The organism is Paraburkholderia sp. GAS348, from assembly GCF_050434205.1.
Taxonomy (GTDB): domain Bacteria; phylum Pseudomonadota; class Gammaproteobacteria; order Burkholderiales; family Burkholderiaceae; genus Paraburkholderia.
In genome coordinates this window covers 54,652-111,792 of record NZ_JBNPVT010000002.1, presented here as the reverse complement: position 1 = coordinate 111,792, position 57,141 = coordinate 54,652, and the positions used below count along the sequence as shown (strand labels likewise).

At 63.3% G+C, this 57,141-nt stretch carries 53 protein-coding genes and 1 pseudogene (2 of these 54 cut by a window edge); 20 read left to right on the top strand and 34 right to left on the bottom strand.

Features of this window, described 5'->3' with window-relative positions; translation table 11 throughout:
• A protein-coding gene (locus P3T22_RS03470) for a cytochrome b/b6 domain-containing protein (protein ID WP_063496031.1) crosses the window boundary here: on the top strand, positions 1–127 show its final stretch. Its footprint begins 566 nt before the window's first position; the window shows 127 of its 693 coding nt (coding positions 567–693); its start codon lies off the left edge, out of view; its stop codon occupies positions 125–127.
• 44 nt (positions 128–171) lie between these two features.
• On the opposite strand, the gene P3T22_RS03465 is transcribed toward P3T22_RS03470, so the two are convergent.
• The 3 genes from P3T22_RS03465 to P3T22_RS03455 form a co-directional block, all read right to left on the bottom strand.
• Positions 172–633, bottom strand: a complete 462-nt coding sequence (locus P3T22_RS03465; RefSeq protein ID WP_429324230.1) for a CHRD domain-containing protein — start codon at positions 631–633, stop codon at positions 172–174.
• 87 nt (positions 634–720) lie between these two features.
• On the bottom strand, positions 721–2,976 hold the full coding sequence (katG, locus tag P3T22_RS03460; RefSeq protein ID WP_429324229.1) for a catalase/peroxidase HPI: 2,256 nt from the start codon (positions 2,974–2,976) through the stop codon (positions 721–723).
• A gap of 297 nt (positions 2,977–3,273) precedes the next feature.
• Positions 3,274–4,140: a protein-L-isoaspartate O-methyltransferase family protein gene (locus P3T22_RS03455; RefSeq protein ID WP_429324228.1), complete on the bottom strand. Its 867-nt coding sequence runs from the start codon at positions 4,138–4,140 to the stop codon at positions 3,274–3,276.
• 243 nt (positions 4,141–4,383) lie between these two features.
• Between P3T22_RS03455 and P3T22_RS03450 the strand changes: the two genes are divergently transcribed.
• From P3T22_RS03450 to P3T22_RS03430, 5 genes are all read left to right on the top strand, one after another.
• Entirely contained in the window at positions 4,384–4,521 is a 138-nt protein-coding gene (locus P3T22_RS03450; protein ID WP_429324470.1) for a hypothetical protein, read from the top strand.
• 140 nt (positions 4,522–4,661) lie between these two features.
• The gene (locus P3T22_RS03445; RefSeq protein WP_063496027.1) at positions 4,662–4,883 is read left to right on the top strand and encodes a hypothetical protein; all 222 of its coding nucleotides are present in this window, start codon (positions 4,662–4,664) and stop codon (positions 4,881–4,883) included.
• An 831-nt stretch (positions 4,884–5,714) separates the two neighbouring features.
• Positions 5,715–6,314, top strand: coding sequence for a DUF2760 domain-containing protein (locus P3T22_RS03440; RefSeq protein ID WP_429324227.1), 600 nt, complete (start codon positions 5,715–5,717; stop codon positions 6,312–6,314).
• Positions 6,311–8,161 carry an Hsp70 family protein gene (locus tag P3T22_RS03435; RefSeq protein ID WP_429324226.1) on the top strand — a complete coding sequence of 617 codons (1,851 nt, stop codon included), beginning with the start codon at positions 6,311–6,313 and terminating at the stop codon, positions 8,159–8,161. Before P3T22_RS03440 ends, P3T22_RS03435 begins: the two co-directional genes overlap by 4 nt.
• Positions 8,158–11,079, top strand: coding sequence for an Hsp70 family protein (locus P3T22_RS03430; protein ID WP_429324225.1), 2,922 nt, complete (start codon positions 8,158–8,160; stop codon positions 11,077–11,079). Before P3T22_RS03435 ends, P3T22_RS03430 begins: the two co-directional genes overlap by 4 nt.
• A gap of 92 nt (positions 11,080–11,171) precedes the next feature.
• Here P3T22_RS03430 and phnX read toward each other — a convergent pair whose 3' ends face one another.
• Entirely contained in the window at positions 11,172–11,975 is an 804-nt protein-coding gene (gene phnX / locus P3T22_RS03425) for a phosphonoacetaldehyde hydrolase (RefSeq protein WP_063496023.1), read from the bottom strand.
• A gap of 142 nt (positions 11,976–12,117) precedes the next feature.
• On the bottom strand, positions 12,118–13,347 hold the full coding sequence (locus tag P3T22_RS03420) for a 2-aminoethylphosphonate--pyruvate transaminase (RefSeq protein WP_429324224.1): 1,230 nt from the start codon (positions 13,345–13,347) through the stop codon (positions 12,118–12,120).
• 119 nt (positions 13,348–13,466) lie between these two features.
• Between P3T22_RS03420 and P3T22_RS03415 the strand changes: the two genes are divergently transcribed.
• Positions 13,467–14,357, top strand: coding sequence for a LysR substrate-binding domain-containing protein (locus P3T22_RS03415; protein ID WP_063496021.1), 891 nt, complete (start codon positions 13,467–13,469; stop codon positions 14,355–14,357).
• 283 nt (positions 14,358–14,640) lie between these two features.
• Here P3T22_RS03415 and P3T22_RS03410 read toward each other — a convergent pair whose 3' ends face one another.
• The 5 genes from P3T22_RS03410 to catB2 all read right to left on the bottom strand — a co-directional run bounded on the left by P3T22_RS03410 (position 14,641) and on the right by catB2 (position 19,641).
• Positions 14,641–16,260, bottom strand: coding sequence for a T6SS phospholipase effector Tle1-like catalytic domain-containing protein (locus P3T22_RS03410; RefSeq protein WP_429324223.1), 1,620 nt, complete (start codon positions 16,258–16,260; stop codon positions 14,641–14,643).
• A 21-nt stretch (positions 16,261–16,281) separates the two neighbouring features.
• Positions 16,282–16,815 carry a DUF3304 domain-containing protein gene (locus P3T22_RS03405; protein ID WP_429324222.1) on the bottom strand — a complete coding sequence of 178 codons (534 nt, stop codon included), beginning with the start codon at positions 16,813–16,815 and terminating at the stop codon, positions 16,282–16,284.
• A gap of 305 nt (positions 16,816–17,120) precedes the next feature.
• Positions 17,121–17,411, bottom strand: a complete 291-nt coding sequence (gene catC, locus P3T22_RS03400) for a muconolactone Delta-isomerase (protein ID WP_063496017.1) — start codon at positions 17,409–17,411, stop codon at positions 17,121–17,123.
• A gap of 116 nt (positions 17,412–17,527) precedes the next feature.
• A complete protein-coding gene (gene catA / locus P3T22_RS03395; protein ID WP_429324221.1) occupies positions 17,528–18,436 on the bottom strand; it encodes a catechol 1,2-dioxygenase in 909 nt (302 codons plus the stop codon).
• A 47-nt stretch (positions 18,437–18,483) separates the two neighbouring features.
• The gene (gene catB2, locus P3T22_RS03390; RefSeq protein ID WP_063496015.1) at positions 18,484–19,641 is read right to left on the bottom strand and encodes a muconate cycloisomerase CatB2; all 1,158 of its coding nucleotides are present in this window, start codon (positions 19,639–19,641) and stop codon (positions 18,484–18,486) included.
• 100 nt (positions 19,642–19,741) lie between these two features.
• Between catB2 and P3T22_RS03385 the strand changes: the two genes are divergently transcribed.
• A complete protein-coding gene (locus P3T22_RS03385; RefSeq protein WP_063496014.1) occupies positions 19,742–20,629 on the top strand; it encodes a LysR family transcriptional regulator in 888 nt (295 codons plus the stop codon).
• A gap of 114 nt (positions 20,630–20,743) precedes the next feature.
• Here the strand turns inward: P3T22_RS03385 and P3T22_RS03380 are convergent.
• From P3T22_RS03380 to P3T22_RS03285, 20 genes and pseudogenes are all read right to left on the bottom strand, one after another.
• Positions 20,744–20,848 (bottom strand): annotated as a pseudogene (locus P3T22_RS03380) (LysR family transcriptional regulator); the annotation flags it as partial.
• Between the two features lie 19 nt (positions 20,849–20,867).
• Entirely contained in the window at positions 20,868–21,710 is an 843-nt protein-coding gene (locus P3T22_RS03375; RefSeq protein ID WP_429324220.1) for a substrate-binding domain-containing protein, read from the bottom strand.
• Between the two features lie 52 nt (positions 21,711–21,762).
• Positions 21,763–22,812: a hydrogenase nickel incorporation protein HypB gene (gene hypB / locus P3T22_RS03370; RefSeq protein WP_429324219.1), complete on the bottom strand. Its 1,050-nt coding sequence runs from the start codon at positions 22,810–22,812 to the stop codon at positions 21,763–21,765.
• Positions 22,812–23,141: a hydrogenase maturation nickel metallochaperone HypA gene (gene hypA / locus P3T22_RS03365; protein ID WP_063496010.1), complete on the bottom strand. Its 330-nt coding sequence runs from the start codon at positions 23,139–23,141 to the stop codon at positions 22,812–22,814. The genes hypB and hypA overlap by 1 nt, the downstream gene beginning before the upstream one ends.
• 18 nt (positions 23,142–23,159) lie before the next feature.
• On the bottom strand, positions 23,160–24,242 hold the full coding sequence (gene hypE / locus P3T22_RS03360; protein ID WP_063496009.1) for a hydrogenase expression/formation protein HypE: 1,083 nt from the start codon (positions 24,240–24,242) through the stop codon (positions 23,160–23,162).
• Positions 24,239–25,513, bottom strand: a complete 1,275-nt coding sequence (hypD, locus tag P3T22_RS03355) for a hydrogenase formation protein HypD (protein WP_429324218.1) — start codon at positions 25,511–25,513, stop codon at positions 24,239–24,241. The genes hypE and hypD overlap by 4 nt, the downstream gene beginning before the upstream one ends.
• Positions 25,510–26,226: a D-sedoheptulose-7-phosphate isomerase gene (locus tag P3T22_RS03350; protein WP_063496008.1), complete on the bottom strand. Its 717-nt coding sequence runs from the start codon at positions 26,224–26,226 to the stop codon at positions 25,510–25,512. The genes hypD and P3T22_RS03350 overlap by 4 nt, the downstream gene beginning before the upstream one ends.
• 30 nt (positions 26,227–26,256) lie before the next feature.
• On the bottom strand, positions 26,257–26,574 hold the full coding sequence (locus tag P3T22_RS03345) for a HypC/HybG/HupF family hydrogenase formation chaperone (RefSeq protein ID WP_063496007.1): 318 nt from the start codon (positions 26,572–26,574) through the stop codon (positions 26,257–26,259).
• A gap of 79 nt (positions 26,575–26,653) precedes the next feature.
• A complete protein-coding gene (gene hypF / locus P3T22_RS03340) occupies positions 26,654–29,065 on the bottom strand; it encodes a carbamoyltransferase HypF (RefSeq protein WP_429324217.1) in 2,412 nt (803 codons plus the stop codon).
• Positions 29,066–29,089: 24 nt separating this feature from the next.
• Positions 29,090–29,191 carry a DUF6893 family small protein gene (locus tag P3T22_RS03335; RefSeq protein WP_420488468.1) on the bottom strand — a complete coding sequence of 34 codons (102 nt, stop codon included), beginning with the start codon at positions 29,189–29,191 and terminating at the stop codon, positions 29,090–29,092.
• A 131-nt stretch (positions 29,192–29,322) separates the two neighbouring features.
• Positions 29,323–29,874, bottom strand: coding sequence for a hydrogenase maturation protease (locus tag P3T22_RS03330; RefSeq protein ID WP_429324216.1), 552 nt, complete (start codon positions 29,872–29,874; stop codon positions 29,323–29,325).
• Complete coding sequence (locus P3T22_RS03325; RefSeq protein WP_429324215.1) at positions 29,871–31,292, bottom strand: hypothetical protein; 1,422 nt, start codon at positions 31,290–31,292, stop codon at positions 29,871–29,873. The genes P3T22_RS03330 and P3T22_RS03325 overlap by 4 nt, the downstream gene beginning before the upstream one ends.
• Positions 31,289–31,936 (bottom strand): DUF6084 family protein, encoded by a 648-nt coding sequence (locus P3T22_RS03320; protein ID WP_429324214.1) that lies wholly within the window; start codon positions 31,934–31,936, stop codon positions 31,289–31,291. Before P3T22_RS03320 ends, P3T22_RS03325 begins: the two co-directional genes overlap by 4 nt.
• On the bottom strand, positions 31,929–32,564 hold the full coding sequence (locus tag P3T22_RS03315; protein ID WP_429324213.1) for a DUF5947 family protein: 636 nt from the start codon (positions 32,562–32,564) through the stop codon (positions 31,929–31,931). The genes P3T22_RS03320 and P3T22_RS03315 overlap by 8 nt, the downstream gene beginning before the upstream one ends.
• On the bottom strand, positions 32,561–33,151 hold the full coding sequence (locus tag P3T22_RS03310) for a NifU family protein (protein ID WP_063496003.1): 591 nt from the start codon (positions 33,149–33,151) through the stop codon (positions 32,561–32,563). Before P3T22_RS03310 ends, P3T22_RS03315 begins: the two co-directional genes overlap by 4 nt.
• Positions 33,148–34,962, bottom strand: coding sequence for a nickel-dependent hydrogenase large subunit (locus P3T22_RS03305; protein ID WP_063496002.1), 1,815 nt, complete (start codon positions 34,960–34,962; stop codon positions 33,148–33,150). The genes P3T22_RS03310 and P3T22_RS03305 overlap by 4 nt, the downstream gene beginning before the upstream one ends.
• Positions 34,963–35,010: 48 nt before the next feature.
• Complete coding sequence (locus tag P3T22_RS03300) at positions 35,011–36,069, bottom strand: hydrogenase expression protein HypE (RefSeq protein ID WP_063496001.1); 1,059 nt, start codon at positions 36,067–36,069, stop codon at positions 35,011–35,013.
• Positions 36,070–36,452: 383 nt separating this feature from the next.
• Entirely contained in the window at positions 36,453–36,833 is a 381-nt protein-coding gene (locus P3T22_RS03295) for a copper resistance CopC family protein (protein WP_063496000.1), read from the bottom strand.
• Positions 36,834–36,847: 14 nt separating this feature from the next.
• On the bottom strand, positions 36,848–37,744 hold the full coding sequence (locus P3T22_RS03290; protein WP_148662145.1) for a hypothetical protein: 897 nt from the start codon (positions 37,742–37,744) through the stop codon (positions 36,848–36,850).
• A 103-nt stretch (positions 37,745–37,847) separates the two neighbouring features.
• Positions 37,848–38,303: a DUF2946 domain-containing protein gene (locus P3T22_RS03285; RefSeq protein WP_429324458.1), complete on the bottom strand. Its 456-nt coding sequence runs from the start codon at positions 38,301–38,303 to the stop codon at positions 37,848–37,850.
• A 207-nt stretch (positions 38,304–38,510) separates the two neighbouring features.
• Here P3T22_RS03285 and P3T22_RS03280 point away from each other — a divergent pair, with 207 nt between their 5' ends.
• Entirely contained in the window at positions 38,511–39,857 is a 1,347-nt protein-coding gene (locus tag P3T22_RS03280) for a TAXI family TRAP transporter solute-binding subunit (RefSeq protein WP_429324212.1), read from the top strand.
• An 18-nt stretch (positions 39,858–39,875) separates the two neighbouring features.
• On the opposite strand, the gene P3T22_RS03275 is transcribed toward P3T22_RS03280, so the two are convergent.
• From P3T22_RS03275 to P3T22_RS03260, 4 genes are all read right to left on the bottom strand, one after another.
• Complete coding sequence (locus P3T22_RS03275) at positions 39,876–40,640, bottom strand: ProQ/FinO family protein (protein ID WP_429324211.1); 765 nt, start codon at positions 40,638–40,640, stop codon at positions 39,876–39,878.
• Positions 40,641–40,878: 238 nt separating this feature from the next.
• Positions 40,879–42,330 (bottom strand): threonine synthase, encoded by a 1,452-nt coding sequence (gene thrC / locus P3T22_RS03270; RefSeq protein ID WP_063495997.1) that lies wholly within the window; start codon positions 42,328–42,330, stop codon positions 40,879–40,881.
• Positions 42,331–42,338: 8 nt separating this feature from the next.
• Positions 42,339–43,670 carry a homoserine dehydrogenase gene (locus P3T22_RS03265; protein ID WP_429324210.1) on the bottom strand — a complete coding sequence of 444 codons (1,332 nt, stop codon included), beginning with the start codon at positions 43,668–43,670 and terminating at the stop codon, positions 42,339–42,341.
• Positions 43,671–43,746: 76 nt separating this feature from the next.
• Positions 43,747–44,994: a pyridoxal phosphate-dependent aminotransferase gene (locus P3T22_RS03260; RefSeq protein ID WP_063495996.1), complete on the bottom strand. Its 1,248-nt coding sequence runs from the start codon at positions 44,992–44,994 to the stop codon at positions 43,747–43,749.
• A gap of 532 nt (positions 44,995–45,526) precedes the next feature.
• Here P3T22_RS03260 and P3T22_RS03255 point away from each other — a divergent pair.
• The 11 genes from P3T22_RS03255 to P3T22_RS03205 form a co-directional block, all read left to right on the top strand.
• The gene (locus P3T22_RS03255) at positions 45,527–45,901 is read left to right on the top strand and encodes an Mth938-like domain-containing protein (protein ID WP_063495995.1); all 375 of its coding nucleotides are present in this window, start codon (positions 45,527–45,529) and stop codon (positions 45,899–45,901) included.
• Between the two features lie 89 nt (positions 45,902–45,990).
• Complete coding sequence (locus P3T22_RS03250; protein WP_429324209.1) at positions 45,991–47,739, top strand: glycosyltransferase family 39 protein; 1,749 nt, start codon at positions 45,991–45,993, stop codon at positions 47,737–47,739.
• 25 nt (positions 47,740–47,764) lie between these two features.
• Positions 47,765–48,136, top strand: coding sequence for an SMR family transporter (locus P3T22_RS03245; protein WP_063495993.1), 372 nt, complete (start codon positions 47,765–47,767; stop codon positions 48,134–48,136).
• Positions 48,137–48,394: 258 nt separating this feature from the next.
• Positions 48,395–49,546 (top strand): DegT/DnrJ/EryC1/StrS family aminotransferase, encoded by a 1,152-nt coding sequence (locus P3T22_RS03240; protein WP_063495992.1) that lies wholly within the window; start codon positions 48,395–48,397, stop codon positions 49,544–49,546.
• A gap of 6 nt (positions 49,547–49,552) precedes the next feature.
• The gene (locus P3T22_RS03235) at positions 49,553–50,596 is read left to right on the top strand and encodes a glycosyltransferase (protein WP_429324208.1); all 1,044 of its coding nucleotides are present in this window, start codon (positions 49,553–49,555) and stop codon (positions 50,594–50,596) included.
• The gene (locus P3T22_RS03230) at positions 50,593–51,528 is read left to right on the top strand and encodes a formyltransferase (RefSeq protein WP_429324207.1); all 936 of its coding nucleotides are present in this window, start codon (positions 50,593–50,595) and stop codon (positions 51,526–51,528) included. The genes P3T22_RS03235 and P3T22_RS03230 overlap by 4 nt, the downstream gene beginning before the upstream one ends.
• The gene (locus P3T22_RS03225) at positions 51,525–52,589 is read left to right on the top strand and encodes a bifunctional UDP-4-keto-pentose/UDP-xylose synthase (RefSeq protein ID WP_063495989.1); all 1,065 of its coding nucleotides are present in this window, start codon (positions 51,525–51,527) and stop codon (positions 52,587–52,589) included. The genes P3T22_RS03230 and P3T22_RS03225 overlap by 4 nt, the downstream gene beginning before the upstream one ends.
• Before the next feature lie 10 nt (positions 52,590–52,599).
• A complete protein-coding gene (locus P3T22_RS03220; protein WP_063495988.1) occupies positions 52,600–53,493 on the top strand; it encodes a polysaccharide deacetylase family protein in 894 nt (297 codons plus the stop codon).
• A 154-nt stretch (positions 53,494–53,647) separates the two neighbouring features.
• A complete protein-coding gene (locus P3T22_RS03215; RefSeq protein WP_063495987.1) occupies positions 53,648–54,109 on the top strand; it encodes a peroxiredoxin in 462 nt (153 codons plus the stop codon).
• Positions 54,110–54,456: 347 nt separating this feature from the next.
• A complete protein-coding gene (locus tag P3T22_RS03210; protein WP_429324206.1) occupies positions 54,457–56,337 on the top strand; it encodes a PhoH family protein in 1,881 nt (626 codons plus the stop codon).
• A 211-nt stretch (positions 56,338–56,548) separates the two neighbouring features.
• Positions 56,549–57,141 carry the 5' portion of an NlpC/P60 family protein gene (locus P3T22_RS03205; protein ID WP_429324205.1) on the top strand. Its footprint extends 427 nt past the window's final position, so 593 of the gene's 1,020 nt are visible here — the first part of the coding sequence; it begins with the start codon at positions 56,549–56,551; its stop codon lies beyond the right edge, outside the window.

The window sequence follows — 57,141 nt, the reverse complement described above, 5'->3', positions numbered from 1 at the left end:
AATGCTAACCGGCTACAAGCTCTTGCCCTTGTCCATCGACGCACCGCGGCAGACACCAGCGCTGCTCGCGCTGCTGCCACTCGGCGTAGGCGCTGCCGTGGTGATGCTGCTCGCGGCATATCTCTGAGCTTGCCGCGAACCTGATCTCAGGGTGCCGCTTCGATGGTCGCGTCAGTTGCTCTTTGGCGGCACCACCTGGCCGCGGATTTCGCCGTTCGGATTGTTCTTGGTATGAACGTTGATGTACATGTCGCCGGCTTCGAACATCCTGGCGTTGTCCGGGGATAGCGTGGCCTGACCGCTGAACGGGCTCGTCGTCTCCATGCTGCCTTTCTGCGAGAGCCAGATCTTCACGTCGGCGTTTGTGCCGGCCGGGGCGGGCCCATGGAAATGCGCCATCGTGGCCTGACTCGACAATCCGCTAAAGCTGATGTTCCAGGTAACGACCCGCGTGCTGGAGTCGTACGTGAGGTTGGCGCTGCCGCGGCCTGGAGTCTGCACGGGCGGAACCTGTTGGGCACCCGTCAACGGCACGTCAAATGAGACCGGTGCCGCTTGCGCCAAGCTCAATGCACCTGCCAAGGCTAGACCACCGAACACCATGAAGGCGCGCTGCGAGATGGATCGTGACATTTGGTTTTCTCCTTTTGGACATAGTCCGCCAGCGTGCGAAGGCAAAGTCCCGTCAGGGCCACAGCCCTGACGGGACCTCGCGCCCGCTTAGGCGAGTTCGAACCGGTCGAGGTTCATCACCTTGACCCAGGCTGCGACGAAGTCGCGGATGAATTTCTCCTGCCCGTCCTCGCTTGCATAGACCTCGCCCAAGGCCCGCAGCTGAGCATGCGAACCAAACACCAGATCGACGCGGCTGCCGGTCCACTTCAACTCGCCGGTCTTGCGGTCACGCCCCTCGAACACGTCCCCGGCTGCCGAAACCGGTTTCCATTCCGTCCCCATGTCGAGCAGGTTGCGGAAGAAGTCGTTGGTCAGCGTTTCCGGCCGGTCGGTGAACACGCCGTGCTGATTCTGCCCGGCATGGGCGTTCAAAGCACGCAAGCCGCCGATCAACGCAGTCATCTCGGGGGCGGTGAGGGTCAGCAATTGCGCCTTGTCGATCAACAACGCCTCGGCCGGAACGCTGTATTTGCCTTTGAGGTAGTTTCGGAAGCCATCGGCGACCGGTTCGAGGGCGCCCACGGATTCCACGTCGGTCTGGTCCTGCGAAGCGTCCATGCGACCGGGCGTGAAAGGCACGCTTACCTGACGGGCCGCCTTCTCTGCCGCCTTCTCGATGCCGGCGCTGCCGGCCAGTACGATCAGGTCGGCCAGCGAAACCTTCTTGCCGCCAGACTGTGCGCCGTTGAATTCGCTCTGGATGCCTTCGAGGACCTTCAGCACCTTGGCCAGTTGCTCGGGCTGATTGACGTCCCAGTCCTTCTGCGGAGCGAGGCGAATACGCGCGCCATTGGCGCCGCCGCGCTTGTCGGAACCGCGGAAGGTGGACGCCGAGGCCCAGGCTGTCGAGACCAGCTGCGAAATGGACAGCCCCGATGCCAGGACCTTCTGCTTGAGCGAAGCGATGTCCTGCGCATCGACCAGCGGGTGGTTGACCACCGGGATCGGGTCCTGCCAGAGCAGTTCTTCGGCCGGCACTTCCGGACCGAGGTAGCGGGCGCGCGGCCCCATGTCGCGGTGGGTTAGCTTGAACCAGGCACGGGCGAAGGCCTCGGTGAGCTGGTCGGGATTCTCCAGAAAACGCCGCGAAATCTTCTCGTAAGCGGGGTCGAAGCGCAACGACAGGTCGGTGGTGAGCATCGTCGGCCGCAGCTTCTTCGAGGGATCGTGAGCGTGCGGGATCGTGTCGCCGGCATCCTTGGCGACCCATTGGTTGGCGCCGGCGGGGCTCTTGGACAGTTCCCATTCGTACTTGAACAGGTTCTCCAGGTAGCCGTTGCCCCACTTCGTCGGCGTGGTGCTCCAGGTGACTTCCAGACCGCTGGAGATCGTGTCGCCGCCCTTGCCGGCGCCGAAGCTGTTCTTCCAGCCCAACCCCTGGTCCTCGAGACCGGCGGCCTCGGGTGGCGCCCCCACGTTGTCGGCAGGACCGGCGCCGTGCGTCTTGCCAAAGGCGTGGCCACCGGCGATCAGCGCGACCGTCTCCTCGTCGTTCATGGCCATGCGCGCGAAGGTTTCACGGATGTCGACTGCCGCGGCGAGCGGGTCAGGCTTGCCGTCCGGACCTTCCGGGTTGACATAGATCAGGCCCATCTGGACGGCGCCAAGCGGATTTTCCAGGACACGTCCATTGTCGTCGCGGCTGACCTCGCTGCCGTGCAATGCTTCGTCGGCCACGATCACGCCTTCGTCTTTGCCGGCTGCCCCCTTGCCATAGCGGACGTCGCCGCCCAGCCAGGTCTTTTCGTCGCCCCAGTAGACGTCCTGGTCCGGCTCCCAGGTGTCCTCGCGGCCGCCGCCGAAGCCGAAGGTCTTGAAGCCCATGGTTTCGAGCGCGACGTTGCCGGTGAGGATCAACAGGTCGGCCCAGGAAATTTTCTGGCCGTACTTCTGTTTGACCGGCCACAGCAGGCGGCGAGCCTTGTCGAGGCTGACGTTGTCCGGCCAGCTATTGAGCGGCGCGAAACGCTGCTGGCCGCGCCCGGCGCCGCCGCGGCCGTCGCCGATACGGTACGTGCCGGCGCTGTGCCAGGCCATGCGGATGAATAGCGGACCGTAGTGGCCGAAGTCTGCCGGCCACCAGTCCTGCGAATCGGTCATCAGCGCCGCGAGGTCCTTCTTCACCGCAGCGAGATCAAGGCTCTTGAAAGCCTCGGCGTAGTTGAAGCCGTTGTCCAACGGGTTGGACTTGTTGGAGTGCTGGCTGAGCAGGTCCAGCCGTAGTTGCTTCGGCCACCAGTCACGATTCGTCGTGCCGCCGCCGGCGGCATGATTGAACGGGCACTTTGCTTCGTTTGACATGCGTTATCTCCTTGAGAGGACATACCCACCACGTGTTCTGCTACGGCGTCTGGATTCTATGATGCATTGCCGATCCGCGCAGGCAGGGTAGTCCGGAAATCATAGTGGGCGCTTTGGGTGCGCCACTGTCGATTACCCGACGCGCATGCTCTTCGTCCGATGACGGGTGTCGTGGTGTGCGCTGGGCGAGGCTGGCTCGCGTCGGCCAAGCTACTGCAACTCAAAATATAGGTGCGACTTACCGTCAACAGAAGGCGATTATTGCAATGCCGGTGATAGGCCACGACTATAAGGCGATCAGTCGTAGGCCAGGGCCCACCGTGTTCCACGCAACCAGCATCGCTTATCTGGCAAATCACCGGTGCGATACAAGCGTGTCACAGAACGCCAGCCGCCCTTTTGAAAGGCGGCGTCGAGCGCGGCTTCCGACGCGTCATCGCGCCCTCCTTCACACGGGTAGAGGCCGACCGCGGAGATCCAGGCGGCGAAATATTCATCCCCATCGCGTTCAATTCGAAATACCGCGCCGTATGGGGAGATCGGGGTCGCGCCACCAGGAAGCCAAGTCCTCTCCACCGTGAGGGGGAGAATCAACCTGCCACCGTCGTTCAAACGATCGAGCCAGATGTCGGCGGGATGGGTTACGCCCGCGTTGGCATAGATCACATCAGCAGAATCAAAGGACATCGAGAATCCGTCGCCCTGAAGAACCTGAACGTTCCGCACAGTCGAGAAATTCGCAGCCGCACGCCTCGCCAGGCCGGCATCGAACTCGATGGCGGTGACCCTGCCGGCGGAGCCAACGAGACAGGCCATGATGGCCGTGTAGTAACCGACACCCGCTCCGATATGGACCACGTGATCGCCGGCTCGAATGCCGGCGCTTGCGAGAAGCGGCACATGGTAGGACGGCATGCCGTTGTTAAGGCCACGTTCCGGAATGATGCCAATCAGAACATCGTCGTAGAGATGGACAGGATCGGCGTCAGGCGTGGGGATGTAGCCGACGGAACGCAGGATCGGCCACGGCCCCGGACCCAGATAGCGTTCTCGTTCGACAGCGGCGAATGCCGCCTCGACGCCCGGATTTGCAATGCCGGCTGCGGCCATGAGCCGCCGCGCATACGCTCGGCGGACGATGGCAAGCTTTTGCTGACGATCCATTTCGGGACCTCTGGGTGTCAGTCTTTCAAAGCGTGATCGACTCACGCTGTCCGTCTCAGCTTAGCCGAATGTATGCGCATATGCTTGCACACCGGGATCCAGAAACTCCCTTGTACTGCGCTGCGCCGCCGGGCGACGCGAAATTCTCGGCACGCTCGTACCCGATATAGGTTTCCGGCGATTGCATGCCGGCGTTGTCGGCCGCATAAGCCGCCAGCAACAGCGTGGTGCCGACGCTTGCGCATGCTGCAATTGCATCACAGCCAGATACGTCTGCTCGAGCGCGCGGGAACGGGCACGGCATTCTGTTTCGAACTGCCGGCGATCGAAAAGCCGGTTGTCGCCGGCATCCAGTCCCGACTCGTCATCCGACTGCTGTAGGCGCAATGCGTGTTGATGTGTAAACCAGACTTTCTACAATGAATGTACCGGTACGCAGGGGCGCCAGATTGCCTGAACAATCTCCCCCGCCGGTTATCGATGGCTGAAGGCCGCGCGCTCGTGTCGCGCAAGGATTCCACATGGAACCCGATCAGGTGGAAGCGAGTGAAAATCCGGAGGAAACGACGGGAAACAAGGTATGCGTCCTCCTTGCGGCCATCGGCACTTTGATGGCGGTTTTCGGCATCGCTATTTGCGTGTTTGGCCTCGTCGAGTTCAACCACACAAAGGTCATGGCCGGCGTGTGCGTCATCGTTGTGTCGACGATCACCTACATTCTGATGCTGACGACCGCCCGATGAAGGGAGGCCGGACGGGTTGTCAACCTGCCCGGCAAGCAACACGGTTTGCAATACGTGCAAAGGATGCAGCAACCCGGCGCTCGGATAGTAGCCAAAGAAGTCGTGCCGGTAGCCGGGCTCAGACCAGGCATGTCGTAATCGACGACAACCGCGGCCACCCAGGTGATCGACACGGACAGCGCGCTCAGCCCTATCAGGCCGACTATCATGGCGGCCATATGCGGCGCGCCTCGCATCGGCTTACACGCCGGCTTCTCTCACGTTGACTCCCGGACCGATTCCCAATGAACCGTATAGTGCATGGGTCTGAGCATGAACAGTGCAAACTTGCGCGGCCGTTCCGTCATGGTATGCGAATGGAAGAATGAAATACCGCGCCTTGCGGCCGCATACGGTGCCCGGAAAGTGGCTTTATGTGCCGCAAGACGACCCGGCATTTGAAACCATCGCGGCAAGAATGACGGCACTCGTGCTCGCGCGCGATCCCCGCGTGGGTATCGAGCCGAAGCCGCGCAGTCGTGGCGGAAAATCCACGTTGCCAAAGACATAAGGCATCGCGGTCGGCATCGACTGATTTTTCCGCTTGATAGCGTGTGGAGCGCTAGAATTGCCGGCTTTGCCCGCTTCGGGCGCGCGACAAGGCAAAATACGGGTTTTGCGCGTGTAGAACGCGCCGCCGACCGGATGAATCAGACTTTGGCGGCTTACCTGCCGCCGTCCCTCGCAATGACGCATGACAACGGCCCAGCACGCCAATCTGGCAAGTGGAGCCCGCCGCGTGCGGCACAGCCAGGACAGCTCGTCCTTTAACAGAGCCCCTCAGGAGCATTCATGAACGATTCGACCCCCTCTTTCCTCGGCAGGATTTCACTTGCCGTGAGTACGTTTTTCGGCATCCTCGGCGATGGCGAATTCGCCGCCGGAGTGCTGCGCCTGCGTAAGGGCACCGCGGGCAGCGCCGCTGCCGCGAGCGCCGCACCTCCCGCCGCCACGCCCGCGCCTGCCGCGGCACCGGCCCCCGCGCCTCAGCCGGCGCCCACGCTGAAGGAAGCGAGCCCGGACGCCGCGCTCCAGTTGCTCGGCCTGCTGCAACGCGACGCGCGCTTCATCGATTTCGTCGAAGAAGACATCAAGGGCTATAGCGACGCCGACATCGGCGCCGCCGCGCGCCTCGTGCACGCGGGCTGCCGCGCGACGCTGCGCGAGCATTTCACGATCCGTCCGGTGCGCGACGAAGCCGAAGGCAGCCGCGTGACGCTGGCCGAAGGTTTCGACGCCACCTCGATTCGCCTGACCGGCAACGTCGTCGGCAAGGCGCCGTTTAACGGCAGCATCAGCCATCGCGGCTGGCGGGTCGACGAAGTGCGTCTGCCGAAGCTGGCCGGCAGCCATAACGCCAAGGTGATCGCACCGGCCGAGGTGGAGCTATGAGCGACGCACGTTTTTCAATCGGTATCGATCTGGGCACCACGCACTGCGCGCTGTCCTACGTGGACACCACGGCCAGCGACGGCGAAAAGACCGCCCAGGGCGTGCTGCCGATCGCCCAACTCACCGGCCCCGGCGCGATCGACAACCTCGATCTGCTGCCCTCCTTCCTCTACCTGCCGCACCCGGACGAACTCGCCTCGGGCGACCTGTACCTGCCATGGACCGGCCAGCGCGAATTCGCGGTCGGCGAATTCGCCCGCAGCCGCGGCGCGGCCACACCGATCCGGCTCGTGTCGAGCGCCAAGAGCTGGCTGTGCCATCCGGGCGTCGACCGTCGCGCGGCAATTCTGCCGAACGATGCACCGCCTGAAGTCGCGCGCGTCTCGCCGCTCGAAAGCTCGGTGCGCTATCTGACGCACCTGCGCGAAGCGTGGGACCACGCGCATCCGGACGCCCCGTTCAGCCAGCAGGACATCACGGTGACGATCCCCGCGTCGTTCGATCCGGCCGCGCGCGAGTTGACCGCCGAAGCCGCCGAGGCCGCCGGTTACGGCCGCATGACCCTGCTCGAAGAACCGCAAGCCGCGCTGTATAGCTGGATTCAGAAGAGCGGCGGCCAGTGGCGCAAACAGGTCAAGGTCGGCGACATCATTCTCGTGGTCGACGTGGGCGGCGGCACGACCGACCTCTCGCTGATCGCCGTGGTCGAGCGCGACGGCAATCTCGAACTGCATCGCGTCGCGGTCGGCGAACACATTCTGCTGGGCGGCGACAACATGGATCTCGCGCTTGCTCACGTCGTGGCGCGCAAGCTTGCAGCGCAAGGGACCCAGGCCGACGCGTGGCAACTGCGCGCCCTCACCTATGCCTGCCGCTCGGCGAAGGAAACGCTGCTTGGCGACCCGTCGACGGATACCGTGCCGCTCGTCGTGCCGAGCCGCGGTTCGAAGCTGATCGGCGGTTCGATCCGCACCGAGCTCACGCGTGCGGAGTTGACCCAGACGATTCTCGAAGGCTTCTTCCCGCAGGTCGACAGCGCGGCGCGCCCGGTGAGCCGCGCGCGTGCCGGCCTGACGCAGCTCGGCCTGCCGTATGCGCAGGATGCGGGCATCACGCGGCATCTGGCGGCCTTCCTCGGCCGTCAGGTGGGTGCGCTCGCCGAGCTCGAAGGCTTGCGCGAGATCGCCACCGCGGAAGGTGCGACCTTCCTGCATCCCACCGCCGTGCTCTTCAACGGCGGCGTGTTCAAGTCGCCGCTGCTGGTCGAGCGGATCATGGGCACGCTCCATGGCTGGCTCAGCGCCGAAGGCGCGCCGCAAGCACGCCTGCTCGAAGGCGCGGATCTCGATCTCGCCGTCGCGCGCGGCGCGGCCTATTACGGCTACGTGCGGCGCGGCCAGGGCGTGCGCATTCGCGGCGGCACCGCACGCGCGTACTACATCGCCATCGAATCGGCGATGCCCGCCGTCCCCGGTCTCGAGCCGCCGGTGCAGGCGCTGTGCGTCGCACCGTTCGGCATGGAGGAAGGCACGGACGCCGAATTGCCGGCGCAGGAGTTCGGGCTGGTCGTCGGCGAGCCGGTGCACTTCCGCTTCTTCGGCTCGTCGGTGCGCCGTCAGGATCAGGTCGGCACGCTGCTCGACTTCTGGGGCCCGGAGGAATTGCAGGAGCTCGAAGAAATCCAGGCGACGCTGCCGTCCGCCGGCCGCACCGCCGGTGAAGTCGTGCCGGTCAAACTCCATGCGCGCGTCACGGAGGCCGGTACGCTCGAACTCGAAGCCATACCGCGCGGCACCGACGAACGCTGGAAGGTCGAGTTCGACGTGCGCGGCAGCGCCAATGCATGACCGAGATGAAGCGCTACCGCGTCGGCATTGATCTCGGCACCAGCAACACGGTGCTGGCGTATGCCGCGCCGGGCGATCCCGCGGCGGGCGATCCCGCGGCGGGTTCGCAGGACATTCGCGTGTTCGAGATCGATCAGCTGGTGAGTCTCGGCGAAGTCGCCGCGCGGCCGCTCCTGCCTTCAGTACGGTATCACGCCGCGCCTGACGAGCTGAGCACGGGCGATTTGCAGTTGCCCTGGCGCGCGGCCGATGGCTCGGACGCTAGCGCGCCAGGCCAGGTAGATCAGCCGGTCGTGATCGGCCGGCTCGCGCGTACGCTCGGCGGCCAGGTGCCGGGGCGGCTGGTAGCGAGTGCAAAGAGCTGGCTGTCGCACGCGTCGGTGGACCGGGTCGCGCCGATTCTGCCGTGGGGCGCCGCGGACGATGTCCGCAAGGTCTCGCCGGTCGAAGCCAGCGCGAGCTATCTGGCGCACGTGCGGGCGGCCTGGAATCAGCGCTTTCCGGATGCGCCGCTCGAAGCGCAGGACGTCGTGCTGACGGTGCCCGCTTCCTTCGACGAAGGCGCGCGCGCGCTGACGGTGGAAGCGGCGCGGATGGCGGGCCTGCCCACCTTAAGGCTGCTGGAAGAGCCGCAGGCCGCGTTCTACGACTGGCTGTTTCATCATCGGGACAGCCTTGCAACTGAACTGTCGGACACCCGGCTCGTGCTGATCTGCGACGTCGGCGGCGGCACCACCGACCTCACGCTGATCGAAGTCCGCATGCGCGACGGCGAGCCGGAGCTCACGCGTATCGGCGTGGGCAACCATCTGATGCTCGGCGGCGACAACATGGATCTCGCGCTCGCGCATCGGGTCGAGGCGCGTTTGCCTCAAGCGGGCAACGAGCGCCAGCGTTTGTCGGCGGCGAGTCTGTCGCAACTCGTCGAACGTTGCCGCGGCGCGAAGGAACAACTGCTCGGTCCGCACGCGCCGGAATCCGCTTCGATCACGCTGCTCGGCGCGGGCTCGAAGCTGATCGGCGGCGCGCGCACGGCGCAGGTCACGCGCGAGGAAGTCGAACAGATCATCGTCGACGGATTCTTTCCGGCGGTGGCATCGCACGAACGGCCCGGAAGGCCGCGCGGCGCGATCGTCGAGTTCGGCCTGCCCTATGCCACCGATGCGGCGGTGACGCGTCATATCGCGGCGTTTCTGAGCCGTTTCGCAGTGCAGTCGCGTAAAGCGCTGGATTCCTCTGCCGGTTCCTCCGCGCATTCCTCCGATACAGCCGAAGCTCAGGACGAGTCCTTGCCGGTACCCGACACGCTGCTGCTGAACGGCGGCGTGTTTCGCGCCGAGGCGCTCACGCAGCGCCTGTCCAGCACCTTGGGCACATGGCGCGGCGAGCCGCTCAATGTTCTGCACAACGACAATCCGGACGTCGCCGTGGCGCGCGGCGCGGTCGCTTATGCGCTCGCCCGCGCGGGCCAGGCGCCGAAAATCGGGGGCGGCTCGGCGCGCAGTTACTTCCTCGTGCTGGACGACACCGGCGCTGGCGAACGCGACGCCGAACCGGCGCAACGCGGCATCTGCCTGCTGCCGCGCGGCACCGAAGAAGGCCACGAGATCCGGATCGAAGACCGCACGTTCGCACTGCGCCTCGGACACCCCGTGCGCTTTCACCTGGCCTCTTCAAGCGCGGACACGCTCTACCAACCAGGCGAACTTGCCGACCTTGCGCAAGGCGACTTCGTTCGGCTGCCACCCATCGCGACGATCGTGCAAGCACGCGGCGCGAGCACGGTGCGTGGCGAAACCGCGGTACAGATCGCCACCTCCCTTACGGAAGTGGGCACGCTCGAAGTCCACTGCATCGAGCTCGACAATCCGGCGCAGCGCTGGCTGCTCGAATTCCAGTTGCGCCACGCAGACGCCGAGGCGAGCGCCCAGGCGAACCTGTCGGCGGATCCGGCGCAAGCCCGGCACCCCGCGCTCGGCGAAGCCATCGACCATATCGACCGCTGCTTCGGCTCGCGCGCGCAAAAGGTCGACCCCAAGGAAGTCAAACGCCTGCGTTCGCAACTCGAACAGCTGCTCGGCGCGCGCGAGGGTTGGAACAGCGCGCTGCTGCGCGAACTGTTCGGTGCGCTATGGGAACGTGCGCGCCGCCGGCGGCGCTCGGCGGACCACGAACGCTTGTGGCTGAATCTGGCCGGCTATTGCGTACGGCCGGGCTTCGGCTATCCGCTCGACGAATGGCGCGTCGCGCAACTCTGGTCGCTCTTCGACGACGGCATCCAGTACGTCAACGACAGCCAGGTCTGGTCGGAATGGTGGACGCTATGGCGCCGCGCCGCGGGCGGCCTCGACGAAAGCGCGCAGCTGCGCGTGCTCGACGCGATGGCCTATCTGCAAACAGCCGCGCAATCGCGCCATAAGCTGCCGTTCGACGTGTCGAAAACCGGCTTCACCGACATGGTCCGGCTCGCTGCATCGCTCGAACGCATTCCGGTCGAACGCAAGATCGAGCTCGGCGAGTCGGTGCTCACGCGGCTGAAGAAGCCTGCGGAAAACCATCAGAGCTGGTGGGCGGTCGGCCGCATCGGCGCGCGGCGGCCGTTCTATGGCAGCGCGCATAGCGTCGTGCCGCCGGACATCGCGGCACAGTGGCTGGACGCAATCCTCGCGCTCGACTGGAAGAAGGTCGACCCCGCGGCATTCGCCGCCGTGCAGATCGCCCGGATGACCGGCGACCGCTCGCGCGACCTGCCCGAGGCGTTGCGCCAGACGGTAGTGCGCAGGCTCGAAACGGCCAATGCGCCGCGCGCGTGGATCACGATGGTCAGCGAGACCGTAGAGCTCGATGACGCCGACGAAGGCCGGGTGTTCGGCGAATCGCTGCCCGCCGGGCTGAAGCTGATCGCGGCAACGCCGTGACGGCTCGAGCAATTCGTCAGGGACGGTGAGCGGATCGTGCTCGACGCCGCGCGCAGCACGGTGAGACCCACCGAAGCCCGCGCGTCGACAACTTAAGGCCGCTCGCCTCGCGCCAGGCGCGCATCGATCTCACGCACGACAGGCATCAGATCGGCAACGCTATCGATCACGTAATGCGCCCCGGCGGCCTGCAACTTCTGGATCGCCGCCTTGCGCCGCCATGCAAATTCATCCGGCGCCAACGCTTTGACATCCTCCTCGGCCATGCCAAAAGCATTGCCGCTCACGGCGACACCCACCGCCCACGTGCCGCCGTTGATGCCCTCCTCGATGCCGACCTCGGTGTCGTCGACCTTGATCGCGTCCCTGGCGCGCCACACACCCAGTTCCGGCAACGTCCTGTAGATCATGTACGGCGACGGGCGCCCTTCCGGCGTGTCACCGGTGCACACAATACTATCCGGCGAAAACCCCTGGGCCGCCGCGCCCGGCACGATCTCGGCCATGATTTCGCGCGTATAGCCGGTGGTCGTGCCAATCCTGATGTCGTCGCTGCGCAGCGCGCTCGCCACGTCCGCCACGCCCGGAATCACCGAACTGTAGCTCGCGGCCACCGCGATGTTTTTCGGCACGAAAACGTCGTACACCGCGTCGATGTCGGCTTCGCCCGGCGCGCGGCCATACTTGTCGGCCCATGCTTGCGACACGCGCGGAAGCGCCATCAACGCGGCGATATGCGGGCGCTTGGCCATACCCATCGGGCCGCGTGCTTCGTCGATCGTGATCGACACGCCGAACTGCTCGAACGTCTCGACAAATGCGCCCATCGGCGCCAACGAACCATAGTCGACCACCGTGCCGGCCCAGTCGAAAATCACTGCTTTTACGTGTTTCATTTGCTTCGATACTCAGGAGGTTGTAAAGCGCGCGCGACGCGCCGCGCGTATATATGGCTGCGTACGACTGCTTGTGGGGCCAAGACTTGATCCGTGCATCACCGATGCGCGGCCCACGCGCCACGCGCCCAGGCCGCCCTGTTCACGCCGCTTCGGCCAGCGTCTTGCGTTCTTCGATCGCCATCGCCGGCGGCGCGGCGTGGTCGACGCCCATCGCCTGCAACGACTGCGCACAGGCCTGCACCACGCGGCGCATCACATGCTCATCCACCTGACCGATGCAGCCGATGCGGAAGCTGTCCACCACGGTCAGCTTGCCCGGATAGATGATGAAACCCTGCTCCTTCATCAATTCATAGAAGCGCTCGAACTTGAACGACGGATGCGCCGGCGCGAAAAACGTCACGATGATCGGCGAGCGCCAACGCGCGCTCAGCAACGGCTCGAAACCGAGTTCATGCATGCCCGCGACCAGCACGTCGCGATTATTCGCATAACGCGCGAGACGCCCGGCCTGGCCGCCTTCGAGCTTATGCAGACGCAATGCCTCGATAAACGCAGCCACCGTATGCGTCGGCGGCGTGAAGCGCCATTGGCCGGTGCGGTTCATCACGTCCCACTGGTCGTACACGTCGAGCGAGAGCGAATGGCTGCGGCCCTTGGCCTCCTGCAACGCGCGCTGGCGGGCGATCACGAAACCGAAGCCGGGCACGCCCTCGATGCATTTGTTCGCCGACGACACGAAGGCCTCGCACGGAATCTGGCGCACATCGAGCGGCACCGCGCCAAATGCGCTCATCGAGTCGATCAGCAGCTTGCGGCCTTTTTTCGCGGTGGCGGCGGCGATTTCTTCGATCGGATTGAGAATGCCGGAGCTGGTTTCACAATGCACCGCGACTACGTGCGTGATGCGCGGATCGGCGTCCAGCATGCTTTCGACTTCGGCGCCGCGCGGCGGCAGGTAGTCGCCCTTGTCGAGCACCGTGCAGGCACGGCCGAGATAGCCGAGGGTGGTCGCAATGCGCTTGCCGTAGGCGCCGTTGGCCAGCACCAAGGCGTGGCCGTCGCGCGGAATCAGGCTGCCGAGCATCGCTTCGACGCAATAACTGCCGCTGCCCTGGAGCGGCACGCAGTCGTACTCGCCCGCGGTATCGCCGGCAATCTCCAGCAGGCTGCGGCGCAGCTGGGCGGTCATTGCGCGGAAGTCGCCGTCCCACGAGCCCCAGTCGCGCAGCATCGCTTCCTTGGTCGAGAGCGCCGTGGTCAGCGGTCCCGGGGTCAACAGATACGGCTCGCCTCTCGCCGGCGCGGCGCAGGTCACGGTTGACGGCATTGCGGACATTGCCGGGGAACTGTCGATCGCGCTTTCCATGTTCGGAATCTCCGATATCGCTGTTTCGGTGCTTGACACAGTACAGAAACGCTGCCCATCGGTAAAATCGATATAATTGATGAAGGTATCGTAAAAACTTATCTATCGACGAGGCAGACGTGCAATACGCGCAATTGCGGGCGTTTCATGCGGTCGCGGAACATGGCGGGTTTTCCAGGGCGGCGCAGGCGCTGTCGCTTACGCAGCCGGCGGTGTCGGATCACGTGAAGCGGCTCGAGCAGGACTTCGGCGTCAAATTGTTCGAGCGCGGCCCGCGCGGCGTCGAAACCACCGAACTCGGTCTGCGCCTTTTCAGCGTGACGCGGCAGATGCTCAGTTGCGAGCGCGACGCGCGGCAACTGCTCGAATCGGCGGGTGGGCTCGAATCCGGCTCGCTCTCGCTGGTCGCCGACGCGCCCGATCTGGCGGTTGCGTTGATCGGCGCGTTTCGCAAGCTGCATCCGGGGATCGTCGTGACGCTCTCGATCGCCAATGCCGCGGACTGCATGCAGCGTGTGCTGTCGAGCGCGGTCGATGCCGCCATTACCGCCGCCCCGCAGGTGCATAGCCGGCTCGAGTCGCGCGTGCTGCGGCGCGATCCGCTGGTGGCGATGGTGCCGGCAAGCTATCCAGTGGCGAAAAAACGCAAGCTGAGCTACGCGGAACTCGTGCAGCAGCCGATGATTTTTCGCGAGCCGCAATCGGTCACGCAGCAGTTGCTGGAGATCGAACTGGTGCGCGAGTCGTTGCAGGTCGAACCGGTGATGTATGTGGACGGGCGTGAAGCGCTGGAGGAAGCGGTTGCGCAAGGCATGGGGGTGGGCGTGATCGCGCGCGCCGAATTCAACGAATCGCGGCGGATCAGGATGATTCCGCTTCAGGATTGCCAGGTGCAGATGATCGAATCGCTCACGCGGCTCGCCGGGCGGCCGGGGTCGAATCTGTTGGATGCGTTGTTTGCTGTGGAGTTGACGGGCGTAGCCGTGACGGTTCAATCAACGGCTCGATGAACAGCTCTAACAACAGCTCCAACAACAGCTCTAACAACAGATGGCCGACGTTATGTTCGGCCGGATATACGTTGCGCCGCTGAGCCCGCTTCGGCGGCTAACGGCGAATCGAACGCGCTCGATTCATTCGACGTGCGCATCATCCGGCACGTGTTGATACGGATTGCGCTTGTCCGCTGACCTCGAAAGCGTCCGCGCGGACTCTCTGCCACGTTATCGACGACACGCCCGCTCACCGGGCAGCGCAGCTAGGCCGCAGCGGCACCGCCAGGTTGGCGGATGGCTAGGCCGCAGCGGCACCCCCAGGTTGGCGGATGCCGCGATTGTCGGCCAAGTAGCTGGATTGGTCGCAATAAATGCCGCGCGGGTCGTACAACGCGCACGGCCACGACGTGAAGTGCGCCACCGAATCATGCACGTATTCCGCCAGCAATCCGTCCACCGCGGATGGCACTGCGTTTTGCTCATCCCACGCAGCAAGAATCTGTTCTTCATAGGCGCTTCGTGGACGCGGTGCCGGTGGCGGCCAGTCGCGGCTGCCGGCGCGCGGATCGACGGGGTTGCGCAGAAACGCGACCCGCTGCACGAGGCGGCGCTGCTCGGCAAGCAGTTGCAGCGCCTGTTCTTCAGGACGGGGCGGGACGTCATAGACCCACCTGTTGGGCGAGCAGGCGGGATGATCGCTATCGGTGGCGGGTGGCACGCTCGCGCAGGCTGTCCGACTGACCTTGCCATAGAGCTGCCCGAGTACGCGCGTGTCGGTGGACTGCCGGGTCATCATGCTGCGCCACTGAAAGTTCAGACGGCGATGGGCCTGGATCAGTGATTCCACGTCGCTGCCGCTCGCAGCAGGCAGGGCCGCCATGTAGCCGCGATACAGGCTCACCACCGGATCGTCGTCCGGCAGTGTGTAATCCTCACGAAAGTCTAGCGTCAACTGCTCCGGCAATCGCAGCGGTACGCCAGCACGCAGGGCCTCGGCAAGCATATGGCGCAGCGGGATGCGCGACAGCCGGTTGCTGCGGCCCTGCTCGTCGGGTGCATAGCCGCCGCCCACGTCCGAATGCACGCCGGGGTAGACGACTTCCTCGCAGTTGGCGGGATAGGCGCGGTCTACCCGCACGGAGTCGAGTGGAAATGCCTGTCTTACCTCGTGCGCGGCGACGTAATGCACGCACCGCTCCACTTCGGGCGGGATCGCCAGTTCCGCGCCCCAATCGAGATGCAGTGCGGGTCCGCCGACCGACGCGACCGTATCGAACAGGCCCATGAACCTGATACGCAGCGGCACGCGCTCGCCATCCGGCGCTTTCCACCGCAAGCCACCATCGGTGCGCTCGCACCGGGTTTCAATCAGTTTTCGCACGAAGGCACGCGCCTCAGTAGCTCCACGCGAGAAGCCGAAGATGGCGAGGCTGATGAACTGCATGTATTTCCATGAAGGTGGACTCCACTCGCGTTCGAGGATTTGGGAAAACTCGGCGAGCGCAAACTTGATGCGCATGTCGCCACCGGCGCCCAACCCGAGTCCGAGCATGCCGCCCTGATCATCCTCGAGTGTGTCGGTGTAGCCCATGATCTTACGAATCTTGAACGGTGTGCCAACGCCTGGGATGTAGGTTGGCGAAGCGCCTCGTTTTTGCCGGTCGTCGACAGCGGTGCGATAGAGTTTGGCCACATTCGACAGCCGGTTAAGTGGAGTGTCCCGCTCCAGATTGTTATTGGTGCCGTCGAAGAAGAAGCTGAGCTTGGGATACAGGCGGCATTTGGCGTCTTTGAAAGAGTGCGGGCCGTCTTTGTTATCCGGGCGAAAGAGTTCACCAATGAGCTTGTCTCCGCCCTGACGGGCGGCCAGCTTGAATTCCTGGTCGGCAATTGGTGCGCCGGCTTGGCGAACAGTCATTGGCTCTCCTGTAGTCGTGGGTTACTTGTCGGCGCAGCCCAATCTGGAGGGCGAAAACGCAAGTTCTGCCTTGTCGAGGTCACGCAGAATCACGCAGACGTAGGCGTCGTCCTTCATCGGATCGTGATCGCTGTGCGGGCCGCTTGCCGGGAAACGGGCGACAACCGTGCGCTGTTCGCGGAGCTTCGTAATGGCCTTGGTCTTCGGATCTTCTTTGGCGCCCCACGTCCACGTGACTGTGACGGGTTGGCTCCAATCCTTAAGACCCGGGTAGCAGCAGGCAGCGGCTCCGCCACCCGCATGGTCAGCGGCATCTCCCGCCCAGTACTTGTCGATAAAGATGTTAACGGCGTAACGGTCCGTATGATTGATCGGCACCATCGCCATCGCCGTGCCCTCTCCGGCAAATGGGTCATCGGGCAGTCCGGTTCCCGCGCAAGCCGACAGGGTCAGCAATGCACCAACGGCCAAACCGCTCACGCGTCGAGAAAGTGCGCCTCCCTTGCCATAACGCATGCTGCGATGTCGGGAATTCGTCTTCAGTTGGGTTGCCATTCACCGTCCGGCCAATAAACAATGATTTATCGGATGCTGACCAGGCACGGATCAGATATCACCGCGAGCCCCATAAAAGTCATCCAGTATCAGCGTCCATCTTTCGACGTCCGAATATATAGAGAACTTCTATCGCAAAAAAGTGAATTCGCAAGTTGATTCGGTACGTTCGCGTCTGGACGCACGACCAGCACCGCGATCTGCAACGCAACACGCTGGACACGACCAGGTGCGAGCGCGTATTGATGTGAGAACGCGGCGACGGAATGCAAGTACAACCCGTTTCAAATGCAAGCGCCTACGACTTACCGGTCGTCGTCGCGAATCGACGATGCATGCCGGCACAGCGCGCGCACCTCGACATCCATATACGGAAACAGCGGCAACTGGCTCAGCACGTCGTGCAGATGCGCGGGGCTTTCCACGTCGAACACGCTGATATTCGCGTAGCGGCCGGCGATGCGCCACAGGTGCCGCCACACGCCCTCCTGCTGCAGCTTCTGCGACATCGCTTTCTCATCGGACTTCAAACGCGCGGCGCGCTCGGCGTCCATGTCGGGTGGCAGGTTGACAGTCATCTCAACGTGAAACAGCATGCTTGTGCTCCTTTTCTGATTGGTAATACAAAACCCTGGCTTGCCGGAAAACTTCGCCGCGCAGCCAGGGTCGATAGATTCATGCGGTACGTCTGTGCCTTTCAGGCGTCAGCGCTTTATGCTTCCGCGCGCGGGCGCTCCACTTCCGCGCCCGGCAAATTGTCGCGCTCGGTAAACAGCGTGAAGTCGAAATCGATCAGCGCGAACTTGTCCTCCACGCCATAGGGTTTTCCTTCCGCACCCTCGGCCTGCTTGACGGCCGGCACGAGGCCGTCGCGCGTGGCGAACGCGAAATCGTCCCACAGATACGGATCGCCGTCGATGTTGATCTGCGTGGTCAGCTTGCGGAAGCCCGGCGCCGAAATGAAGAAGTGAATATGCGCAGGACGATGCCCATGACGGCCCAACTGATCGAGCAGCAACTGCGTCTGCCCTTGCGGCGGCACCGAGTAACCCACCGGCACCACGCTGCGGAAGCTGTACTTGCCTTCGGCATCCGTGCGAATCGAGCGGCGTAGATTGAAGGCCGGCTGCGACTTGTCGAAGTACGAGTAGTTGCCGAGGTGATTCGCGTGCCACACTTCAACCAGCGCATTGGCGAGCGGCTTGCCGTCTTCGCCGAACACGCGGCCGCGCATCACCAGCGTCTGACCGGGATCGGTGCCGTCATCGAGTCGTGCATGCCCCTCGGACACGGGCGCGCCCGCCACATACAGCGGTCCCTCGATGGTGCGCGGCGTGCCGCCTTCGATCCCCGCCTTCGCTTCGGCTTCGTCCATACGCAGATCGAGAAAATGCTCGAAGCCGAGGCCCGCGGCCAGCAGACCGAACTCGCCGCTCTTGCCCGCGTCGCCGAGATAATTCAGCGCGGTCCAGAATTCGGCCGGCTGCACGTCGAGGTCTTCGATCGTGTAGAACAGATCGCGAACGATGCGGTTGACGATCTGTTTCGTGCGCGGATTGCCTTCATGGGTGGCGCTGTCGTTGATCTTCTGCAACAGCGCGTCGATGGCTTGCTTGTTCATGGGGTATCTCCTTCGTTTAATGGTCTTGGCAGCTAACTGATGAACCGTCAGTTCGTGGTGACGCTTGCGCCCTTGCGCGTATCGCGCCGCAAGCGATCGATCTTGTCCCAGTCGAGCGCGATGCCGAGACCAGGTCCTGATGGAAGATGCAAAGCAAAATTCTCGTAGCGCAGCGGTTCAGTGAGAATATCTTCGGTCAGCAGCAACGGCCCGAACAGTTCAGTGCCCCACTTCAGTTCGCCGAAGGTGCTGAATAGCTGCGCCGAGGCGATCGTGCCCACCGCGCCTTCGAGCATCGTGCCGCCGTACAGGTCGATGTTGGCCGCGAGTGCGATCGCCGCCACATCCGCGGCGCCAGTCAGACCGCCCGATTGCGCGATCTTGACGGCGAAGACATCGGCCGCGCGCGCGCTGGCGATGGCGAAGGCATCGGCCGGACCGTGCAACGCCTCATCCGCCATGATCGGAACCTGAGCGAGATCGGTCAGACGTTTGAGGCCCGCGCGATTTTCCGCGGCGATCGGTTGCTCGATCAGTGCGATTCCGGCGTCGGCGAAACGCTTGCCGGCCCAGATCGCTTCGGATTCGGTCCATGCCTGGTTCACGTCGACCCGCACTTCACCCCGTCCTTGCAGCGCTTTCTGAATGGCCACGACGTGCGCAACGTCGTCTGCAACAGCACGCGAGCCGATCTTCAGTTTGAACACGCGATGCCGCTTCGCTTCGAAAACACGTTCGGCCTCGTCGATATCGCGGGTCGTGTCGCCACTCGCGAGGGTCCACGCCACGTCCACCGAATCGCGCACGCGGCCGCCGAACAGCTCCGACAAGGGCACGCCGAGACGCTGCGCCTGGGCATCGAACAAAGCGGTTTCAACCGCCGATCTGGCAAAGCGGTTGCCCTGAAACAGCGCGCGCAGCTTCGCCATCGCCGCGCCGGGACGGGTCGCGTCCATGTCCTTGAGCAGCGGCGCAAAGTACGTATCGATGTTGACCTTGATACTCTCCGGGCTTTCCTCGCCGTACGCGAGGCCGCCGATGGTGGTGCCCTCGCCCACGCCGACCACGCCGTCGGCGCAGCGGATGCGCACCAGCACAAGCGTCTGGCAGTTCATCGTCGCAACCGAAAGCCGGTGTGGACGAATCGTCGGCACATCGACGAGAATCGTCTCCACGCTCTCGATCTTCACGGGTGTTGCTATCATTCGTTACCTCCTGACCTGCATTCCTGAGAGCACATAGTAGAAAGAACCCGCGAAGCAGTCCAAGACCGATTCCGACTACTTCCATACCTTAGGGGTATGCATGGAACTTCGCCAACTCCGCTATTTCATCGCGGTCGCCGAAGAGATGAACATCACGCGGGCAGCTAACCGCCTGCATATGACGCAGCCGCCGCTCAGCCGCCAGATCCAGCAGATCGAGGAAAGCGTTGGCCTCGCGCTATTCGAGCGCGGCTCGCGGCCGCTGCGTCTGACCGAAGCCGGCCGGATTTTCTATGCGCAGGCGAAGCGCCTGATCGGCGAAGCCGACGAACTCGCCCCGCTCACGCGACGCCTCGCGCAACTGGCCGAGCGCATCGTGATCGGCTTCGTGCCGTCCACGCTCTATGACGCGCTGCCCACCGTGATCCGCGCGTTTCGTGAAGCTGCGCCGCATATCGAGTTGTCGCTGATCGAAATGTTCACGATCGAGCAGCTCGCCGCCCTCAAAGGCGGCCGTATCGACGTCGGCTTCGGCCGCTTGCGTTTCGACGATGCGCAACTGGCGCGCGAAGTGCTCGTCGAAGAACGGATGATTGCCGCATTGCCGCAAGACCATCCGCTCGCACGCCAGAAGAAACCGCTGACGCTTGCCGCGCTCGCGCAGGAAACGCTGATCGTCTATCCGAGCACGCCGCGGCCGAGCTATGCGGACCAGCAGCTATCGGCAATGCATGACCATGCGCTGGAACCCAAAGCGATTCATGAAGTGAGGGAATTGCAAACCGCGCTGGGGCTGGTCGCGGCGCAAGTCGGCGTGTGTCTCGTGCCGCAAAGCGTGGAGGGCTTGCGCGCGCATGGCGTGGTGTACCGGCCGCTTCCAGGCGTCAATATCGCTTCGCCGATTATCATGAGCCGCCGCCTGCAGGACGAGTCGCCGACTACTACGTTGCTATGCTCGCTAGCGCGGGAGTTGTTCAAACGGGTTTGAAGAGCGGCGTGCGGCGGCCCCCATCTCAACGCTCGTCGAGCCGCCGCACCGCCGCACCGCCGCACGATATCGGCCATCAGATTGCGCACCCACACGTTGCCCTCGTCCTGATCGATCCAGCGCGATATGCCGGCCCACTCCCTGGGCGCGAAACGCGTCGTCGAGCGCGTAGTGGCTATGCTCGACCGACGTGATCTGCACGTGCGACGCGTCCAGAAACACCTTCATGCGCTTTCGCTCATTGCGCGGGCGTCGCCGAAAGCGGTTCGAGCCCGGTCCTCGAAATCGCGGGCGCCGCGTCCGGCGACGACAGAAAATGGATCAGCGCCGCCGCGCCTTCCGGATTTTTCGCATTGGTGGCGATGCCCCCGGAGAACACCGTATACCTCTGCACTTCTGCGGGCAAACTGCCAACCACCGTCACCCCCTTCACCGGCAACAGTTCGACGACCTGCTGAAGTCCGATCTCAGCTTCTCCATTCGCGACGGCATCGGCGACCTGCACGACTGGAATCATGCGGCTCTTGCTCGTCATCAGCCCCGCGATGCCAAGACGCCGGAACAGTTCGCCGCCGACATAGACGCCACTCGGGCTGTCCGGATAGACAACCGACTTCGCTGCGAGCAGCGCTCGCCGCAATGCGTCGGGCGAGCTGATATCCGGCTTCGGCGTCCCTTCGCGAACCACCATACCGATTGCCGAGCGTGCGAGGTCCGCCTTACTGTCAGGCAAGACCTTGCCGGCATTGATCTGTTCGTCGAGCGCATACCCGACCACGATCAGCACGTCGGCCCACTCGCCGCGCGCAAGCCGCACAGGGATTGCATTCGAAGCCGTACCTACGGCGGGCGCCCAGACGGTGATTAGCTTACGGCCGGTCGCCGCCTCGAATTGCGAGCCCAGTTCGCGATAGGCCGACGCAAACCCGCCCGAAATCATTACCTTGACCTCGTCTGCCAATGCGGCCCCGCTTCCCAATAGCGTGCCCGCCAGGCAGAACGCCAGTGCGCGAATCCACAGCTTGCGGATGGTCACGGCCCCACCCCAATGTCGATCGGATAACCCAGTCCGGATATGCATCGAGTCCGGATGCCAGTCATCATGTTAGCCGGCATCGAGCGCGGCAGCGAGACTACCGCAAACCCGCCCAGCCGGGCCCCCGAACCCATGCATACCATGCCTCCATCCCTTCCCCGCTCTGCGCGGAAACCTGCAACACCTCAATCCGCGGATTGACCCTCCGCGCGTACCCGATGCACCGCTCAACATCAAACCGCAAGTACGGCAACAGATCTATCTTGTTCAACAACAACAATGAACAAGCCCGAAACATATGCGGATACTTGATCGGCTTATCCTCACCTTCCGTGACGGAAAGAATCAGCACCTTGGCTCCTTCGCCAAGATCGAACAACGCCGGACACACCAGGTTGCCGACGTTCTCGATCACCACAACCGAATGCATCGGCGGATCGAGTTGCGTCAGCGCGCGCGACGTCATCTCCGCATCCAGATGACAACCCGTCCCCGTGTTGATCTGAACCACACGCGCACCGGTGGCGCGAATGCGCTCGGCGTCGTTGAGCGTCGCCTGGTCGCCTTCAATCACCGTTAGCGGCAACGTCTCGCGTAGATCGTGAATCGTACGTTCGAGCAAAGTGGTCTTGCCCGCGCCGGGCGAACTCATCAGGTTCAGCGCAAGAATCGAACGGCCCGCCAGCCAGCCACGATTGCGCTCGGCCAGCAACTGGTTCTTCGCCAGAATGTCCTGCTCCAACGTAATCGATGTGACATGTTCGCTCTCTTGAGCATGGGTATGTTCGTGCGCGTGGTCGCCGTCCTGCGAATGCTCATGCGCATGTGAGTGCTCGACGACGCCGTCCTGCAAATGCTCATGCTCGTGGAGGTGCGAATGCTCGTGGTCGTGCGAATGCGGGTGGTCTCCCGAATGCTGCGAGTCGTGTGAATGCGGTTGGCCATGCATATGCGAGTGGCCATGCGGATGCGGGTGTGCATGGCCCTGCTCATATTCGCTCACTCGCCGATATGCCGGTTCACGCGCGCCGGGTGCAACGCCATCCTGTGTGGCCTGTGCTTGCGATTGCGCCTGGTCTGCCTCCTCCGCATCCAGATCGGTCACCGCCGCGCCCTGCGTATTCGAGCATCCGCATGTCGTACACATCACACCACCTCCATCTGCCGGATCTTCAACTGCTGCCCCGAAATCAGTTCGAGATTGTCGCTTCCGCATTCGCACTGCCCAAACGGCACATCGATGTCGAGCGTCTCGCCACACGCAAGGCAACGTGCCTGCCCAGGAATCTCAATGATCTCCAGGGTCGCGCCCTCCACCGCCGTATCCTTCGCGCAGACGTCGAAGCAAAACCTGATCGCGTCCGGCATCACTGCCGACAATTGCCCGATCTCCAGCGTCACCCTTCTGACCCGCGCGCCGTTGGCCTGCTCCGCGCAAATCTCGACGACGCTGTTGGCAATACTCAACTCATGCATGGCGCGCTCCTCCAGCGGTCAGCAGATGCGCGGCAATTGCTCGCCCACCAGCATATCGACGATGCGCTGCCCGCCAAACGCCGTCTGCATGACGACGAGACCGTCCGCGCCCAGCTCGCCTGTTTCCACCGTGCCGATTGCGGCCGCCTCACGCCCCGCCGGATGCGCACGCATAGCTGCGAGCACCCGCTCGGCGGCATCGGCCGGCACCACGGCCACCAGCTTACCTTCGTTGGCCAGATACAGTGGATCGAGGCCGAGGATCTCGCACGCGCCCTTGACCTGCTCGCGTAACGGCAGGTCCGCTTCACGCAACCGTATCGTCACGTTCGAACTCCGTGCGAATTCGTTCAACACAGTCGCGACGCCACCGCGAGTCGCATCGCGCAAGCAATGAATCCGCGGGCACGCGTCGAGCATCGCCGCAATCAGGCTGTTGAGCGGACCACAGTCGCTTTCTACATCGGCTTCCAGTGCGAGTTGCTGGCGCGCCACCAGAATCGCCGCACCGTGATCGCCGAGATAACCGTTGACGATCACGACGTCGCCAGGACACGCGTGGCGAGCCGAAATCGACACGTCGCGCCGCACCACGCCGATGCCGGCGGTGTTAATGAAAAGTTTGTCCGCACAGCCGCGTTCAACCACTTTGGTATCGCCGGTTACGATCGCGACGCCCGCTTCGAGCGCGACCCGCTGCATGCTCGCGGCGACACGCCGCAAGACATCGACGGCAAGACCCTCTTCGATCACCATCGCGCACGAGAGATATAAAGGCGTCGCGCCGCACACCGCCAGATCGTTGACCGTGCCCGACACGGCCAGGGTGCCGATGTCACCGCCTGGAAAGAACAGCGGATCGACTACGTAGCTATCGGTCGTAAAGGCAAGACGGTCCCCATGCGTGGCGAGATCGGCGAGCGTGAACACAGCCTGATCCTCCAACGCGGCGAGCGTGGGATTGTCGAAGGTCGACACGAAAACGTCTTCGATCAGATCGCGCATCGCGCGGCCGCCGCTGCCATGCGCCAGATTGACCGAGACGTCGCGTACGCGGCGACGTGCCGTGGCCTGCAAAGGATCGGACGCCCGGTCGTTCATGAATGGCCTCGCATGGCCGGCGTAGCGATCGCATCGCCTATCAGACCAGGCACGGGCTCGGATTCAGCGGCCACGCCGTCTGCGCCGAGGCTCACTGGCGCCAACATACCGGCTGATTTCACGCTTTGCCGCGCAACGCGCCGTTCGTCGATCCGTGACGTATCGATGCGCCCATAGTTGTAGTAGGCCGCGCATGCGCCTTCGCTAGACACCATCAGCGAGCCGAGCGGCGACTCCGGCGTGCAGGCGGTGCCGAACACCTTGCATTGATGCGGCTTGATCACACCCTTGAGCACCTCGCCGCATTGGCATGCTTTCGGGTCGGCGATCTTCAGGTTCGGCACATCGAACTTGCGCTCCGCGTCGAAGGCGGCGAACGTCTCACGGACCCGGACACCCGAATGATCGATCGAGCCCAGTCCGCGCCATTCGAAAAACTCGCGCGTCTCGAACACGCGCGTCACCGCCGACAACGCCTGCGCATTGCCGTCTTCCGTGACGACCCGGCCGTACTGGTTCTCCACCTCGCAGCGTCCTTCTTCGATCTGCCGCAACACCATCCACATCGACTGCAATATATCGAGCGGCTCGAATCCCGCCACTGTGATCGGTTTGCGATAGTGCCGCGCAATGAACTCATAGGGCCGTGTGCCGATCACCATGCTGACGTGCCCCGGGCCGAGAAAACCGTCGAGGTGCAAGTCGGGCGAATCGAGAATCGCCTTGATAGTCGGGATGATCGTGATGTGATTGCAGAACAGCGAGAAATTGTGGATCTGTTTCGCTTGCGCTTGCAGGACCGTCATCGCGGTGCTGGGCATAGTCGTCTCGAAGCCGAGTCCGAAGAAGATGACCTCCCGGTCGGGGTTGAACTGCGCGATCTTCAACGCGTCGAGCGGCGAATAGACCATGCGCACGTCGGCGCCGTCGGCTTTCGCTTTCAGTAGACTCTTCCTCGAACCCGGCACCCGCATCGCATCGCCGAAGGTCGTGAAGATCACTTCCGGACGCTCGGCCAGCGCAACGCAATCGTCGACGCGGCCCATCGGCAGCACGCACACCGGGCAACCGGGACCATGCACGAACTCCACTGCATCGGGCAGCAATTGCTGGATGCCATAGCGGAAAATCGTATGGGTGTGGCCGCCACACACTTCCATGATTTGCAGCGGCCGTTGTTTGGCGCGCTCGATGCGGGACACCAGCGCGCGAATTTCTTTCTCCAGCGTTTTCGCTTTGTGCGGGTCGCGAAACTCGTCGACGTATTTCATGGCGCACCTCCTTGCGCTGAACCTGCAAGGCCGGCCGAACCGGCGAGGCCGCCGCGGTCGTCGGCAAGCAGCGTATGCACGAGGTCCCACAGAATGTGATAGATCGCGACATGGGTCTCCTGGACGCGATGAATGCTGTCGCTCCGCACCACCAGACAATGGTCGACAGCGGCGCTGGCCGCCATCCGTCCGCCATCGTGGCCCGACAGCCCGATGGTCAGCAGGCCGATCTCTTTCGCTTTCGTAAAGGCGGTCAGCAGGTTGTCGGAATTGCCGCTGGTCGACACGCCGATCAGCGCATCGCCACGCCGTCCTTGCGCCACCAGTTGCCGCACGAAAATATGGCTGAAGCCGACATCGTTGCCGACCGCCGTCATCATGGCCACGTCGGCCACCAGATTGATCGCGGTCAGCGCGGGACGGCCCGTGGTCACCGGATGCAGAAACTCGACGGCGATATGCGCGGCATCGCAGCTCGAACCGCCATTGCCCATGGTGAAGAGCCGGCCGTCGCGGCGGTACATTTCGGCTATCGCATGGGCAATCCGCACCACCGCCGGACCGTTTTCGTCGAAGAAGCGTCGTTTGGTGTCGACGCTGTCCTGCGCTTTCAGACGCACGGAATCGAGCAACGCCGCGTCGAGCTTGTCCGCGTCCTGGCGCGCGCCGTGCAGGAACGGATACAACGCCTGCAGCGATTCATGTTCGGGCATGCCGGTCTCCGTTAGCTTCCGATCACGCATTCATGGCGCACTGCGCAGTCCGTCGCGCAAGCCGCCCCGCAGTTCGCCTGTCTCGGCCATGTCTTCCATCTCGCCCTGCGCGACGCCCAGTTCACGCAATAACGCCAGCGTGCGTGCGGCTTCCTGCTCGTCGAGCCGGCTCATCGCAAAGCCCACGTGCACCAGCACCCATTCGCCGACGCACGCGCTAGCCGGCCGTCCCTCGTCGATCACGAAGGCGATATTGATCACGCGCCGCACACCGCCGACGTTGACGAGCGCGAGATCGTTCGCCGCGTCGGTCACTTCGACGATCTGTCCTGGGATGCCCAAACACATGTTGCTCTCCCTTTAACCCGCTTTTTTGCGCCGCTACTTCCGCATCACTATGTTTGCTTGACGACTCAAACACCCGCCTTCAAAAGCCGTGGCGTTGCTGCGCCGCCGCTACCGCCGCCTGCCCTAGCGACAGACCGCCGTCGTTGGCCGGCACCTGGCGGTGCGTCAGCACGCGAAAACCCGTTGCGCCGAGCCGCCCGGCTACCTGTTCGAACAGAATGCGATTCTGAAAAACACCGCCGGACAATGCCACGCTGCGCGCATCGACAGAGCCTGTCAGCAGGTCGGCCAGGCACTCGGCCATGCGCACGATGGCGATGGCCAGCCCCTTGTGAAACCGCGCCGCGATGACCGGCACGGATGTACCGCGCAACACGTCGTCGAGCAAGGCCTCCCACATCGGCCGCGGCTCGATGCAACGCAAACCGTCAGGCATGGTGCTGACGATCTCGAACGGATACGCGTCGGCGTCGCCGTCGTCTTGCAGCGCATGCCGATCGACCAGCGCCTCAAGCTCGATCGCCGCCTGCCCTTCATAAAGCACGCGCTCCCGGCACACGCCGAGCGTTGCCGCCACGGCATCGAACAAACGGCCAACGGAGCTTGCCAGCGGACTATTGACGCGTTGCGCGATCATCGTATCGAGCGCGGCACGGGGGCGGCGGCTCAGGAACTTCTGCACGTCGAGCCCGGCGTATTGCCGCGTAAAACCGCGCCAATCGAATGCCGCCATCAGATGCGCATAAGCGTTGCGCCACGGTTCGTCGATGGCGCGTGTGCCACCGGGCATCGCGACCGGCTTGAATGTGCCGAGGCGCGTGAAGCCGCGATAATCCGCCAGCATGAATTCGCCGCCCCACAGCGTGCCGTCGTCGCCATAACCGAGACCGTCGAGCGCGATACCGAGCATCGGCAGCGCATCGAACGCGACGCCGTTTTCCGCCATGCACGCGGCGAGATGCGCGTGATGATGCTGAACCTCGACCACGGGAACCTGCCACGTTTGCGCAAGGTCGTAGCCGATTTTGCGCGACAGATACTCGGGGTGGAAGTCGAGCGCCACCGTCTGCGGTTCATGGTCGAACAGGCGCAGATACTGCGCCACCGAACGGCGGTAGTCCGCATAAGTCAACGCGTCCTCCAGATCGCCGAGATGGTGCGAGACGATCGCCTGAGCATTGCGTGCAAGGCAGAAAGTATTTTTGAGCTCACCGCCCATTGCCAGCACCGCCGGTGTTTCGGCAAAACCCTCCGGCAACAGCAACGGCGCAGGCGCGTAGCCACGTGCTCGCCGCAACACGCGCGGTTCGCCCTGCACCACGCGGGCCACCGAATCGTCGACCCGGCGTGCGATATCGCGGTCGTGCATCAGAAACACATCGGCAATGCGGCCGAGACGCGCGCGTGCATCCGCGTTGTCGATGCACGGCGGCTCGTCGCTGGTATTGCCGCTGGTCACCACGAGCGCTGAGTCGATCGACTCCATCAGCAGGCGATGCAGCGGCGTAGACGGCAGCATGAAACCGAGTGTGCCCACCCCCGGTGCGACGCTTGGCGCGACGCACTGCGCACCGTCGGCTCGCAGAATGACGATCGGTCCGGCCGCGCTATGCAGCAGGGCCACCTCTGTTGGGTCGGGCGTGCAATAGCGGCGGATCGCCTGCAGATCGCGCGCCATCAGCGCAAACGGTTTGCGCTCGCGCCGTTTCAGTCGACGCAAACGCGCCACCGCGGCTTCATCGCAAGCGTCGCAGGCAAGCTGAAAGCCGCCCAGCCCTTTGACCGCGACAATCGAGCCGTGGCGCAACAGCAGGCTTGCCGCGCGACAGGGATCGTCGCCGTCAGCACGCGCGCCGTGCCGGCCTTCCAGCCAGACACGCGGGCCACATACCGGACACGCGACCGGTTGCGCATGAAAGCGCCGGTCGGCGGGATCCTCATACTCGGCGCGGCATGCGTCGCACAGGTCGAATGCCGCCATGGTCGTATTGGCGCGATCGTAGGGAATGGCCTGAACGATCGAAAGGCGCGGGCCGCAATGCGTGCAGTTCGTAAACGGATAACGGTAACGCCGGTCCGCCGGCGTGGCGATCTCGGCGGCACAGTCCGCGCAGATCACCGCGTCAGGCGTGACGCCAGTCTGCACATTGCCGGTCACGCTCGCCACGATCCGGAAATCGCTGGCCTCGGCCGCTTCACTCAGCTGATGCCGCTCGATCGCGTCGATGCGCGCGAGCGGCGGACACTCGGCGCTCAGGCTTTCGATGAAACGTTGCAGCGTCCACGCATCGCCCCACGCATGAATCAGCACACCGTCGCTATCGTTGCGCACGTCGCCGACCACGCCGCATGCATGCGCGAGCCGCCACACGGTCGGCCGGAAGCCGACGCCTTGCACCAGTCCGCGCACACGAATTTCCTCGCCGACCGGTCCCGGGACCGCAGGGCGTGGAGGCGAAGACTGTCCGGCAGGCTGTGTATGCATGTTCATGGCCACCTCCCTGGCTGTTACCGTCTACATGTTGCGGATGCGGATATAGCGCTTGATGTCCTTCATATTCGCGAGCACACCGAGCACCAACGCCGGCAACAAGAGGTACTTCAGAAAGCCTTTCATGACGCCTCCCACTTCAGTTATTTCACACCGTATCCGTGACGGCCCACCGCCTCGCTGCGCAGTCGTCAGGCGGCTTGGCCACTCAGGCAGCGCGTATGGACGCCCACTCGACCGGCTGACGGCCCGATCGCTCAAGCGGCCCGTGCGGACAACCGCTCCATCCTTGCCATCACAAGCGTCACAGCGAGTTCGACCGCCTGCTCGACCGCCGCAGCCACCGTGCCGCTCAATCCCATCCTTCCTTCATCGCCGTTCTCGAAGCCGAAGTCTTGCGGCTCGCAACCGAGCACGACGACGTCCTCGCAACCGCCGCCCAGCATCCGCACCGTTTGCAGCACTTTGGCCGGATCCATTTCATGCGGCGACATCAGGATCGGCATCGCATACGGATCGCCTGGCTCGCCGACAACGGATTCTTCAACAGACGGCTCGATCACATACAACGTGCCCGGCGCACCACCGCGCTGCATCGTGTCGATCAGAATCGCACTGTCCACACCATCGAGCAGCGCATAGCAAAGATCGATGCCGCGAATCCCGAAGTCCGCGATGCTCACCCAGCCGGCAAATGCCGGCAACTCACCGGCTGCCAGTTTTTCCCGCAGACGGCGCACCACTTCGACGCCGAAGCCATCGTCGCCGAGAAACACATTGCCGATGCCCGCCACCAGAACCGCACTCATGCGTGGCCTCCTTTACGACGGGACGGGCGCGACGTGTTGACCAGCGGCTCGATCTCGTCCGGGCCGAAGAAGAAGCGATGGCCGGGCATGCGCTGCATGCCGAAGTCTTTGCCGGGGTCGTCGTCGACTGTCACGGCAACGTGCACGTGATCGTCGAAATCGCGCTCGATCGATTCGATCGTGGCAACCATGCCGCTCAGCGCGATATCGAAGATGTCCGCGCGGCCGCGTGGGTGCAAGCGCACCTGATCGCCAATCCGGATCTCGACGCCCGCCACCCGCACGCAAGCAAGATGCGGCCGCGCGTCGAGTTCCGCCCACGGCGACACCGGCATGGCGGGCGCTGCCAGCGGCGAAAATGCGCCGACGCTTGCCGCATCGAATGCGCGCACCTGCCGCAAGGTGCCATGCAGCTTCTCCATCTGCTCGACGCCGAGGCTTTCGGTGCGTGCAAGCAAGGCACGCGCGCGCTCGTCGGTGGCGATCATTTCGCGCTTTTCGTCGTCGGTCATGGTGAGAATGCGCAGCGTGAGAATCTCGTCGATCTCCGTCGAGTCGAATAGATCGCCAGCGCTTTCAGGCGCAATCTGCGGGAAATCGTAGAGAATGATCGGCGAGGCAAGCATCGTGTCGGGCTGTTGTTCATCGCCCACCAATACCGGCCACACGCCGATATTGCGGCTCGCGGCAGCAGCCTCCACCAGGTCGGCGGGCGGATCGATCGACGAAATCCACGTGCCGCCCTCGATGGTCAACACCGTATGACAGGACACCAGCGCATACAGCGAAGCCGCATCCCGCTTCAGGCCGCTGGCATTGTCGAGCGGCGTCTCGTTGACGATGCGCACCTTTACGCGATAAACCCCGGGCGCCACGCTGGCGGCGCTCAATTCGACGTGGCCTTGCAGCGCAGCCCGGGTACGGCGCAGTGCGCCGCGCAGCGTGCCTCGCTTGTCGGCGAGCGGTTCGAGCTCGCTGGCAGCGTCGAACGAGAATGCAATCTGCATGGGTGCGTCAAGCAATTCGCCGACCACCAGAACCGGCACGGCGATGTGCCGCTCAGCCGCTTCCTGCCATGGGGTATAGCGCCGTTCGCCGATATCGAGCACGGGCACGCTGCGCCAGGCCGGCTCACCCGACTCCGGCCGCGCGGCGGCCCCCTCCGCCACGTCGAGCACCGTCCGTTCGATCACCTGCAGAAAACCGGGCCGCACAGCCACGCGGGTGCGCGGGTCGCCGCGCAGCAGACACTCGGTCTGCGTCACCCACGGATCGCTGCCGGATGCCTCGGCATAGGCGCGCGGATACACGCCGCCGAAGGTCCAGCGTTGCCGGTTCTTGACCGAGGTCGGCCGGTACGGATACAGCATGTAGCCTTCGTACAGCACCGCCTGAACCACGCTTTCGACCGCGTTCACGATATGTCCTCCTCGACGCCGTCGAGCAGGCCCGTCACCGCCTGCTCCCAGCTCGTGAGACCCCGTCTGCTTTTGTATCGCGAGAGGCGATCGAACACATCCCGGTGCAAACACAGCCACGCGCCGTTCGGGTAGTAGCGGGTCATCATGTCGCGCCATAGCGCAACCGGTAGCCGGTACGCCGCCTCCTTGTGCCACGGAATCGGCGCGGCCTGCAACGCGCCGCCTGCCTCGCGATAGAACACCGTGCCGCTGAATTGCAGCATCAGCGGAATCTCGCCTTCTTCGAGGCCGTGAAAATATTTGGTTGCGGCCACATTGAAATCGTAGCTGCACGGCACGGGCAAATCGAGCGTGCATTCGCCGGTGAACGGCGGTGCGATCGCCGTGGTATGCGTCCATAGCAGCGTGCGCAGCGTTTCACCCCAGCGCGGCGGCGAGCCGAACAGGTCATCGAGTCCGTATTGCTCGGCGGGCACATAGCGGCGCCTGGTCGCTTCGATCTGGATCTGGCATTGCAGGGTAATGCTCGCAATCTCCTCCTGCGCCGGCGTATTGACGATACGGAGCCTGAACGTCAGCAGCGGCGCTGCGGCGAACGGCACGACTTCCGCCAACTCGACAGTGAACCCGAGATCAGGCATGGAGCAGGCCCTCCGGCACCCGGCCATGGGTCTTCAGCGCGGCGAAGAAACGATGGATCGAATCCCACGCTTCCTTGCCGCCAGACAGTCCGCGCCAACGTGCACGGATCACGCCGGTCAACGCGTAACACTGGTCGATCGGCACGCGGTAATAATCGCGCGCGCCTTCGCTGCGGTTGACCAGCAGCGCTTCGACGTCGGGTTGCAGTTGCGCGAGCAACGGATTCCCGGCGACCAGTTCGTCCCACGCCTGCAAGTCCAGCAGCGATTGCGTGCCACCGGCGGGTCCGGGATACAGCGCGACGACACGCTGTGCCTGGCTATCGTGAAAGAAGAAAGCGATATCGATGGGAATCGCCAGCGCGTCCCATTGCGCATCGCTCATGCGAAAGCCGTCGAGATAATGCGCCTCGCGCGGCACCGGACGATAGCGCGCATTCTGCTGGCTGCCGAACAGCAGCGCGCACGCACGGCAACAGCAATACAACTGCCGTTTGGCGGTTTCGAACAGATGGGGATGATCGGCTAGAAGCGGCAGGCCGCACAACTCGCACTGCATGTCGTCGGCCTTGCGCACGAAATGGCGCAGCCGCGCGACCCAGCCGCGTGTCGTGGCCGCGGGTGTCATTGTGCGCCGGCCTCGGTCCGGCTTGCTACCTCATTTGCCACATCATTCGCTACCTCCGTTCGATGCGGCACAAAGCGCAGTTCATGCACATTGACGTCCGGCAGACCGGCGATCTCGACACGCATCGCTTCGGGCGCCGCTTCGAAGATCGAGCGTTCGATTTCCTGCTGCAATTCGCCCACGGAGTTGTGCTTGCCCTGCAGGCGGCCTGCGACTCGCACACGCACGGCCTCTTCTGCCGCGTCCAGCAGTTCGATCTGGATGCCCTGGGCGCCAAGCAAGGGGCGCATCTTTTCGACCGCGCGCGACACGCGCGTCGGCAGATCCTGCGGATGCAAACCGTGCAAAAGCAGCAACGCCGACACGCCGGCGTCGCGCTCGAACGCTGCGACCATGGCGTCGTCTATCACGCCCGCCTCCGCCACGATCTCCATCAGTCGTGCGAGGCCGTTCGCATGCAGATCGAGGACGACTTGCAGCAGTTCCTTGGCAGACTCACGCGCGCGCGGATCGTCGAGCGCTTCCAGCGCCGCAATCAGTTCGTCGATGCGGCGTTGCTGGGCGGCGACCGCGCGTTCGCCGCTCACGTGTGCGCTCCCTGCATCACACCGAAGGTCGGCGAGTGCGACGTATCGATCGTCTTGCCATTGCCGACGTACATATGCACGCCGCACGGCAGACACGGATCGAAGCTGCGCACCGCACGCATGATGTCGATGCCCTTGAATTTGTCCGGCCCGTTCTCTTCGAAGATCGGCGTGTTCTGCACCGCGTCTTCATAGGGCCCAGGCGTGCCGTAGATATCGCGCGGATTGGCGTTCCAAGGCGTAGGCGGATACGGGTGATAGTTGGCGATCTTGCCGTCGCGGATCACGAGGTGATGCGAAAGCACGCCGCGCACCGCTTCATGGAAGCCGCAGCCAATGCCCTCTTGCGGCACCGTGAAGTCGCTGAACGTGCGGGTGCGCCCCGCGTGCAACTCGGCCAGCGCCTGCTCGGCAAAGTACAAAGCGGCCGCCGCTGAATACGCCTGAAAATAGGTGCGGGCGCGATCGCGTTCAATCGCATTGCTCCACTTCGGAATCTTCCATTCGAATTCGACTTCGGGCTTGAGCGCGGTCTTCGGCAAATAGATCTTCACGCTGTGGCCGGTCGCCTTGATGTAGCCGATGTCGACCAGACCCGCCAACGCGGTGGCCCACAAGCGTGCGATCGGTCCACCGCCGGTATCGAGCGCGAGATGGTCGCCCGTGCGCTTGTCGAGCCAGCGCGGCGACATCACCCACGTGTAGTTGCCGTCGAATTTGCGCTTCTGCGGACGCGGCAGCGTGGTCTGATTCCACGGATGCTTGCGGTCCACCGGATTGCCGAGCGGGTCCTGCTTGACGAAGGTTTCTTCGTGATCCCAGTCGTCGTAAAAGGAACTGCCCAGCAGGATGCGGATGTTCAGGTTGATATCGACGAGGTCGGTCGTCACCAGTTCGCCGTCCACCACCACGCCCGGCGTGACGAACATGCCGCGGCCCCATTGCGTCATCGAGTTGTAGTTGTAGTCGCACACGTTCGGGTCCTGGAACGAACCCCAGCAACCGAGCAGAACGCGGCGCCGGCCGACTTCTTCGTAACCCGGCAGTGCTTCATAGAAGAAGTCGAACAGATCGTCGTGCAGCGGCACGACTTTCTTCATGAACTCGACGTACTTCATCAAACGCGTGATGTAATCCGTGAATAGCTGAATGGTCGGCACCGTACCCACACCGCCCGGATAGAGCGTCGACGGATGCACGTGACGCCCTTCCATCAGGCAGAACATCTCGCGCGTATAGCGGCTGACCATCAAGGTCTCGCGATAGAACTCGCCGGTGAACGGATTAAGCGCGGTCATGATGTCCGCAATGGTTTTATAGCCGTGCTTGTCCGCGTTCGGCGCGGGCGTTTTTTGCGCCTTGTCCCATACGCCGGGATTGGTCTCCTTGACCATCCTCTCGCAGAAATCCACGCCCACCAGGTTGTCCTGGAAGATGTTGTGGTCGAACATGTATTCGGCCGCTTCGCCCAGATTGACGATCCATTCGGCAATCGCCGGCGGCTTCACGCCGTACGCCATGTTCTGCGCGTACACCGAACAGGTCGCGTGATTGTCGCCGCAGATCCCGCAGATGCGGCTCGTGATGAAGTGCGCGTCGCGCGGATCTTTGCCCTTCATGAAAATGCTGTAACCACGAAAGATCGACGAGGTGCTGTAGCACTCCGCCACGCGGCGGTTCGCAAAATCGATCTTGGTGTAAATCCCCAGACTGCCGACGATCCGCGTAATCGGATCCCAGTTCATTTCGACCAGCTTGCCCGGCGCTGCCTGGGTGCTTGCGGTCGCTTCAGGTGCGGTACTAACGGCCATGACCTTCTCCCTGCTGACAAGTCGAATTCCGCCAACTGCGCCGCCAGATCAGCGATGGTAGCCGGTCGTGAGTTTCGCCCCGTTGTGACGCCATTTCGGCTCGTCGTTGAGCGTGTTGTTGGTCAGCTTGCGCAGGCTGCGGATCAGCGGACCATAGCTCTTGATGAGATTCGACGACAGCACCGCTCCCGGCGGCTCATCCATGAACGGCATGAACTTGTCGGGAAAGCCCGGCATCGTGCAGCCGATGCAGATGCCTCCCACATTCGGACAACCGCCAATGCCGCCCATCCAGCCGCGTTTGGGCACGTTGCACTGCACGACGGGCCCCCAGCACCCCAGCTTGACGATGCAATTCGGGCTGCCGTATTCGCTGGCGAAGATCGCCTGTTCGTACGAGCCCGCGCGATCGCAACCGTCGTGAACGGTGCGTGTAAACAGCCATTTCGGCCGCAGTGCCTCGTCGAGCGGAATCATCGGCGCGAGACCCGCCAGCTGATAAAGCAGATAGAGCAGCGTCTCCATGAAGTTGTCCGGCTGCACCGGACAGCCTGGCACGTTTACGATCGGCAGGCCCGCTTTCGACTTCCAGTCCCAGCCGAGATAATCGGCGAGGCCCATGCAGCCGGTCGGATTGCCTTCCATGGCGTGAATGCCGCCGTAGGTCGCGCAGGTGCCCGCGCCGACCACGGCCAGCGCGCGCGGCGCGAGCCGGTCGAGCCATTGCGGAATCGTGATTGGTTCCTGCGTATCGGGGTCGGTGCCCAATGCGGCCCAATATCCTTCGCGATTGATACGTTCGTTTGGAATCGACCCTTCCATCACCAGCACGAAGTTCTCAAGCTCGCCGCGCGCGGCCTCGTGAAACGGCTTGAGAAACTCGTCGCCGTTTTCATACGCCAGTACGGGGTTATGTAAATGCACCTTCGGCAAGCCGGGGATCGCACCGAGAATCACGTCCTCGATGCTCGGCTGAGTCGCCGCGGTAATCGACACCGAATCGCCGTCGCAGCCGAGGCCCGCGGTGATCCAGATGATGTGCACTTCCTTGAGCGCCGGCGCGTGCTGAGTCTTGCGCCCATAGGGGACGTTGTCTGCTTCTGCCATGATGTGTCTCCACTGCGAACCACGTTCTTTTTAGGTCAGGCAAAGATACGTGGCGAGTGCCCCACGGCAGTCACGTGTCCAGCAATCGATCGGTAATAATTCCGCACAATGCGGTTAAAAGGATCGGATTTGCTGCATGTATTGTTGGGGATGGGTGCCCACCGTGATGAGCCCGAAAAACTTAATCGAGTATAGTTCAGCGATACGAAATACCCCAGTTTCGTAACCTGATCAGGAAACAGGGTGCAGCGGATTGGCGCCGATAGTCGCGCCTTTTGTAATTCTCTGACGATAGCCTTTAAGGGTTCATGCCGTTGCCCGTGTAAGCGCCATGCATCAGCATCCGGGCGACGCTGATGCAGCGCGTCACTCACTAGCTCGGACTACTTCACATCGAACGCATAATCGCCATGCGTGCGATGCCCGTCGGAAGCGACAGCCACCCAATGCACGGTGTAGTGACCGGCGGCCAGCGGCGGCAGCGGCACCGCGATCGCCGCGGCGTTATGAGCATCAACCACGGCCTTCTCCGTATTGACCTGCTTGCCGCCCGCGTCGGTGACCGTGAGCGAGCTGAAGGCCGGCTCGAGCGGCCCGTCGAAGACAATCCTGATTTGCGCGGGCGGCGCCACCGTCGCGCCGGCACCCGGCTCCTGCTTCTGCGGAAACACATGCGCAAAGGCAGCGCTTGCGAAAGCAAGCCCGGCAATCAGCATCGGCAACTTCGCCGCGGCACGCACCCAACCCTGTCGATCGTTGTTCATCGCTGGCTCCTGTTTTACTGGAAGAGAGGTTTGCCGATCGTCGTCGGCGCGACGTCGTCGAAGAAGACGTGGGCCTGCACCAGAATACCCACGTGCGAGCCGCTTGCGCGGTTGAGCGGGATTTGCGCTTCAACGCCGAACTGGCCATAACGGTTGATCCAGATGAAGCCTGGATTGACTGTGCCGGTTGTCTGCCCCTGGCTTCTGGAGAGCGGGATTTCCACCAGTGGAATGACGTTCGCCAAGGGCTGGGGCAAGCCGACGTCATGCACGTGCTGTTGCAGATACGGCAAGCTGTATTGCACCGTGAAGCCATAGTTGAACGCATTCGGCTGTCCCGCGCCGGTGGTCAGGGCGGGCCCGGCTTCACCCGTGATCGCGATCGGCCGCAGATAGGCGAGCGGCGCGGGAAGATCGCCCATCCCCTTGCCCGCATAGAGCGTTGGCGAGATCGTCGAGAAGTTGTTCGCGATCGCGCGGCTTCCCGTGCCGCCGAGTTCGGCATTCACGCCGACCGAGGTCATGAACTCGTGTTCATCGTTGACGTACAGCAGGTACTTCAAGCCGACGCCGAAATTGTCGAAGCCACGCGCCTTCGGATTGTTTTGCATCGTATAGGTGTCGTCGATGGACACCGCCAGCCTCGGCGTAATCAGCTTGTCGTATTCGAAATCGAAGGTGTTGATGCTTTGATCGCCGTTATCGCCGGGCACGCGCTGGTGGCCGTATTGCAGGTTGGCCTCGTCGCCGACACCGGGATCGTCGACGGCCATCGTCGACGGAAAGACGCGATCACCCGCAATGGCGTGGGCACTGGCGAATGAAGGAGCGAATAGAAATACGCTGGCGGCAGCCGCGGCGAGCGACGCCGCGCACAACGGTTTCCCGTTGCGCGTTGCTGGGGTTTGCATGGTTCATCCTGTTCAGGGGTCGAGACAATGCCGGCGCGCGACGTCGGCAAGACGTGCGGCGGCATCGCGATGCAGTCATGGCATCGCAACGGTGTGACTCGAATCAGGATACGAACGGCGGGGCGCGCGGCTGCGCAAATGTGAGCGGTTCAACGCGCTGAACGCTCTCGAAGCGGGTCGCGACGGAATGCTCAAGCGCGCGGACGGTGACGAAGAACAGCGCTTCGACGCTGGGCACCACTGGCATGTGGGCAAGCAGGCTGCAATAGCCGCAGGCGTCGCCGTCGGACATGGCGGCGTGCTGGGCGTGCTTGCTGGCGGGTGGATTCGATGCCTCGTGCTGCATCGCGGGCATGGATGCCATGGCGCCCATTGAAGCCATGTCCATCGAATCCATGTCCGTCGAAGCCATCGCCGGCATGGAAGCCATCGCGGGCATGGAGGCGATCGAGAGCATGGAAGCCATCGCGGGCTTCGAGCAATGCTCGCCTTGCATTCCGCTTTCGCCGCCACTGCGCCCGGCGAGCGAATGCGAGATCGTGGGCGCGAGCGTTGCCATCAGGATCGCAAACAATCCCAGCCAACTGCCGATCTTCTGATGGAACCGACTCAATTTGCGCCCGGCGACACGATTGGAAACTGTCGCGAATTATGCCATGGCGCCCCACGCATCCCGACGCGCAAAGCGCCGCTTATGCCGGACATTTCACGTTTGCGCCACGGACAGTGGACAATGCCTGATCCCGGCTACCGGCATGGAGTGTCCATGAAAGAGCAGCGCCCGCGTCCCCCGCATTTGCCAAGCGATCATTCGCATGTGGAGTGGCGCGATCACACCCTGTCTTATGCCATCGTGGCCACGCTTGTCGTGGTGACGGTCACGCTGATCGTCTGGCTGGTCGATCCGGCGCCGCCGAAAACCATCACAATGAGCGCGGGCCCGCACGACAGTTCGTTCCTCGTCACCGCGGATCAGTACAAGAAGATCCTCGCCCGCAACGGCATTACGCTGAACGTGCTGGAATCCGACGGCTCGGTGCAGAACCTGCATCGTCTGCTCGACCCGAAACAGCATGTCGATCTCGCGCTCGTGCAAGGCGGCGTGGCCGATGGGCTCGATACGTCATCGCTGATGTCGCTCGGCAGCGTCTTCTATATTCCGGTGGTGGTGTTCTATCGCGGCACGGGTATCAGCGAGCTTTCGGAACTGGAAGGCAAACGGATTGCAATCGGCCGCGAAGGCAGCGGCACGCGCCGCCTCGCGCTCAAACTGCTGGAAGCAAACGGCATCGAACCCGGCGGCGCCACCGTGCTGGTGTCGAGCGACGGCTTGCAGGCCGCCACGCAACTCGTGGCGGGCGACGTCGACGCGGCAATCCTGAACGGCGACTCGGCCACGCGCGGCTTGATGCTGCGGCTCCTGAAAGTGCCCGGCATCTCCGCGATGAATTTCGACGAAGCCACCGCGTATACGCGCCTCTTTCCCTATCTCGAGGAACTCGACCTGCCGCCCGGCGTGCTGGATCTCAAGCGCAGAATTCCGCCCGAGACCATTCATCTGATCAGTCCAACGGTCGAACTCGTGGCCCGGAGCAATTTGCATCCGGCCATTTCCGACTTATTGATCGAAGCTGCACAGGAGGTGCATGGCATGCCAGGGCTGTTGCAGCACGCGGGGGAGTTTCCGAAGCCGGTTGCCCATGAATATCAGATCAGCGAAGACGCGCAGCGCTACTACAGGACCGGCAAGAGTTTTCTATACCGCGCGCTGCCGTTCTGGCTCGCAAGCATCGGCGACCGCACGCTCGTTCTGCTGCTGCCGATGGCGGTTCTGCTGTTTCCGGCGATGCGGCTGATCCCGGCGCTGTACCGCTGGCGCGTGCGCTCGCGCATCTATCGCTATTACGGCGCGCTGATTGCGATCGAGCGCGGCGCGCTCGCCGACTCGACCGAGGAGGAGCGCAAGCAGCTTTTCGCGGAGCTCGATCAAATCGAGGCGTCGCTTAACCACTTGCGTATGCCGTTGGCATACGCCGACGCGTTCTATGTGCTGCGCGAGCACGTCGGCTTCGTGCGCGGCCGGCTGGCGGCGGCGCAAGGCAGCCACCCCTAGACGGGGCGGCGGGCCGCTTTATGCTTCGGCGGCGGCCGACGGCGCTGCCGGCGGCGTTGCCGATACAGCGGCTGGGGCGTCTGTCGAAGTAGCCTGCGGCTGGCTCTGCGCGCCAACTTGCGGGGTAGCCTCAGCTTGCGGGGTGGCCTCGGTGTGTTCTGCTGCATCAGCAGAAGCGACTGCGGCGCCGGAAGCGGACGAATCCGACGAAGCATTGGCGGACGCCTCAGCCGACGAAGCTGCCGCTTTCGCCGCCCCCCTGCCTGCACGATGCGCCTGCAGACGCTGCGCGCCGGCGGCTTCCTGCGCCGTCACCTTGCCTGCTTCGCCCCCTGTCAGATCGACGCGCGCGGCGCCTTCGACGAGACACTTCCAGTAGCGGCTGCCACGGCACCAGGTTTTGATTGCATCGCGCAACTCAGCTTCGCTCAGCGACAGTTCCTTCGCGTGAGCCACGAGGTCCGCGAAGATGCCGACCTTGAGCGGCAGCTTGGGCGCCGGATTCTTCGGGAATACATTGGGGAAGCGCTTTTGCAGTCTCCCGATCGATTTCACCACCGGGTCCACTGGCCTTGCGTCGGGCACGGGCTTGGCCTCTGCGGCTGGCCTGGCCTCGGCGGCCGGCTTGTGAGCGGGCGCGGCACGGCGCGGCGGCGGCGGCTTGCGCGCGGGCTTCGCAGCAGGCTTCGCACCGGGCTTGGCGACGGGCTTGGCCGCAGGTGCAGCTTCGGCGCGTGCCGCCGCCAGTTGCTTCTTTAATTCAGCGAGTTGTTCGAAACCCATAGCGCACAATCAATCGAGAAAGACAAGATTGTAGCAGCGTGTTGCAACATGCTCCTGACATGCGGCGAGGCACTGCGTGCCGGCGGTGGTGCATCTGGAATCCGTGCCCTCGCACATTCAGCGTGAGTGACCAGGCAGTCATACTTCCCGCAGCGCTGCGCGCGCCGTCGCGGTACTTCCCAAAACCAATCTCGTTCGTCGATCGAGCGCGACATCGTCGCGCCCGATGCGCCCGGTGTTACTCGCCTGTGTTCGCGGCGATGAAGTCCTTCACGCGCTGCACGTCCGCCGGCAGTACTTCGTATCGCTGCGGCAGCGATTCCAGACCCGAAAACGCAGCCGGGCGCTCCGGTTCGCGCAGCAACGCCTCGCGAATCGTTTCGCCAAACTTGATCGGTTGCGCCGTCTCCAGCACGATCATCGGGATGCCCGCCTGCAAATGCTCGCGCGCCACCTTCAGGCCGTCAGCCGTGTGCGTGTCGATCATCGTGTCGTAGCGCTCGAAGACGTCGCGGATCGCGTCCACACGGTCCTCGTGGCTGCTGCGGCCCGACACGAAACCGAATTCCTTCACGCGTGCAAAATCGCCGCTCGCCGCGAGGTCGAAACCGCCCTTCTCTTCCACGTCGCGGAACAGTTGCAGCACGCGCGCCGGGTCGCGGCCCAGCAGATCGAACACGAAACGCTCGAAGTTCGAGGCCTTCGAAATGTCCATGCTCGGGCTGCTCGTGTGGTACGTCTCAGCCGCCTTGCGCACCCGGTAAATACCCGTGCGGAAGAACTCGTCCAGCACGTCGTTTTCGTTCGTGGCCACCACCAGCTTCTCGATCGGCAGACCCATCATGCGCGCAATGTGACCCGCGCAGACATTGCCGAAATTGCCCGACGGCACCGTGAACGAGACGCGCTCGTCGTTCGACTTCGTCGCGGCAAAGTAGCCCTTGAAGTAGTACACGACCTGCGCCACGACGCGCGCCCAGTTGATCGAGTTGACCGTGCCGATCTTGTACTTCGCCTTGAACGCGTGGTCGTTCGAGACCGCCTTCACAATGTCCTGCGCATCGTCGAACACACCCTCGACCGCGATGTTGAAAATGTTCGGGTCCTGCAAGCTGTACATCTGCGCGGTCTGGAACGCGCTCATCTTCTTGTGCGGCGAGAGCATGAACACGCTAATGCCCTGTTTGCCGCGCATCGCGTATTCCGCTGCACTGCCGGTGTCGCCCGACGTTGCGCCCAGAATGTTCAGCGTCTCGCCGTGCCTTGCCAGCGCATATTCGAACAGGTTGCCGATCAACTGCATCGCCATGTCCTTGAACGCGAGCGTCGGACCGTTCGACAGTTCCAGCAGCGACAGCGGCGCGCCGTTCTCAACGCCCAGCGTTTTCAACGGTGTGATCTGCGCGGCGCTTTCGTCGTCGCGCACATTGCAGTACGTCTCGGCCGTGTAGGTCTTGCGCGTCAGCGCGCGCAGGTCCTCGGCGGGAATGTCGTCGCTGAATTTCGACAGGATCTCGAAGGCGAGATCCGCGTACGGCAACGTGCGCCAGCGCGTCAGTTCGTCAGCCGTGACGCGCGGATAGTCGGCGGGCAGGTACAGGCCGCCATCTTTAGCTAGACCGCCCAGCAGAATCTCGGAAAACGTATGGCGCTCGCCGGCTCCGGCGCCGCGCGTAGAGAGGTAGTTCATAGTTCGGCCTAGTTCAGCGCTTCCATGCGCAGCTTCGTGACTTGCGAGACAACGGTCTGCAGCGCTTCGATCGTCTTGATCGCCGCGTTGACGTTCTTTTCAACCGTTTCGTGCGTAATCAGGATGATGTCGGTTTCGCCCTTGCCGTTCGCATCGACCTGCTCCGATTCCTTCTGCAGCAACGCGTCGATCGAAATGCCCCTATCCGCCAGAATGCGCGTGATGTCGGCCAGCACGCCCGTCACGTCCGCCACCCGCAGACGCAGGTAGTAGCCGCTCGTCACTTCGTCGATCGGCAGGATCGGCGTGCTCGACAGGCTGTCAGGCTGGAACGCCAGATGCGGCACGCGATGCTCCGGGTCCGCCGTATGCAGACGCGTCACGTCGACCAGGTCGGCCACCACGGCGGAGGCCGTCGGCTCCGCGCCCGCGCCCTTGCCGTAGTACAGCGTGGAGCCAACCGCGTCGCCGTGCACGACGACCGCGTTCATCGCGCCTTCCACGTTCGCCAGCAGGCGTTTTTCCGGAATCAGCGTGGGATGCACGCGCAATTCGATACCCTTGTCCGTACGGCGCGAGATGCCGAGCAGCTTGATGCGGTAGCCAAGTTCTTCAGCGTATTTGATGTCGATTGCAGCCAGCTTGCTGATGCCTTCGACGTAGGCCTTGTCGAATTGCACCGGCACGCCGAACGCGATCGCGCTCATGATCGTCGCCTTGTGGGCGGCGTCCACACCTTCGATGTCGAAGGTCGGATCGGCTTCGGCGTAACCCAGGTCCTGCGCGGCTTTCAGCGCGGTCGCGAAGTCGAGCCCACGGTCGCGCATTTCCGAGAGGATGTAGTTCGTCGTGCCGTTGATGATGCCGGCAATGTACTGGATGCGATTGGCCGTGAGCCCTTCGCGCAGCGCCTTGATGATCGGAATGCCGCCCGCCACCGCCGCTTCGAACGCCACCATCACGCCGTTGGCGCGCGCCGCTTCGAAAATCTCCGTGCCGTGCACGGCGAGCAGCGCCTTGTTGGCGGTGACCACATGCTTGCGGTTGTTGATCGCGCGCAGGACGAGCTCGCGCGCCACGCCCGTGCCGCCGATCATTTCCGCCACGATATCGATCGACGGATCGTCGACCACCGCGTTGAAATCATCCGTCAGCGCCACGGTGCCGGCTTCACTGCCGAGCGCCGCGGCCGCCTTGGCGGGATTGCGCACGGCAATGCGCGCGATCTCAATGCCGCGGCCCGCGCGGCGTTTGATTTCTTCCTGATTGCGGCGCAGTACCGTGAAGGTGCCGCTGCCTACCGTGCCGAAGCCCAGCAGTCCAACTTTGATCGGTTCCATGCAGCGTGTGTTTTCGAGTAAATGATTAAAAGGAAACTGGGGCTGGCCGCGGCGCGCGCCGGGCGCGCCGTCCATCTCAAGCCGTGTGGCGTTTGCGGTAGCCGTCGAGGAAGCGCGCGATCCGGTTGATCGAATCCGCGAGGTCGTCCACGTTCGGCAGGAACACAACGCGGAAGTGATCCGGCGTTTTCCAGTTGAAACCGGTGCCTTGCACCAGCAGCACGCGCTCTTCCAGCAGGAGGTCGAGGATGAACTGCTGGTCGTCCTGGATCGGATAAATCTTCGGATCGAGGCGCGGGAACATGTACAGCGCCGCCTCGGGCTTCACGCAGCTCACGCCGGGGATGGCCGTCAGCATGTCATACGCGAGTTCGCGCTGTTTGTACAGGCGCCCGCTCGGCAGGATCAGGTCGTTGATGCTTTGATAGCCGCCAAGCGCGGTCTGGATCGCGTACTGGCCGGGCACGTTCGGGCATAGGCGCATCGAGGCCAGAATGCCGAGCCCTTCGAAATAGTCTTTGCCATTGCGGCGGTTCTCGCCGGTCAGGCCCGAAATAAACATCCAGCCGGCGCGGTAGCCGCACGAACGGTAGCTCTTCGAGAGGCTGTTGAATGTGACGGTGAGCACGTCTTCGGAGAGCGCGGCCATCGACGTGTGCTTCTTGCCGTCGTAGACGATCTTGTCGTAGACCTCGTCGGCGAAGATCACGAGGCCGTGCTGGCGGGCGATCTCGATCAGGCCGAGCAGCAGTTCGTCCGAGTACAGCGCGCCGGTGGGGTTGTTCGGATTGATGACGACGAGCGCACGCGTGTTCGGCGTGATTTTCGCGCGGATGTCGTCCAGATCCGGCATCCAGCTGTTCGATTCGTCGCAGATGTAATGCACCGGCGTGCCGCCCGACAGGCTGACGCCGGCGGTCCACAGCGGGTAGTCCGGTGCGGGCAGCAACACTTCGTCGCCATCGTTCAGGAGGCCTTGGAGCGCCATCACGATCAGCTCGGAGGCGCCATTGCCGATGTAGATGTCGTCCAGTTCGACGCCATGCACGCCCTTTTGCTGCGTGTAATGCATGATCGCCTTGCGCGCGGCGAACACGCCCTTGGAATCCGAGTAGCCGGACGAACCCGGCAGATTCAGGATCATGTCCTGGATGATTTCATCCGGCGCGTCGAAGCCAAACGGCGCGAGATTGCCGATGTTCAGCTTAATGATGCGGTGGCCCTCTTCTTCGAGCCGCTTCGCATGTTCGAGGACAGGCCCGCGAATGTCGTAGCAGACATTCAACAACTTGTTGGATTTGAGAATCGGTTTCACGGCGGGCACTTCATCCTGTTGATGGGCTTGGGCGAACCAGCGGGGGCGAAAAAACGGGACCCCGGCAAGTCCGCCGATATGGGGGATTATGACGCGGCAGGCCCGCCGGACACGGATCGAGCCGCCAGACGCGGATTGGGCCGGCTTTCCGGGCTGGCTAGGCGCGCGTCCGGCGGATTGCGCCGGCGCAGCAGCCAGACAGACCAAAAAGCAGACCCAAAGCAGATAAAAAACAGTCGAAAATCCGACGAAAAGCGGGCAAAACCAAGGCAGGTAGCCGATAGGCCTCGCTCATGTTCTCAGCGCGGCTTATGACAGCACATGAGGTGGCACTTGAGCGAGGGGCGCCGCAAGGCGGCTAAAAAGTTATAATTTAGCGGATTTTGGCCTGCTTCCGCAATGCACCAACCGCAACGGCAAGCCTTTTCGGCCGCTTCTGTGCCATTCGCGTGTCCCACTCGCGTCAAGCGGCCCTGATTCCGTTGTGCCCGGTCAGGCCGCCAACACGCATGATGTCTCACGACGACTTCGGAAAACGAATTTGAAATTACATCAGGATTCCAGCGGCGCCCTCAATACCGTCACCGGCTACGGCGCCGACTATGTCGAAATCAATCTGGTGCGCCATTCGGGCAGCATTCTCGTGCTGCCGGACGCGCCCGTCATCCCATGGCCCGTCTCCTCGTTCGACGACCTGAGCGCCGAACACTTCGCGATGCTGGTGGACGCCGCGCCCGAAGTGGTCGTGTTCGGCAGCGGTGAACGGTTGCGCTTCCCGCATCCGCGCCTGATCGCGGCGCTCACCGCCAAACGCATCGGCGTCGAAACGATGGACTTCAAGGCCGCCTGCCGCACCTACAACATTCTGATGGCCGAGGGCCGCAAGGTCGCGGCCGCGTTGCTGATCGAAGCGTAACGGCCGCCGGCTCCCTCGACGCACCAATCGCCATTTCCGAACAACAACGCAACGCCGCCTGCGCGGCGTCGCCAAAAAGGTTGAAATCCATGAACGATACGCCGACGAGGCTACCGCTCAATCGCTCCACGATCCTGCTGCTGGTGCTGGCCCTCGCCGTGATCTGGTTCGTGCCGCTCGGCTGGCGCCATCTGCTGCCGAGCGACGAAGGCCGCTATGCCGAAATGGCACGCGAAATGTTCGTCACCGGCGACTGGATCACGCCGCGCTACAACGGCTACAAGTATTTCGAGAAGCCGCCGCTGCAAACCTGGGCGAACGCGCTGACGTTCGCGTGGTTCGGCATCGGCGAATGGCAGGCGCGGCTCTACACCGCGCTGACGGGCTTTGCCGGCGTGCTGCTGATCGGCTTTACCGGCGCGCGCGTGTTCAACGCGGCGACCGGCGTGTTCGCGGCGATCGTGCTGGCTACGTCGCCGTACTGGAACCTGATGGGCCACTTCAACACGCTCGACATGGGCCTGTCGTTCTGGATGGAACTGACGCTCTGCACGCTGCTGCTGGCGCAGCGCCCCAGCCTGCCGACCGCCAACGTGCGGGCATGGATGTGGGTCTGCTGGGGGGCGATGGCGCTGGCGGTGCTGTCCAAGGGACTCGTGGGCATCATCCTGCCGGGTGCGGTACTGGTGCTGTACACCCTGGCCTCACGCGACTGGGCCGTGTGGAAGCGCCTGCATCTGATCGGCGGCCTGATCGTGTTCTTCGCGATCGTCACGCCGTGGTTCGTGCTGGTGCAGCAGCGCAACCCGGAATTCCTGAACTTCTTCTTCATCGTTCAACAGTTCAAGCGCTATCTGACGCCTGAACAGAACCGCCCGGGGCCGTTCTATTACTTCGTGCCGGTGCTGCTGGTCGGCTTCCTGCCGTGGTTGTCGGTGACCTTCCAGAGCGTGCGCCACGCGTGGCGCCTGCCGCGCCAGCCGAACGGCTTTGCGCCGGTCACGCTGATGCTGGTGTGGACCGCGTTCATCTTCCTGTTCTTCAGCGCGTCGCACTCGAAGCTCCTGTCCTACACGCTGCCGATCTCCCCGCCGATCGCCCTGATCGTCGGCATGTATCTGCCGCTCGTCACACGCGACCAGTTGCGCCGCCATCTGGCCGGCTATGCGCTGTTTCTGGTCGTAGCCGCGTTTGCCGCGCTGTTCATGTCGCGCTTCGGCAATGCACGCAACCCGACTGAGTTGTATGTCGAATACCGCACCTGGGTGCTGGCGGCACTCGGCGTCGCCTTCGTGCTTACGCTGGCCGCGCTGTGGCTGAACCGCCGCAGCCGCGCTGGCACGCTCGGCGCCGTCGCGAGCTTTGGTGTGGCGTGGCTGCTGCTCGGTACGATTGCCGGCACGGGTCACGACGTGTTCGGCCGTCTGAGCTCCGGCGCGCCGCTCGCGCCCGCGATCAAGGCCGAGATCGCCAAGTTGCCGGCCGATACGCCGTTCTACTCGGTCGGCGTGCTCGACCACACGCTGCCGTTCTATGTCGACCACACGATGATCATGGTCGAACATCCCGACGAACTGGCGTTCGGCGTGTCCGTCGAACCGCAGAAATGGGTGCCGTCGATCGACGCGTGGATCGATCGCTGGAAGGCCGAGCGCTATGCGCTCGCGCTGATCCCGCCGCCGACTTACGACCGGCTGCTCAAAGAGGGGCTGCCGATGCAGGTGATCGCGCGCGACTCACGCCGGGTGGTGGTGGTGAAGCCCGTGGCGGTGCCCTCGCCCACATCCGGTGCAGCAGCACAGAGCGCACCCGCGCCAGTGGAAAAACCACAACAATGACCCCATCTGAGGAACCGACCGTTCGATGAACCCGATTTCCCTCTTTTGCATCCTCGCCGGCGTCACGTTGAACGCCGGCGCGCAATTGCTGCTCAAAGCCGGAACGAATGCCGTTGGACACTTCGATTTCTCCCGTGCGAACATCCTGCCCATCGCCTTCCGGCTCGCAACGCAGCCACCGATCATCGGCGGGCTGGCCTGCTACGTGATCAGCGTGGGCGTATGGGTGGTCGGACTCTCGCGGGTGGACGTGTCGATTGCCTATCCGATGTTGTCGCTCGGATACGTCGTCAACGCGTTCGCGGCGTGGTATCTATTCGGCGAAGTGTTGTCGGCACAGAAGCTGGTAGGGATTGGCGTCATCCTGATCGGCGTCGTCGTCGTGGCGCGCAGCTAGGCGCGCCATGCCCCGGCCGCGCTGCGCCGGGCACGATTTATTACCGTTTATTGCCGGCACCGGTGCAAGCGCAGCGACAATACCGGCGGCAACAGATGCGCTAAGCCGGGCACCGTCGCCGGCTAAGTAAAACGTAAGGTTGGCCGCGGTAGGTTTGGCGGTTGCGCCCTTTTTTAGCCGTAGCCTTGGGTTTGCGCGTAGTTTGTGATCTACTTCGCGCCCTCCGGGTTGTGCCCCTTTCAATCGAGCGAAGCATTCATGAGCCAGTCACCAGTCCCGTTTTTGCCGTTTGTCAAACCTGAGATCGATGAAGAAACGATTCAGGGCGTCGTCGACGTGCTCCGCTCCGGTTGGATCACGACCGGCCCGCAGAACCAGAAGTTCGAAGCGGCGTTGTCCGAGTTCTGCGGCGGCCGCCCGGTGCGCACGTTCAATTCCGGCACCGCGACGCTCGAAATCGGGCTGCGTATCGCGGGCGTGGGCGAAGGCGACGAAGTCATCACCACCCCCGCCTCGTGGGTCGCGACCAGCAATGTGGTCTATGAAGTCGGCGCGACGCCGGTGTTCGTCGATATCGACCCGGTGACCCGCAACATCGACCTGGACCTGCTGGAAAAGGCCATCACGCCGCGCACCAAGGCGATTATTCCGGTTTACCTGTCGGGGCTGCCGGTCGACATGGACCGGCTGTATGACATCGCTCGCGCCCACAAGCTGCGCGTAATCGAAGACGCCGCGCAGGCGTTCGGCTCGACGTGGAAAGGCGAGCGCATCGGCAGGCTCGGCGATATGGTCTCGTTCAGCTTTCACGCGAACAAGAATCTGACCTCGATCGAAGGCGGCGCCCTGGTGCTGAACAACGAGGAAGAAGCGATCCTCGCCCAGAAGTACCGCCTGCAAGGCATCACCCGCACCGGCTTCGACGGCATGGACTGCGACGTGCTGGGCGGCAAGTACAACCTGACGGACGTCGCCGCGCGTGTCGGCCTCGGTCAGCTGCCGCATCTGGAGCGTTTCCTTGCACAGCGCAAAAAGCTCGTGCGCGCCTATTTCGCTGGACTCGAAGGCGGCGCGGCGCTCAAGCTGGGCATCGGCCTGCCGCTTGCCGACTTCGAGAACAGCAACTGGCACATGTTCCAGATCACGCTGCCGCTCGAAAAGCTGTCGATCGACCGCGCCGGCTTCATGGGCCTGTTGAAGGAACGCGGCATCGGTTCGGGCGTGCACTATCCGGCGATTCACCTGTTCTCGCTGTACCGTGCGCGCGGCTTCAAGGAAGGGATGTTCCCGCACGCGGAGCGCTTCGGCGCCACCACCGTCACGCTGCCGCTGTTCACGCTGATGAACGAGGGCGACGTGGAGCGGGTCTGCCGCGCGGTCAACGAAATTTGCGAACAATACGGAAAATAAGCGGAAATGAGTTATTCGGAACATCGCGCCGTCGCACCGGAAGTGTCGATCATCATCCCGGTGTACAACGAGGAAGCCGGGCTGGCCGCGCTGTTCGCGCGCCTCTACCCGGCGCTCGACGCGCTCGGCACCGGCTATGAAGTGATCTTCATCAACGACGGCAGCCGCGACAAATCCGCCGCCCTGCTCGCCGAGCAGTTCCGCGCGCGGCCCGACACGACCCGCGTGATTCTGCTGAACGGCAACTACGGTCAGCACATGGCGATTCTGGCGGGCTTCGAGCAATCGCGCGGCGAGATCGTCATCACGCTCGACGCCGACCTGCAGAATCCGCCGGAAGAAATCGCCAAGCTGGTCAACAAGATGCGCGAAGGCTACGACTACGTCGGCACGATCCGCCTGCAACGCCAGGACAGCTTGTGGCGCCGCAAGGCCTCGCGCGCGATGAACCGTCTGCGCGAGCGCATCACCCGCATCAAGATGACCGACCAGGGCTGCATGCTGCGCGCGTACAGCCGCCACATCATCGACACGATCAATCGCTGCGGTGAGATCAACACCTTCATTCCGGCGCTCGCATACACCTTCGCGCAGAATCCGGTCGAGATCGAAGTCGCGCACGAAGAGCGTTTTGCCGGCGAATCGAAGTACTCGCTTTACAGCCTGATCCGCTTGAATTTCGACCTGGTCACCGGCTTCTCGGTCGTGCCGCTGCAATGGCTGTCGTTCATCGGCGTGATCCTGTCGCTCGGGTCCGCCGCGCTGTTCGTGCTGCTGCTGATTCGCCGCTTCATCATCGGCGCGGAAGTGCAAGGTGTGTTCACGCTGTTCGCTGTCATCTTCTTCCTGCTTGGCGTGATCATCTTCGCGTTGGGCCTGCTCGGTGAATACATCGGCCGGATTTATCAGCAGGTGCGCGCGCGTCCGCGTTATCTGGTGCAGACAATTCTCGAGCAGCGCGACGGCACGACCGTGACCGAAGCGCCGCGTCAGGCGGTTGTGCAGGCCGTGCAGGCCTCGCCGCTGATCGATCAGGACCCGAATCCATGAAGCCGCGCGCCGTCGTTTTCGCGTATCACAACGTCGGCGTGCGCTGCCTGCAGGTACTGCTCGCGCGTGGCGTCGAGGTGGCGCTGGTCGTGACGCATGAGGACAGCCCAACCGAAAACATCTGGTTCGGCAGTGTCGCCTCGGTTGCGGCCGGGCACGGCATTCCCGTCGTCACGCCGGCCGATCCGAAAAGCCCGGAATTGCGCGCCGCGGTGAGCGCCGCGCGCCCGGACTTCATCTTTTCGTTTTACTACCGCCACATGTTGCCGGTCGATCTGCTGGCGCTCGCCGCACGGGGCGCTTACAACATGCACGGCTCGCTTCTGCCGAAGTACCGTGGCCGCGTGCCGACCAACTGGGCGGTCATCCACGGCGAAACCGAAACCGGCGCGACGCTGCACGAAATGGCCGCCAAGCCCGATGCGGGCGCGATCATCGCGCAAACGCCGGTGCCGATCCTGCCCGACGACACCGCCGCGCAAGTGTTCGACAAGGTCACGGTGGCCGCCGAGCAGACCCTGTGGCACGTGCTCCCGGCACTGCTCGCGGGCGAAGCGCCGCATCTGCCGAACGATCTGTCGCACGGCAGCTACTATGGCGGGCGCAAGCCTGAAGACGGCCGGATCGACTGGACGCAAGCCGCGCAGCAAGTCTACAACCTGATCCGGGCGGTCGCGCCGCCCTATCCCGGCGCGTTTACCGATATCGCAGGTCACCGTTTCATCATCGCCCGTGCGCGCCTGGCTGCGCCCGGCGCGCTTCGCTCGGATTTGCCGCCGGGCCTGCACGTAAGCGATAATGCCGTTTTCGCGATATGCGGCGACGGTCGCTCGATCGCCATCCACGAATTGCGGCACCAGCATGACGGCAACGAAACCGTTATCACCCCGGCCGAATTCGCCCAGCTCATCCAAACTCCCCGTCATTCATGAAAACCGAAGGTTTCGCTAAAAAAGTCCTGATTCTGGGTGTGAACGGCTTCATCGGCCATCACCTGTCCAAACGCATTCTTGAAACGACCGATTGGGAAGTCTTCGGGATGGACATGCAGACCGAACGTCTCGGCGACCTCGTCAATCATGAGCGGATGCACTTCTTCGAAGGCGACATCACGATCAACAAGGAGTGGGTCGAGTATCACATCAAGAAGTGCGATGTGATCCTGCCGCTGGTCGCGATCGCCACGCCCGCCACGTACGTGAAGCAGCCGTTGCGCGTGTTCGAACTCGACTTCGAAGCGAACCTGCCGATCGTGCGTTCGGCCGTCAAGTACGGCAAGCACCTCGTGTTTCCGTCGACCTCCGAGGTCTACGGCATGTGCACGGACGAGCAGTTCGATCCGGAAGAATCGCAACTGTCGTACGGCCCGATCAACAAGCCGCGCTGGATCTACGCGTGCTCCAAGCAGCTGATGGACCGCGTGATCTGGGGTTACGGCATGGAAGGCCTGAACTTCACGCTGTTCCGTCCGTTCAACTGGATCGGCCCGGGCCTCGATTCGATCTATACGCCGAAGGAAGGCAGCTCGCGCGTGGTCACGCAGTTCCTCGGCCATATCGTGCGCGGCGAGAACATCAGCCTCGTGGACGGCGGTGCGCAAAAGCGCGCGTTCACGGATATCGACGACGGCATCGGCGCGCTGATGAAGATCATCGAGAACAAGGACGGTGTCGCCACGGGCAAGATCTACAACATCGGCAACCCGACCAACAATTTCTCGGTGCGCGAGCTCGCGCACAAGATGCTGACGCTGGCCGCCGAATTCCCGGAATACGCCGAGCTGGCCAAGAAGGTGCAGCTGGTCGAAACGTCCTCGGGCGCGTACTACGGTGCGGGCTATCAGGATGTGCAGAACCGCGTGCCGAAGATCGACAACACGATGCAGGAACTCGGCTGGGCGCCGAAGTCGACCTTCGACGAAGCGCTGCGCAAGATTTTCGAAGCGTATCGCGGCCACGTCGCCGAAGCGCGCGCCCTCGTCGAACAGCAATAAGGCCTGATCCTTGGCTCGTATCGTCCTGAAGATCGACGTCGACACGCTGCGCGGCACCCGCGAAGGCGTGCCGAATCTTGCTCGCATCTTCGACCGCTTCAAGGCGCGTGCCACTTTCCTCTTCAGCCTCGGGCCCGACCACACCGGCTGGGCGATGCGCCGCGTGTTGCGGCCGGGCTTTCTGAAGAAGGTGTCGCGCACGTCGGTGGTCGAACATTACGGCATCAAGCAGTTGATGTACGGCGTGCTGCTGCCGGGGCCGGACATCGGCGTGAAAAGCGCCGCGGAAATGCGCGCGATTCATGAAGCCGGTTTCGAATGCGGCATTCACACGTGGGACCACGTTTACTGGCAGGACAACGTGCGTTCGCAAGACCGCGAGTGGACCGAGAAGCAGATGCAGAAAAGCTTCAACCGCTTCGTCGCGATCTTCGGCACGCCGCCCGTCACGCACGGTGCGGCCGGCTGGCAGATGAACGGTCACGCGTTCGAGCAGATCGACGCGTGGGGCATGCACTACGCGTCCGACGGGCGCGGCCATTCGCCGTATCTGCCGGTGGTCGGCGGCCGGCAGCTGTCGCACGTGCAGATGCCCACCACGCTGCCCACGCTCGACGAAGTGCTCGGCGTGGATGGTGTCGATGAGCACAACGTCGCCGCGTGGATGTTGAAGCACACCGAAAACAATCCGCATGATCAGGTGTTCACGCTGCACGCTGAACTCGAAGGACAAAAGCTTGCGCCGATTTTCGAACAGCTGCTGGAGGGCTGGCGCGCGCAAGGCCATAGCTTCGCGACCATGGGCGATTACTACGCCACGCTAGACCGCAGCACGCTGCCATCGTACCCTGTTACATGGGGCGAAATTCCAGGCCGCTCCGGCGAGTTGATTGTCCAGTTCTGACTGGCCAGGCTACAGCCGGCCGTGACGGCCCGGCCGCCGCGCGAGCGGCCACCACGCGCCAGTCGCCCTCCCCAGAACCCTCGATGCCAGGCCTGCGCCGCAGCAGTTGCAAGTGCAAGTACTGCGACGTCGGCCATTACAACCGGAGAACCTCGTGCCCATCGCAGTCGACCAACCCATCCCCGACTTTACCGCCCCCGCTACCGGTGGCGAGATCACGCTGTCCAAGCTGCGGGGCAAGAAGGTGGTGCTGTATTTTTATCCGAAGGACAACACGCCGGGCTGCACAACCGAGAGCCTGGAATTTCGCAATCTGTATCCGAAGTTCAAGAAGGCCGGCGCGGAGATTGTTGGTGTGTCGCGTGACACCATGCGTTCCCATGACAATTTCAAGGCAAAGCTCGAACTGCCATTTCCGTTGATCTCGGACCCCGAAGAAACCTTGTGTACGCTCTTCGGTGTCATGAAATTGAAGAAAATGTATGGCAAAGAAGTACGTGGGATCGAACGCTCCACGTTCCTGATCGACGCCGAAGGCGTGCTGTGCCAGGAGTGGCGCGGCGTGAAAGTGCCAGGGCATGTCGATGACATTCTGGAGGCTGTACAAGCGCTTTGAGGCGCGTTATATTGGGTTCCAATGAGTGCCTGTCCACCCCACACTTTTCGTAACTGCGCCAGACTTGACGGCCGTTTTTCCGGGTCCGTGGAAGTTATGAGGCGCAACGCGATAACCGAAGGCGAGCCGCTTGTCCCGTACGCCGGGGCGGCGGCTTTTTTAATTGCGCGCGGCCGTTCGTTCACTCGGCCACGCGCTTCCGTTAAGGAGCCGATCGAAGACCAGGCGAACCGGCATCTCTAGACCGAATGCGCGCCTCCGGGCGCAAACTGCGTGCGCACTCACTGGCACCAGCAGAATGCGACAGGCGGCGCACGAAATGTGACCCGATTATTTCGAGGGAAACCATGCCTTTGCCTACCCCCCCCAGCAAGCTCGGCAATCTCCTGCCGCCTGACGAATACAAGGCCAAAGCCGCCACGCCGGCGCGCTCCGCCGTGAAGAAACAGGCAGTCGAAGGGGAATCCGCGGAGTCGGCCGATTACGGCCGCGCGAACGTCGCCACGCCGATGGCGCATGCCGCCAATGCGGCGACCACTTTGCGGCCCGTGCCGGCCTCGCCGGCTTCCTCTGTTGCGTCCGCGTCCGCCGCCGGGCAAGCTGCACCGGCGCCCCGCAGCCGCAAATCGAAGCAGACCGCCGCCTTGCTGCAACCGGTGCCCGCTGCGCGTCCGCAAACCGAGCCAGCGGCTGAAGCCACACCCGCCGCTAAATCGCAGCCGGTCGTCGCGCGCACGCCAAGCTCGAAAGACCCGGCCGCAGGCACGCCCGCAGCCGCAGCACCCAGCACGCGCGGCACCAGCAAGAAGCGCGGCGCGTCCACTGGCCCGCTCGAAGTCCAGAAGCTCTTCGTGCTCGACACGAACGTGCTGATGCACGATCCAAGCTGCCTGTTCCGTTTCGAGGAACACGACGTCTATCTGCCGATGATGACGTTGGAAGAACTCGACAACCACAAGAAGGGCATGTCCGAAGTCGCGCGTAACGCGCGCCAGGTGAGCCGCACGCTGGACGCGTTGGTGGCGAACGCCGGCAACATGTCGGACGGTATTTCGCTGGCGCGTCTCGGCAGCCGTGAGGCATCCGGGCGCCTGTACTTCCAGACCAAGCTCACCGCCATCGAGCCGGTCGAAGGCCTGCCGGAAGGCAAGGCCGACAACCAGATTCTCGGCGTGGTACGTGCGCTGCAGCGCGACCGGATGGATCGCCAGGTCGTGCTGGTGTCGAAAGATATCAACATGCGCATCAAGGCGCATGCGCTCGGTCTACCCGCAGAAGATTACTTCAACGACCAGGTGCTCGAAGACAGCGATCTGCTGTACTCGGGCATCCGCGCGTTGCCTCAGGATTTCTGGACCAAGCACGCGAAGGGCATGGAAAGCTGGCAGGACACCAAAACCGGCACCACGTATTACCGTGTGACGGGTCCGCTGTGCGCCTCGATGCTGGTCAACGAATTCGTCTATCTGGAGCCGCAGAACGGCGAGCCGACGTTTCATGCGCTGGTGCGCGAACTGAACGGCAAGACGGCGCTGCTGCAAACCTTGCGTGACTATGGCCACCACAAGAACAACGTGTGGGGCATTACGGCGCGCAATCGCGAGCAGAACTTCGCGCTGAACCTGTTGATGAATCCGGAGATCGACTTCGTCACGCTGCTGGGTCAGGCCGGTACCGGCAAGACGCTGGTCGCGCTCGCGGCCGGCCTTGCTCAGGTGCTCGACGACAAGCGCTACAACGAGATCATTGTGACGCGTGCAACGGTGCCGGTCGGTGAAGACATCGGCTTCCTGCCGGGTACGGAAGAGGAAAAAATGCAGCCGTGGATGGGTGCATTCGACGACAACCTCGAAGTCCTGCAGAAAACCGACGACGCCGCCGGCGAATGGGGCCGCGCCGCGACGCAGGAACTGATCCGCTCGCGCCTGAAGGTCAAGAGCATGAACTTCATGCGTGGCCGTACGTTCGTAGACAAGTATCTGATCATCGACGAGGCGCAAAACCTGACGCCGAAGCAGATGAAGACGCTGGTCACGCGCGCGGGTCCGGGCACGAAGATCATCTGTCTGGGCAATATCGCGCAGATCGATACGCCTTACCTGACGGAAGGCAGCTCGGGTCTGACGTACGTGGTCGACCGCTTCAAGGGCTGGGCGCACAGCGGGCATGTGACGCTGGCGCGCGGCGAGCGTTCGCGCCTCGCGGATTACGCGTCGGAAATTCTTTAAGTCTTCAACGCCTTAGTTTTGTTTTGCCATGAAACCGCGTCCGGAGCACTCCGGACGCGGTTTTTTCATTGGCCGCGCGTTCCGCTCCAGCCACACTTAGCGCGCAAACTTCAAGTAATTTGTCAGGAATTCTTGCCTGAGCCAGGTTCGCCGGGCTACCATCCCGAAATCGTCCGCCCTTAAAAGAGCGTTTACCGCTCACTTTGTCTTCATGCGCCGACTCGCTTTCTCGCTTCTGACCGTTTTGCTGCTCGCCGCTTGCGCCGGCGCGCCGCAAAAAACGTCGCGCGAGACAGGTTCATCGGTCGTGGTCACGAACGGCGCCTATCATGCGCCGCCGCCGGGCTTCCCGAATTTCGTCGACCACAGCATCGGCCGCGAGGAAATCTCCATTCAGGCGATGAGTCTGGTTGGCATTCCGTACCGTTGGGGTGGTAATACGCCCGATAGCGGCTTCGATTGCAGCGGATTAGTTCGCTACGTGGTGTCACGCGCCGCTTCCGTGGATCTGCCGCGCACGACTGCGGATATGAGCGGCCGCGGAGAATCCATCGAACCGGATGAGATCGCGCCGGGCGATCTGATTTTTTTCAACACCACCGGGCGTGCGCATTCGCACGTCGGCATTTATGTGGGCAAGCTGCGCTTCGTCAACGCGCCGTCGACGGGCGGCACCGTGCGGCTCGACTACCTCACCAATCCGTATTGGGCCAAGCGCTTCGACGGCATTCGTCGCGTGGCAGCGCCAGCGGCGACACCGGTGCCGTTCGACACACCGAGCTATCAGGCTGCTGCGCCGGCACC

What these genes read in the sequence shown, in the direction of transcription:
- P3T22_RS03295 (WP_063496000.1), bottom strand. Translation starts at nt 36,833, where the DNA reads ATGAACAACGATCGACAGGGTTGGGTGCGTGCCGCGGCGAAGTTGCCG.
- P3T22_RS03280 (WP_429324212.1), top strand. Translation starts at nt 38,511, where the DNA reads ATGAAAGAGCAGCGCCCGCGTCCCCCGCATTTGCCAAGCGATCATTCG.
- P3T22_RS03435 (WP_429324226.1), top strand. Translation starts at nt 6,311, where the DNA reads ATGAGCGACGCACGTTTTTCAATCGGTATCGATCTGGGCACCACGCAC.
- P3T22_RS03320 (WP_429324214.1), bottom strand. Translation starts at nt 31,936, where the DNA reads ATGCCTGATCTCGGGTTCACTGTCGAGTTGGCGGAAGTCGTGCCGTTC.
- P3T22_RS03235 (WP_429324208.1), top strand. Translation starts at nt 49,553, where the DNA reads ATGAGTTATTCGGAACATCGCGCCGTCGCACCGGAAGTGTCGATCATC.
- thrC (WP_063495997.1), bottom strand. Translation starts at nt 42,330, where the DNA reads ATGAACTACCTCTCTACGCGCGGCGCCGGAGCCGGCGAGCGCCATACG.
- P3T22_RS03465 (WP_429324230.1), bottom strand. Translation starts at nt 633, where the DNA reads ATGTCACGATCCATCTCGCAGCGCGCCTTCATGGTGTTCGGTGGTCTA.
- P3T22_RS03455 (WP_429324228.1), bottom strand. Translation starts at nt 4,140, where the DNA reads ATGGATCGTCAGCAAAAGCTTGCCATCGTCCGCCGAGCGTATGCGCGG.
- P3T22_RS03385 (WP_063496014.1), top strand. Translation starts at nt 19,742, where the DNA reads ATGGAACTTCGCCAACTCCGCTATTTCATCGCGGTCGCCGAAGAGATG.
- hypD (WP_429324218.1), bottom strand. Translation starts at nt 25,513, where the DNA reads ATGAAATACGTCGACGAGTTTCGCGACCCGCACAAAGCGAAAACGCTG.
- P3T22_RS03420 (WP_429324224.1), bottom strand. Translation starts at nt 13,347, where the DNA reads ATGGAAAGCGCGATCGACAGTTCCCCGGCAATGTCCGCAATGCCGTCA.
- catC (WP_063496017.1), bottom strand. Translation starts at nt 17,411, where the DNA reads ATGCTGTTTCACGTTGAGATGACTGTCAACCTGCCACCCGACATGGAC.
- P3T22_RS03305 (WP_063496002.1), bottom strand. Translation starts at nt 34,962, where the DNA reads ATGGCCGTTAGTACCGCACCTGAAGCGACCGCAAGCACCCAGGCAGCG.
- P3T22_RS03440 (WP_429324227.1), top strand. Translation starts at nt 5,715, where the DNA reads ATGAACGATTCGACCCCCTCTTTCCTCGGCAGGATTTCACTTGCCGTG.
- hypA (WP_063496010.1), bottom strand. Translation starts at nt 23,141, where the DNA reads ATGCATGAGTTGAGTATTGCCAACAGCGTCGTCGAGATTTGCGCGGAG.
- P3T22_RS03245 (WP_063495993.1), top strand. Translation starts at nt 47,765, where the DNA reads ATGAACCCGATTTCCCTCTTTTGCATCCTCGCCGGCGTCACGTTGAAC.
- P3T22_RS03275 (WP_429324211.1), bottom strand. Translation starts at nt 40,640, where the DNA reads ATGGGTTTCGAACAACTCGCTGAATTAAAGAAGCAACTGGCGGCGGCA.
- P3T22_RS03300 (WP_063496001.1), bottom strand. Translation starts at nt 36,069, where the DNA reads ATGGCAGAAGCAGACAACGTCCCCTATGGGCGCAAGACTCAGCACGCG.
- P3T22_RS03285 (WP_429324458.1), bottom strand. Translation starts at nt 38,303, where the DNA reads ATGGCAACGCTCGCGCCCACGATCTCGCATTCGCTCGCCGGGCGCAGT.
- P3T22_RS03290 (WP_148662145.1), bottom strand. Translation starts at nt 37,744, where the DNA reads ATGCAAACCCCAGCAACGCGCAACGGGAAACCGTTGTGCGCGGCGTCG.
- hypE (WP_063496009.1), bottom strand. Translation starts at nt 24,242, where the DNA reads ATGAACGACCGGGCGTCCGATCCTTTGCAGGCCACGGCACGTCGCCGC.
- P3T22_RS03450 (WP_429324470.1), top strand. Translation starts at nt 4,384, where the DNA reads ATGCTGCAATTGCATCACAGCCAGATACGTCTGCTCGAGCGCGCGGGA.
- P3T22_RS03350 (WP_063496008.1), bottom strand. Translation starts at nt 26,226, where the DNA reads ATGCCCGAACATGAATCGCTGCAGGCGTTGTATCCGTTCCTGCACGGC.
- phnX (WP_063496023.1), bottom strand. Translation starts at nt 11,975, where the DNA reads ATGAAACACGTAAAAGCAGTGATTTTCGACTGGGCCGGCACGGTGGTC.
- P3T22_RS03330 (WP_429324216.1), bottom strand. Translation starts at nt 29,874, where the DNA reads ATGAGTGCGGTTCTGGTGGCGGGCATCGGCAATGTGTTTCTCGGCGAC.
- P3T22_RS03375 (WP_429324220.1), bottom strand. Translation starts at nt 21,710, where the DNA reads ATGCATATCCGGACTGGGTTATCCGATCGACATTGGGGTGGGGCCGTG.
- P3T22_RS03335 (WP_420488468.1), bottom strand. Translation starts at nt 29,191, where the DNA reads ATGAAAGGCTTTCTGAAGTACCTCTTGTTGCCGGCGTTGGTGCTCGGT.
- P3T22_RS03405 (WP_429324222.1), bottom strand. Translation starts at nt 16,815, where the DNA reads ATGGCAACCCAACTGAAGACGAATTCCCGACATCGCAGCATGCGTTAT.
- catB2 (WP_063496015.1), bottom strand. Translation starts at nt 19,641, where the DNA reads ATGATAGCAACACCCGTGAAGATCGAGAGCGTGGAGACGATTCTCGTC.
- hypF (WP_429324217.1), bottom strand. Translation starts at nt 29,065, where the DNA reads ATGAACATGCATACACAGCCTGCCGGACAGTCTTCGCCTCCACGCCCT.
- hypB (WP_429324219.1), bottom strand. Translation starts at nt 22,812, where the DNA reads ATGTGTACGACATGCGGATGCTCGAATACGCAGGGCGCGGCGGTGACC.
- P3T22_RS03210 (WP_429324206.1), top strand. Translation starts at nt 54,457, where the DNA reads ATGCCTTTGCCTACCCCCCCCAGCAAGCTCGGCAATCTCCTGCCGCCT.
- P3T22_RS03430 (WP_429324225.1), top strand. Translation starts at nt 8,158, where the DNA reads ATGACCGAGATGAAGCGCTACCGCGTCGGCATTGATCTCGGCACCAGC.
- P3T22_RS03250 (WP_429324209.1), top strand. Translation starts at nt 45,991, where the DNA reads ATGAACGATACGCCGACGAGGCTACCGCTCAATCGCTCCACGATCCTG.
- P3T22_RS03315 (WP_429324213.1), bottom strand. Translation starts at nt 32,564, where the DNA reads ATGACACCCGCGGCCACGACACGCGGCTGGGTCGCGCGGCTGCGCCAT.
- P3T22_RS03230 (WP_429324207.1), top strand. Translation starts at nt 50,593, where the DNA reads ATGAAGCCGCGCGCCGTCGTTTTCGCGTATCACAACGTCGGCGTGCGC.
- P3T22_RS03240 (WP_063495992.1), top strand. Translation starts at nt 48,395, where the DNA reads ATGAGCCAGTCACCAGTCCCGTTTTTGCCGTTTGTCAAACCTGAGATC.
- P3T22_RS03225 (WP_063495989.1), top strand. Translation starts at nt 51,525, where the DNA reads ATGAAAACCGAAGGTTTCGCTAAAAAAGTCCTGATTCTGGGTGTGAAC.
- katG (WP_429324229.1), bottom strand. Translation starts at nt 2,976, where the DNA reads ATGTCAAACGAAGCAAAGTGCCCGTTCAATCATGCCGCCGGCGGCGGC.
- P3T22_RS03410 (WP_429324223.1), bottom strand. Translation starts at nt 16,260, where the DNA reads ATGACTGTTCGCCAAGCCGGCGCACCAATTGCCGACCAGGAATTCAAG.
- P3T22_RS03345 (WP_063496007.1), bottom strand. Translation starts at nt 26,574, where the DNA reads ATGTGTTTGGGCATCCCAGGACAGATCGTCGAAGTGACCGACGCGGCG.
- P3T22_RS03445 (WP_063496027.1), top strand. Translation starts at nt 4,662, where the DNA reads ATGGAACCCGATCAGGTGGAAGCGAGTGAAAATCCGGAGGAAACGACG.
- P3T22_RS03265 (WP_429324210.1), bottom strand. Translation starts at nt 43,670, where the DNA reads ATGGAACCGATCAAAGTTGGACTGCTGGGCTTCGGCACGGTAGGCAGC.
- catA (WP_429324221.1), bottom strand. Translation starts at nt 18,436, where the DNA reads ATGAACAAGCAAGCCATCGACGCGCTGTTGCAGAAGATCAACGACAGC.